Below are 46,262 nucleotides of genomic sequence, written 5' to 3'. Positions count from 1 at the left end.
ATCCTCGGAAGGCCTCGGCCACTATCCGGGCACCGACGCGCCGCGCCCTCCCACCACGGCTGCTGCGTCGCCTACACCCTCATCTGGGAAGAGCCGTATTCGAGCTCCTTCGCAGGGAACTCGAGTTGGGTGTACGTCACGGCAGCTCTGAGTGCTAACTGGATGTCCTCGCTCTCCCCTAGAGCGAGGGATAGGTTAACGCCATGAGACGGAGCGGTTCGATAGCGAATGAGTCCGGGATACAAGCGTTCGATATGCATGGCGCGCGCATCGAGTTGCACTCCGGCTACGTACGGGTGCTCACATCTGGCCGGCCGAGAAGGAGGGCCCATGGTGCGCGCGAGGTTCACGTCCCTCTGGATGCACTCACTGATATCAGCCTCGTAAAGGCGGGTCTGTTGTCGAAGGGCCGGATTGTTTTATCCACCGCAGACCGTCAGACCCTCGTTCGTTTCCGCCGCGTGTCCACAAGCCATGCACAAGCGATGGTCAATGCGATCGAACGAGCGATCGCGGCACAACGGAATCCCGGCCTGACGCCGATCTCACGGATCGATGCGCCGGTTGCCGTGAGCGAACCGGGCCCACACCCAGCGCAGAGTGCGTCACGGTCGGGAACGATCGATCTCACCGATGAGTTCCGGCGGGCATTGAGCATCCTGAACCATGGCGGGAGCATGTTCCTCACCGGTAAGGCCGGCACCGGTAAGTCAACGCTGATCCGGTACTTCATGGCCCACACTCGCCGCAAAGTCGTAGTGGTGGCTCCCACTGGCATCGCCGCCCTCAACGTCGGCGGCCTGACGATCCACCGGCTCTTCAGCTTCGGCCCGTCGACCACCCTCGATGATGTCCAGACAGGTCACTACCGCCCGGGTCGCTTTGCCGAAGTCATCAAGGGCATGCAGACGCTCATCATCGATGAGGCTTCGATGGTCCGCGCTGACCTGTTCGACCGAGTCGAGGCCGCGCTGCGGCGGTTTGGGCGTCGCCCGGGCAAGCCGTTCGGTGGGGTGCAGGTAGTGCTTGTTGGTGACCTGCTCCAGCTCCCCCCGGTCGTGACAGACCCCGAGCGGGCCTGGCTCGAGGGGCTATACGAGACGCCGTACTTCTTCTCAGCCAAAGCCTTTACGCGCAAGGCGTTTCCCACGGTCCAACTCACCACGGTGTTCCGGCAGCTCGGAGACCAGCGCCTGACGGACCTCCTCAATGCGGTACGTGAAGGCGTGCTCGTGGATGAGATGCGTGACGAACTCAACACACGCACTGACGCCGATTTCATCCCACCCGACGACGAGTTCTGGCTGCGGGTCGCTCCGACCAACCGCGTCGTGACGGCCCGCAACCGAAAAGCACTGGAACGGCTCGATGGCAGGCTCTATGTTCACGACGCCACCGTGACCGGCGACATTTCAACCTTCGACGCGCCGGTCGAGGATCGGGTGGAGTTCAAGATCGGTGCCCAGGTGATGCTCCTCAACAACGACGATCGTGGCCGGTGGGTCAACGGCTCACTGGGCAAGATCACCGGCGTCGCCGACGACGGCGCGACGGTGCTGGTTGCGCTCAACGGAGGGGAGACGGTCGACGTCAGGCCATACTCATGGGACGTGACCATCCCGCAGGTCGCGGGCGGCGCGATGCGCCGCGTCCCCGTTGGCACCTTCACTCAACTCCCCATCAAGCTTGCCTGGGCGATCACGATCCACAAGGTTCAGGGCCAGACGCTCGACCGGCTCATCGTCGACCTCACCGGAGGCACATTCGACTACGGGCAGGTCTACGTGGCCCTCAGCCGCGCGACGTCTATGAACGGCATCGTGCTCACTCGAAACGTCCTCGCCAAGGACTTGCGCACCGACCGGCGCGTTCTTCGGTTTCTCGCAGAAGCCACCCAGCACGTGGCCGAACGGCACGTTGGCGTTGGGGTGCTGACCGTCGGTGCCGAGGACCGGTGGTCGCGACCCCGGCCGATCGAGATCGCTTTGGCCTTCGACGACGGCACCAGCCTCTCCACGCTCATCAACCCCGAACGAGACCAGTCCGGGGCGAGAGAGGCGTACGGCATCACGGTCGACGACACCGCGCTTGCCCCCAAACTCGTTGAGGCCTGGTCGGTACTGGCTCGACTGGTTAAGGGGATGACGCCGATCGGAGTCGGCATCGACGAGTCGCTAGGGACAATCGACTTTGAACTCAAACGGCAAGGCTTGGTGCACGCGCTGCCGCTGGGAATCAATCTTGACCCCGAGACACTTACTCCCGGGGAGCGTGCTGAATGCGAGGCACCTACGGCGCTGCGCCGCGCACGCGCCGCACTCGCGGCGCACCAACGCCTCGGCGGTAGCGGCGGAACCACATTCGCCCCTCCCGAGTTCGACGAGCAGATGTCCTATCTGCTCTCCCGAGATGATTTCGCCGTACCCCGCAGCGATCCTGCGCTTGGGGAACTGCTCACCATCAGCCAAATTCTGAGCGGCGCCATCCTCAAGGCAAAGACACCGCAGACCGCCTTCGACGTCGATAAGGGCATCGTGCGAGCAGCCATCGCCGCCCGACTGGCGTCGGTGATCGGCAACTCTGCCGGACTCGCACCTTCGCTGATCGAACGACTGAGGCTGCTCGAACCGCTGCTGGGCGAAGCCGTCGTGCCCGCTGAGACCGCTTCGACCACCACTGATCTTTCCCAGGTGGTGTTCCTGGGTGCGCGGGTCTGCTTCACCGGGGACGCCTTCGATATGCATGGACGGCCCTTGGCGAGGGCCGAACTGAAGCGGTACACCACGTCGATCGGTCTAATCCCTGTGGAGTCTGTGACCAAGAGCGGGTGCGATCTGCTGGTGGCTGCTGAACTGGGCACACAATCCAACAAGGCCCGGGCAGCCGCAAAATGGGGGAAGCCGGTCATCAGCGTCTCCCAGTTTCTCCAGGCACAAATCAGGCCGGAACATCCCGCCGAGGTGCCCTCGCCACAGCGGCCCCAGAACCCCACAAATAACCTCAGGAACGAGCCACAGGGCCTGCTGCATGGATAGGTGGCATCTGTTTTGACTTTCCTAAATCGCGGGCTGCGTGACCACAACCTCTCAACTACCTGCGCGGGAATCCCCGGTTGCGCTGTCAGCTCGCCACCTCGCAGTGGAGCGGTTCCTCTCACCTGAAGACACCACATCTCGCCTCCGTACCTGCTCTTGCTATCGTTCTGTTATCAGAACGAATGGGTGCGCGATGAACGATTCTCTGGCCGTTCGGCTTCGACTGGCGCGCGAAGAGCGCGGCCTGTCGCTGTCGGAGCTGGCGCGCCGCAGCGGGATCGGGAAGGGGACTGTCTCCGAGCTGGAGAACGGCCTGCGGGGCGCCCGATTGGACACCTTGTTCGCTCTGTCCACCGCGCTGGAGATTCCGCTCGGGGCGCTGATCCCCGACCGCCCCGGCAAGGCGCCAGTCTCAGTCTCCGGCGTCTCAGTCTTCGCGACCCTACTCGGGACATGGGCCAGTGATGGGGGGACCGTCGAGGCGTATCGGGCAACCGTCTCAGCGCAAAAACAGCACTCCACTGCTCACCATGCCGGTGTGGAGGAAACCGTCACCGTGATCCGCGGCCGGGTCCGCGTCGGCACCGAAGGAGACGAACGCGACCTCCGACCCGGCGAGAGCCTCCGCTATCCCGGCGATCTGCCCCACATCTTCGTTGCCCTCGACGGTGACGCCGAGGTGATCCTCCTCATGCACTACCCCTACCCCCTTGAGACAGCGAGGCACACCCCATGACCATCGAGAAGCCCTTGCCACAGCGCAGTCAGGTCGTCCAGCAGCGCCTCGACAAGGCTGGAATTCCCGGGCGAGTACGCGAGTTGCCGGATTCCACCCGCACCGCCGCGGATGCCGCGTCCGCGCTCGATTGCGAGGTGGGAGCGATCGCGAGCAGCCTGCTCTTCCTCGCCGACGGCCAGCCGGTTCTGGTGATGACCAGTGGCCGGCATCGCGTTGACACCGACCATCTTGCACGACAGCTCGGCGCGACATCGGTGACGATGGCACCCGCGAAGCTCGTGCGCGAGATCACCGGACAAGCGATCGGCGGTGTCTCGCCCGTCGGTCACCCTGCACCGGTGCGGACCGTCGTCGATGAAGCCCTTGAGGACTACGAGGTCATCTGGGCGGCGGGCGGCACGCCACACACCGTGTTCCCGCTCACCTTCGCCGACCTCGTCGCAATCACCGGCGGCACTCCGATCCGCGTCGCCGAAGACTGAGGACGCCTGGGCGCTGCGGGGGCGCCGTGGACGAGGCCTGGTCAACGAGCTCCTCACCGGCAGGGGCTGCGTCGCACTCGCGCCTGACATGCGCGCATGGCCCCTCGCTGGTCCACAGCGATGGTCCACAGCGGGCTACTTCTGCTCTGCCTCGTCCATATGGAACGAGGGCAGATAGGAGATGCCCACGAGCAAGCCTTCCGGGCTCAGCAGACGCGCAGTCGTCTGGCCCCACGGCTCCTCGTGAGCGTCCACCAAGATCTCCTGCCCCTTGGCTCGCAGCTCGTCGACTGCGTCCGCAACGGCCCGGGGCGACGACACTTCCAGCTCGATCCACGCCTGCGGGACAGGCCTTTGTGCGGGCCACTCGTCGGTTCCGAAAGTCGCCTGCGCCGCCTGGCTCAGCGGCCACAACGCGAAAGCCCTGGCCCCGCCCAGATCAGAGGCGTGGTAATAGTCCGGCGCGAGCTCATCGAACGTGATCCCCAATCTCCGCGACCAGAAGTCGACCATGGAACTCGGCTCGGCTCCAATCGGCCCGAAGCCGGCAATGAATGCGATCTCCATCACCGAAGGCTACCCAACCTGGCCGCATACCTGCCCCAGCAGGCGCACGACCCAAATGCCTTTCACCTCCGCGCTCGACAAGTCGGCGTGGGACTGGACGATGATGCTCATGATCCCGGACTGGCTGGACGCGGCGCATGTCGAGGCCGCGCGAGAGCAGGCGCGCGCAGCCTCTCGCCCGGCGCGCCTGGACGAGGTGCGCTTCGAAACCCTCGACGAAGGGCGCTGCATCCAGACTTTGCACATCGGCTCGTTCGACGACGAAGGTCCCGCTCTCGAGCGGATGCACGACGAGGTGATCCCCTCCCAGGGTCTGCGCCGAGCGGGAAAGCACCACGAGATCTATCTGAGCGACGTCCGCCGGACCGCCGCGGCCAGGCAGCGCACGATCCTGCGTCAGCCCATCGCACCCGCAAACTAGCCGCCGCTCACTGGCCGGCTTCCTACCGGGCTCGCCTCTCGACGACAGTGCCCGAGGCGAACCCCGGACGCTATCGCCGCCGAGGCACGAACTTCGGCCCGCCCTTGCCGCGAGCCATGACGATATCGACGTCGATGCCGAGCCGGTTCAGGAAGTCCCGGTCGTGGCTCACCACGAGGAGGGCTCCCCGGTAGGTGGACAGGGCCTCGACGAGCCGGTCGACGGAGGCGATGTCGAGATTGTTCGTCGGCTCGTCGAGGACGAGGAGCTGGGCGGGCGGGTCGGCCAGGAGGAGCCGGGCGAGGGTGACCCGGAAGCGTTCCCCACCCGACAGCGTCGCCACCGGCCGGTACACCTGGTCACCGCGGACGAGGAATCTGGCGAGGCGATTGCGCAGGTCGGGGATCGAGGTTTCCGGCGCCCCCGCAGCCACGGCATCGAGGACCCTCGCGCCGTCGTCGAGCAGGTCGAGTCCCTGGGGCAGGTAGGCGACGCGCCCGGTGAACAACCCTCGGCCCGCGAGGAGCGCGCGAAGCGCCGTCGTCTTTCCGATTCCGTTGGGGCCGGTGAGCGCGACACGTTCGGGGCCGGCGATCACGTATCCACCGATCTCTGCGATGCGCCGGCCTGCGGGAACATCGGGGTCGGGAAGGTCGATAACGATGCGCTCGTCGTCGCGGACAGCTCGCTCGGCCGCCTCGACCGCGACCCGAGCGGCGTCCTCCTTGCCGGCGAGCAGGCCGCGGCGCGCGCCCTGGGTCTTCTCGGCGGAGTTGCGCCGCCTGTCGATGGCGGCGGGCACGAAGGCGCGGTTCGCGGCGTCCTTGCGGCCCCGACGCTGAGAGTGGGCGATCTTCTCCTCGGCCTCGATCCGCTGCCGCTTCTCCTTGCGCAGTGTCGCCTCGGCGTCGCGAAGCGTGCGGAGCGCGGCCCGTTGCCGAGTGTCGAGGAAGGACTCGTAGGCGGAGTATGTGCCGCCGAAGGTCGCCAGCGACCCGCCACGCAGTTCGGCCGTGTCGTCGACCAATTCGAGCAGGGCCCGGTCGTGGGAGACGACGATGAGCGCACCTGTCCAGGAGGAGATGAGTTCATAGAGGCGTTCACGGGCCTCGGTATCGAGATTGTTGGTGGGCTCGTCGAGCAGCGCGACATCGGCGCCGCGCAGCCGCACGCCGGTCACTGCGGCCAGCATCGCCTCCCCACCCGACAGCGTCGCGGTCGTCCGGCCGAGATCTGTCGGCACACCGATCGCGGCAAGTGCCGCCGCGGCGCGTTCTTCGATGTCCCACCCGTTGTCCCCGACGATGTCGAACAGATGAGGGGACGCGTCTCCGCTGGTGATCGCATGCACCGCATCGAGGATGGCCCGAACACCCAGCAGATCGGCGAGCGTCTCGCCGGCGTCGAAGCGCTGGGGCAGATAGTCGGCGATCCCATCGATCGAGATCGACCCGGCCGAGGGTGCAAGGTGGCCGGCGATGAGGCGCAAGAGGGTGGACTTGCCGCTGCCATTGGGCCCGACCAGGCCCGTACGGCCGGTGCCGAAGGAAGCGGACACGCCGCTGAGAACAGCCTGGCCGTCGGGCCAGGAAAAGGACACGCCCGTGAGAACGACGGACGCTGGTGTCATTGACATGGGGATACTCCAGAGTCGGCGGCGGTGCGCCGACCCGCCTCATCCCGTCGCGGGGGGGCGGTGGCGCGCGGTCAGGCGGCTGGAGTGTCCGTCATATCTCTTCGCTCTCTGCCAGCCCCTGTCACGCGCGGCTCGACCCGCAAGGCTCTGGGCAAGATTACTCCCAAGGGGACGGCCGGGAAACCCGCGCCGCGCACCGCCCAACGGTGACGCTGACGCTCAGTCCACCTCGCCGCCAGAGACCTTAAGCTCCACGCTCAGCTGATCGGCGTCGAGTTCGGCGAGCGACTGGCGCAACGCCGCCGAGCTGTATCTGCCCGAAGCGGCGACGTCCACGAGGCGGCTTCGCATCGCCTTGATCATCGCCAGCCGCAGCTCGAGTGCCTCGTGCGTGACAGCGGTGGTGTTGTCGTCGGGCGGCATGGTGAGTCCCGTCTCGACTCGGCTCAGGAACTCCGGATCGAACGGGCTGCCGTCGCGTCTGCGAAGTCCGGGCTCCTGCAGCAGCGCGATGGCGGCGACCCGCAGCTCGTCCTGCAGCGCCTCGTCTTCTTGGTCTTGTGCCTTGGTCTCCTCACCTCCGCCACGGATCCGCAGCGCACGCACCAGCGGGGTAAGGGTGAAGCCCTGCAGCATGAGACTGGCCAGGGCCACCATGAATGCGACGAACACGAGCAATTCCCGCTGTGGCGTGTCGGTCGGCAGGGTCTGGGCGGCGGCCAAGGTCACCACGCCGCGCATTCCCGCCCAGACGATCACCGCGCCGTGTTTCCATCCCAGCCGGGAGGCACGGTAGTAATCGAGATCCGCTGCGATACGGGTGAAGCGCCGGCGGATGGACTCGCCCCACCTGCGCAACGCTGCGGCGTCTGTGGAATGACGCGCTGCCGTCCTGCCCCTGGCGACCGATTCAAGATGAGCGCCGAGGCGGGCGATGTCGTCCGAGGAGAACCGGTCGGCGCGGCGTCCTTGGCCCCAGATGATCACCACCACATACACTCCCCGGACCAGGAGCAGGATGCCGAGCGCGGCGAGCGCGAGCCAGGTGCCGCGCCACAGGCCCTCGTGCTCGGTGAGGTTCTTGTCGACGACCTCGTTGAGCTCGAGGCCCATGATCAAGAAGACGCCGCCCTCCAGGATCAACTCGACGGTCCGCCAGTTCAGACGGTCGGAGAGCCTCTGCTCCGGCGTCAGCCAGCGCGCGGCCCCCTGCCCGGTCACGATGCCGACGACGACCGCGGCCACCAGTCCCGAGCCGCCCATCGCATCGGTGGGCACGTAGGCGATGAATGGCGCGGCGAAGCTCAACGCCGTGTTGGCGGCGGAGTTGTTCACCCAGGCGCGCACCCGCAGATTCGCCCAGCCCACCACGGCCCCGACCACCAACGCCACGAGCACTCCCCCAAGGAACGCGCCCACGGCTGAGCCGAAGGAGAAGCCGGCGGCGATGGCGGTGATGGCAGTGCGCAGCAGCACGAGCGCCGTCGCGTCGTTGAGCAGGCTTTCGCCCTCCAGCATGGTGACGACCCGGGGTGAGATGCCGAGCCTCTTGACGATCGAGGTGGCCACCGCATCTGTCGGGCTCAGGATCGCCCCGAGTGCGATGCCGAGCGGCAGGCTCAGGCCCGGAATCGTCCAGGTGAAGAAGAGCCCGAGGATGACGGCGCTGATCACCACGAGCACCACCGAGAGCCCCGCGATGGGGGTGAAGTCGCGCCGGAATTCGATGGCGGGAAGATTGATCGCCGAGGAGTACAACAGGGGCGGGAGCACCCCGACGAGAATCCACTCCGGGTCGATGGCCGGCAGATCGGGGGTGAACGGCATGGCCGCCAGCAGCAGGCCGATCGCTACCAGCACCAGGGGCGACGCGAGATGCATCCGCTGACCCACGGCAGCCACGATCGCGATCAACACGACAGCGATGACGACGACGAACAGACCTTCCATTCCCCATCTCCCTGCCTAGCGAGCAGCCTGCGATGAACATATCCTGCCCTGACCTGGCACGGCGGCGACAAGACTGCCGCTCCCGGCGGGGCTCATGGTGGAGGCGCAGACTGCCCAGATCATCACTCGACAGGTACCGAACCGCCCACAGCCCATCCCCGCCCAGACCCTCACGTGAACCAGCCCCGGTCTCCGGGGAATACCGGCCCCAGAAGGGCTGCTGAGGTGGGCGTGAGCGAACCCGTGAAGGTGGACATCTGGTCAGACGTGCAATGCGCCTGGTGCTATATCGGCAAGCGGAAGTTCGAGGCGGCACTGGACGCGTTCGACGGCGCGGTGGAGGTCGAGTACCACTCCTTCGAGCTGTCGCCGGACACCCCGGTCGACTACGAGGGAACGCCGGCCCAGTACCTGGCGGAGCGCAAGGGCATGCCGCTGGCGCAGGTCGAGCAGATGCTGCAGCAGGTGACGTCCATCGCCGCTGAAGTCGGACTCGACTACGACTACGGCGCGATGCACCAGACCAATACCGTCAAGGCCCACGAGCTGCTGCACTATGCCAAGGCTCGGGGCCGTCAGGCCGAGGTCAAGGAGGCACTGCTGCGCGCCTACTTCATCGAAGGAGGTCACGTCGGACGCATCGACGACCTCGCCGATCTCGCGGCGGGTCTCGGCTTCGACCGGGCGGATGTCGTCCGCTCCCTCACCGAAGACGAGTACCTGCCGGCAGTGCAGGCCGATGGCGCGCAGGCCCGCGCCTATGGCATCACGGGCGTCCCCTTCTATGTCTTCGACGGCACGTACGGTGTCTCGGGAGCCCAGGAGACCTCGACCTTCGCCCAGGTGCTCACCCAGGTCTCCGGCGAGAAGGAGACACACGCATGAGCCGCCCGCCATCCGCCCCGATCCGGCTGCTCGGCGCCCCCGGCGCCGCCTGCGAGGGCAGCGCTTGCCGCCCACCGGCAAAGACCATCGCCGCGACGCCAGCCGCCGAGCCCGCGGAACCCGCCGGTGGCCAGCAGGCAGACAACCAGGAGACAGGCAACCAGGAGACAGGCAATCGGTGAGGGTCCGGCCAGCCGGGCGACCGGGCCAGCACCTTCTGCCGCGTCAGCACCCTTCGCGCTGAGGGCTCGGCTGTCCATGCCGCCGGCTCACAGCGCCTGCCGTACCGCCATGACGATGGCGTCCGCATCGAATCCGAGGCCCCGCATGTGCGCCACGAAGGCGGAGGTGAGGGCACCGGCCCGGCGCCGGCTCTCCTCGTCCGGCGCCGCGACCGGCGCAACGGTGGTGCCGTTGCGTCCCCTGGTGATGAGGTAACCCTCGGCTTCGAGTTCCCGGTAGGTGCGGGCAACCGTGTTCGGAGCCAAGGCGAGGTCGGCGGCCAGCCGGCGCACCGGGGGCAGTTTGGTGCCGGGCGGCAACTGCCGCGTGAGGATCTGCTCGATGAGCTGGCGGCGCAGTTGCTCGAAGGGCGGCTGCGAGGCATGCGGATCGATGGTCAGGGTGCTCATCGGACTGCGACTCCGTGCGGCCACAGTCGCCGCTGCTCATAGCCCTTGCGCTCACCGGTGAGCCACGAGCGCATCGGCCCTGCAGCAGCCACCGCGATGAGCGCCGAGAAGATCGCCAGGCTCGCGAGTGAGAGTGCATAGGTGAGGGGGGTTGCGCCGGGTTCTCGGTAGAAACCGGTCGTAGTGAGCCTATGGGCCACAAGGATCAGCCAGAAGGCGATGGCGAAGCAGCCGACCCCCACCACCAGATTGGCCACCTGTCGCAGTCCGATCGCCCGTTCAGCATCGTCCCAGGCCAGTTCGAGATCCGAACCGCTGCGTGCCGGGGCGGCCAGGACGCGACGCAAGGCGAGCAGGGCGAGTATCCAGGACACCAGCGCCAGGCCCGTGCCCAGCAGGCCCAGCGTGATCGCGGCTCCTCGGACCTGCGAGGGGAGGCGGAGCAGGAGCAGTGCCCCAGCGATTGCGCCGATCATCAGCACGGCGGGCATGGCCGCCAGAGCGAATCGCTCGCCGGACGTCAGATAGTCGGACAACTGCGCCGACCTCGGTCTGGCCACCACAGGCGTGTCAGAGAGTGGCGAGGGACGATGTGTGGCCATCGTCCACGCACCGCCGAAGGCTGTCCCCGCGCCGGCCAGGGCAAAGACGAGCGCTCCTGCTTCGGTTCCGGTGCCGTCGATGAGGACCGCGGCCAAACCCCCCAGCGTGATGGCGAGGACCCCGCCGATCACCATGCCCCGCTCACGGCGCCGGATCCTGTCGATCACCGGCCCGGCCACCTCATCGGTCAGCGGCAGCCCGGCGGCCGCTGCATACCCTTCGAGCGCCTCGCGCGCCGGAATCCTCTTGCCTCCCCTGGTGAGCGAGACGGCTGGCAGCACGACACACACCAGCGCGACTGCGATCCACAGTGCAGTGTTCATCAGCCTCCCCCTTCGTACCAATACAACTAATGTACTGGTACAAATCTCATGCGGCAAGGGCCTCGGTTCTTCGTCCTGCAATGAGCTGGCTGCCCGTAACCACATCACGCCGTGCCCACATCACGGCCATCGTGCCCGGCCACCACGAGACCGAGCAAGGCCCCGAGGCGCGCAGCCCGATCCCAGCCAGGCACGGCCCTCACCGCGGTCTCCGCGGTGCCTTGCCGGTCTCCATGAGGAGATGACGCGCGGTGGCCGCGGGAACCCCGAAGGCCTCGCGAAAGGCACGATTCATGCTGGCCCGGGAGCCGAATCCGCTCGCATGGACCACCTCGTCGAGTTGCACCGCGGGTTCGGCGGACAGCAGTGACATCGCATGCTCCACCCGAGCGCGCCTGATCTCCCGGCTGACCTGGAGATCGTGTCGGCCAAAAGTGCGATCGAGCGTGCTGCGTGATACCCCACACACCGCGGCCAGCTCAGCCGGACCGAAGGAGGGATGGCGGAATCTCTTGTGCAATTCGCTCTGTGCTGTGGCGAACAGACGTTCGGGTGGCCTCGTGACAGTGGCTGCGGCGGCGAGAGCCCGGGCGACCTCCCGAGTGAGCGATCGCAAGGTGGCCAGATCTCCTTCGAGATTCGAAGCAGTCGATGGCTCATGGGCCGCGGCCAGCAGATAGGAATATGCCGCTCGGAAAACAATCGAGGCCGGCGTGATATCTCCTACCGTGTCACGCGTCAGCCTATGGGGCGAGATCTCCTCCTCGTCAAAGGAGAAGAACACCATCTCGCTGGGCTCGCGTGTGCGAATGGTGGCCGACTCCGAGCCCGGGAAGATGATGCAGAGCCCGCCACCATCGGACGTCCAGTACTGCGCGTGCCCTCCGATCTCAAGGCAACCCCGGCTCACGAAGATGAACAGGAACCTGCGCCGAGCGGTAATCCGCTGTCTCGTCCATTCCACAGCAAAGTCTGGCGTCGCCATCCGGACGATGATGAAGGTGCTGAACCGTAAGGCCTGCATCCGCAGCCTCAGGGGATCGCCAGCAAGGACCCGGATCCCCGCGCCTTCGAAGAAGGCATGGATCCCTTCCGATCCGGCCCCAGTTTCCGGGTTGTGCGAGAACCGCATGGGACCGACGAGATCGAGCCATCCTCGGGAGGTATCGCGCGGCAGGAGGACCTGGTGTCTGAGCATGGCAGTGGCGTCCAATGGAGGGAGTGTCCATGCACACGATCGGTGGGCAGTGGACGCAGGGGTATCGCAGAAAAAGAGCGTCGGGCAGTTCATCAGGCGCTCGACGAAGCGCGTTCAGAGGCAGTATCGATATACCACTGTGTGCTTCACGCCTTTGCGCGGCGGGCGCCTCATGGCGGGGCCCGTGCGAAGTGCTCTCGTGGGCGTGGTTTCGCCGGCCGGTGTCGCCACAGACGCGATTCACCGAGGCCTGCCACCGGATATCGACTCGATCCGCTGGCAGGCTCACCCTGGTGCGCGTCCTGCCAGCGGCGTGGCCACGAGGAGTTATGGCGTGTATGGGGTGGGAGCCTCCGAGAGCAGGATGGAGCTGGGGATCGTCAGGACCGGACCCACCATGGTGACGGTCTGGCCGTTCACGGTCACAAATCGACGAGTGACGGTGACGACGTTTTCATAGAAGGGTCCGGGGGATCGGAAGTAGGCTTCCGTGGGGATCTCGACGACCGTGCCAGTAGCGACGATTGGATCCGTATAATCGGTCCGGAGAACATTGTAGGTGACACCGCCGACGGTCTCGGTCTCCCCTGTTGCAGCGAGCGTCGTCCACAACGGATTGCTTCCGTCCATCGCTGTGAACGTCGGGAGTGGCCAATTCGTCGCGAGGAGCACTTCGAAGTAGATATTCGTCACGACATCGCCTGGCTCGGTGCCCGTGACACGGAAGTAATGACTCTGCTTCTTCGACGTGTCGTACTGCAAGGCTCCGGCCGATGGGTCACCATACCTCTCCGGGTACCAGCCCGTGCCGAATTGGGATTCGATCTTGAATTCCCTTTGCGGTGCCGCCGAAGCGGCCGCCAGCGGGGAGACGGCTGTCATGGCGATAACAGGAATCGACCAGGATGCCGCCGAAACGATCGTGCGACGTGAAACAGCATGCCGGGTTTCATCCTGAGGGGTTTCCGCTGGATGTTCCATAAGAGCTCCTTTCGGGAGATGTGTCGCACGACAGCCTGCATGAAAGTGCAGATCCTCCAGCGGCGCCATTAATCGTTTGCGGTGAACTGGCGAGAATCCTGACGCGAAATGCATAGCGGGTGCGCGCCAGAAGATCCCGGGCGCTTCGTGCCGCCCGCCGCTGCGGCGAGCGGGCCTGACCAGGCACCATTGCCTGCGGGGCCGCGGAGTGCGCGCTGCGCGGCCCTCGACACGGTCGCCGGGTAGGTCACTATCTCCTGGAAATCAAGATCGGTGACGTGGAATGTAGTTCCGCGTCACCGAGTTGAGTCAGATGTCGCGCGCATCGGGTGCGCACCCACTGACGAAAGGTCGATTCATGACGAACATCAGCATCATTGGCACCGGCACCATGGGCAAGGCACTGGCGCAGCTGTTCACGAGGTCCGGTTCTGATGTCCAGCTCATCAGCCACGAAGAGGCACCCGGTACGATCCAGGGCGAGATCGTCGTCCTGGCCGTGCCCTACCCGGCCCTCGCCGACCTCGCCTCCACAGCGGCATCGCAGCTGGACGGGCGCATCGTCGTCGACATCACCAATCCGGTCGACTTCTCCACCTTCTCGCCGATCAAGCCCGAAGCAGGCAGCGCGACCGCCGAGCTGGCCGCTGCACTGCCGACAGCGCACGTCCTCAAGGCCTTCAACACAAACCTGGCCGCCACGCTGGCTGCTGGCACGACCGGGCCGGCCCCGGTGTCCGTGCTCATCGCAGGCGATGACGAGAGCGCGAAGAAGACCCTCAGCGAGGCGGTGACTGCCTCGGGAGCGTCCGCATACGAAGTCGGCGGACTCGCCCGCGCCGCCGAGCTCGAAGCCGCCGGCTATCTCCAGATCGCTCTGGCGGCCTCCGGGCAGATCGGCTGGACGAACGGCTTCGCCCTCTACAAGTGAACCGGCGCGGTGGGTGGGGCCGCGCAGATCAGGCGGCCCCACTCGAGCGCAGGAGAGAGGAAGCTCGGTGACGGCGTTGACGGCGGTATTCCAGGACCTGGTGCGCGTGGAGATTCGCCTCTGGAACGCCCTTGACGCGCGGCTGCGCACGGAACTGGGCCTCACCCTCACCTTCTACGAGTTGCTCGACATCCTCGAGGAAACCGGGAGCTGCCGAGTAGCCGACCTTGCCGAGAGCCTCGCCGTCACCTCCAGCGGCACCAGCCGGATCATCGATCGGATGGAAGGCGAGGGCCTGGTGCGCCGGGCGGCCAATGCCGCTGACCGGCGGTCTTCTCTCATTGACGTCACCACTCGGGGGCGCCGCAAGCACGATGAGGCGGCAGCTGTCGTCGAGGCCGTCCTCGCCGAATTCATCCTTCCCCACCTCGACGCCCCCAGCATCCGCGGCCTCGGCACAGCGCTCGAGGCGCTCCGCGAGGCCACTGCGGGATGAGCTGCAGGCCCCGGCGAGGACCGAACCGTCTCCTCAGCGTCCTGGCAGGGCCATTGCCGCCGAATCGCGCACCAAGCCCTCCAGCTGCGCGGACAGGGTCTCGATGGAGTCCACCTCGACGGGGAACGGCGCGAACACCGTCTCGGTGGACTCGGCACCCACCTTCACCAGGACCATCCCGGTGCGGTCGACATCGGCGCAATAGACCCTGTCCCCGATGTGGACGCAACCCTCACGGAGCGGGCGGCGGGTGAGCTCTCGTCCGGGCAGCAATCCGCACGAGACGGCATCGGTGATCCGGCACAAGGTCTCCTCGCCACACGCCAGCACCTCGTGATACGCGTCGAGTTCCTCGTCAGTGCAGGGAAAGGGCGCCGTGGCGGTAGAGCCGGCCAGGCACTGGCGCAGATCCGACAAGGCCACCGGCGTGATGCCGGTGGCGTCGTGCACGAGGATCCGGCGCGCCCGCACAATCCCCAGACGCCCGTTCTCACCGGCTGCAATGGCCGCCACCTGAACCGGCAGCTCGTCCGTCACCAGCATCTGGGTCGATTCGCACTCGGGCACCCACTCCAAGGTGCCCAACGCGTGGACAGCGGCCGAGTTGATGCGCACGGAAGGATCGGCCGCGTCCTTGAGGATGCTCAGCCGCACCTCGACTGGCTGCGCGTCGAGGAGAGGATCGTCGGGCTGGTGCGCCGGCGAGCAGGTCGCCACGACCAGTTCGCCGTGGGTGGTGACCCCGTGAACCAGCGAATCGATCGTGGTGCATGGGGCCCACCGGTAGGCGACCAGTCGGGCGCTGCCCGAACCCGCCAGCAGACGGCAGGCAATCGATCTCGTGCGCGACACCGAGCTGCTGGTATCGCACGGACGCGGTGCGGGGGAAGATGGCTCCATGGCTTGCCGTCCTTCATCACAGTAACTTAGGTAAGCCTAAGCTGTGCGGAGACGATTCCCAATCGCCCTGCTCACCACGTGGGACGACCCCGTCCAGGCCTCAGCCATCAACCCAGCGCCGGACTGCCCATCGCCACGGGAACATGCGCTCCGTACCCGAGCTCGCGCAGCGCACGGCGGACCCGCTCGGTGGCCGCATCGAGCTCGGCGGGAGGAACCTCCTTGCGCGCCCTGCTGAAACTCAGTTCGGCCTCGCCCCAGGCCGGCAGGACGTGCAGGTGCAGGTGCGGGACCTCGAAACCGGCGACCAGGAGCGCAGCGCGGGGCGCGTCGAATGCCTTCTCGCAGGCCTGGCCGACCGCCTTCGCCACGCTCATGAGATGGCCGAGCAGTTCGTCGGGCGCCGACGTGTACTTGGGCACCTCCACCCGGGGCACGACGAGCATGTGGCCATCGCTGATGGGTTCGATGGTGGCGAAGGCCACGGCCTGCTCGTCGGCCCAGGCGAAACGCCCGGGAAACTCACCCTCGATGATCTTGGTGAAGACAGTGCTCATGGGCCCATCGTGGCACGTGGTGACACCCGAGGGGCGCCAGCCTCCCTACGATGCGCGCGATGACCTTACGCCGGCATTGCGGTTCTCGCGCCAGCGCTCGCCGGCCTCACGCCATCGCCGTCGTGCTGCGCCTCCACCGCGACGACGGTCACCAGATGCGCGTGCGCCCGCGACATCGTCACCGAGCGCGTGGTGCCGGAGACGACACAGGTGACGTCGCTGGCCATCGGGGAAGAGTCCCGGAGCACGAGCGTGGTACCGATACCCACCCCGTTGGCGGTGAGATAGCGCAGCAGCTCGGGTTTCCGGTCCGAAACGCGCGCCACCCGGACGCGGGCGCCATCCTTCAGCGCGTCGAGGGGCTGGCCGCCAGCCCTGGTGATCTCCCCATCGGCACTGGGGATCGGATCGCCGTGCGGATCATGGGTCGGATGGCCAAGCTGGCCTTCCATCCGGTCGATGAGCTTGTCGGACACCGCATGCTCCAGCGCATCGGCCTCGTCGTGCACCTCGTCCCAGGAATAGCCGAAGATCTCCACCAGGCCCGTCTCCAGAATCCGATGGCGCCGCACCATGCGCAGCGCATCCTGACTTCCCTTGCCCGTGAGCGCGATGGCGCCATAGGGCTGATGGCTCAGCAGTCCCGCATCGACAAGGCGGCGCACCATGTCCGAGACCGTGGAGTTGCCCAGGCCAAGGCTCTTCGCCAGCTCGGTGTTGGTCACCGGATCGACGCCCCGCTCGGCCAGACCCCAGATCACCTTGAGGCATTGCTCCTGTGGAGGAGTGAGCACGGTGGGCTTCGAGGACATGGGCCCAGAATACGTGTAATGTGTCCTGTGAGGTTTCGTGTGAACGAACTTCAAGCTTCCGGGATTCGGAATTCGAGGGTGAGAAGGTGCCATGACCGTCGGCGAGGATCTCAAGCCACCGGCACCCACGGCCACCAGACGCGGTGGGATCATCCGGACCGCCAATGGCCTGTCCCTGCAGGAGATCAACGGCACGGTCCGCACGCCACCCGCCAGCGCAGGCTTCTGGCGCACCCTGGCGGCCTACTCCGGCCCGGGTGCCCTCGTGGCCGTCGGCTATATGGACCCCGGCAACTGGGTCACCTCGATCGGCGGCGGCCAGCAATTCGGCTACTCGCTGCTCAGCGTCATCCTCATCTCGAGCCTCATCGCCATGCTCTTGCAGTACATGGCGGCCAAGCTGGGCATCGCCACCGGCATGGACCTGGCGCAGGCCACCCGCGCGCACACCGGCCCCAGGGCCGGCATCGCCTTGTGGATCGTCACCGAGGCGGCGATCATGGCCACCGACATCGCGGAGGTGATCGGGGCCGCCATCGCCCTGCACCTGCTCTTCGGCCTGAACCTCGTGGCCGGGGTGCTCATCACGGTGGGTGACGTGCTGATCCTGCTGCTCCTCCTCATGGTCGGATTCCGCAAGATCGAGGCCATCGTCGCCACGCTCATCCTCACGATCATGGCGGTCTTCGCCTACGAGGTGTGGATCGCCGACCCCAGCCTTCCCAAGCTCTTCGCCGGTTTCATTCCCACCCCGCAGATCCTCCACGCCTCGCAGCTGACGATGGCCCTGGGCATTGTCGGTGCCACCGTGATGCCCCACAACCTCTACCTGCACTCCTCCATCGTCCAGTCGCGCGACTTCGACAGGCGCAGCGAGGACGGCCGTGCCCGCGCCCTGCGCTTCTCGACCATCGACTCGAACATCCAGCTGTCGATGGCGTTCGTCATCAACTGCCTGCTGCTGTTGCTCGGCGCTGCACTGTTCTACGGTTCCAGCCGGGACCTGAGCACCTTCGGTTCGCTCTACTCGGCGCTGAAGGATCCGAGCATCACCGGGAGCGTCGCGAGCCCCGTCCTCAGCACGCTGTTCGCCGTAGCACTGCTGGCGTCCGGGCAGAATTCCACCATCACCGGCACGCTCACCGGCCAGGTGGTCATGGAGGGCTTCATCCGACTGCGCATCCCGCTGTGGATGCGCAGGATGGTCACCCGCTTGCTCGCTGTGATCCCGGTGCTCATCTGCACCCTGGCATTCGGCGGCTCCGAGACTGCCCTGGACAACCTGCTCGTCGGCACGCAGGTCTTCCTCAGCATCGCGCTGCCCGTCTCGATGGTGCCGCTGGTCTACTTCACCGGCTCCCGGCGCATCATGGGGCGGCGCTTCGCGAATCGCCGCTGGGTGAGCATCCTCGGCTGGACTGCGACGGCCGTCCTCACCGTGCTCAATGTCCAGCTCATCGTCCAGACGGTGGCGGGCCTGCTGTGAGGGCACGGCTCCCCGGGCGCCCGAGTCCCTCGCGCGGCGGCCACGGCATCCGCGCTATCCTGACCGCGCGGGCCTCGCAGCGCCCCCAGCCCCGGCGCCGAAACTCTCGCTGACCTCGGAGGAAGAGATGACCAAGCGACTGCTGAGCCTTCTCGGTATCAGTGGCGTCATGATCGCGGCAGTCATCGTGCACCGCCATCGCGAGCTCGCCCATGAGGCCGAGCTGTGGCGCGCGGCCACCGATCCGATCGACTGAACCTCGCCGGTACGCCTGATCCGGGCTCTCAATCGCCTGGACGCAGGGTCTGCTTCCTGGTGCCTGCCGTCCAGTCGAGCACGAGACGGTTTCGGGCACTCTCCACGCGCAACGCCCTGGGATACCTGGGTGCCTCGACGACATGGCTGGAGTAACGCGGGTAGTCGGTGTCCACCTTCTTCCGGTTCACCAGGAAGTCGCCTCCCCACTCCAGCTCGTAGATGCCATATGCCGTGGCCAGACGCAGAAAACCATTGTCGAGGCTGATCCAGTACTCCTTGAGCCGCTGCACGAAACCCATCAGTGATCCGAACTCCCACTCGTCCGCGCAGATCACGGCATAGCCGATCCGCACCCCGCGTTGGACGATCTCGGTTTCGCTCACGAGATCGAGCGGGGCTGTCGAGAGGATACCGATGTAGCTGCCACCGCGCCGGCCGGCAACCCAGTGGATGCCCATCCGGGTCTCGTCGAAATCCACGAACGGGAAGTAGATGTGGCTGTACAGCCGTCGGGCGCCCTCGAAACGGCCCTGACGGCCCCGCAGGTCGTACTGCACGAGAAGGACGTCATCAGACTGGGCGATGTCGGGATTGAGACCATTGCCGACCCACTCGGAAGCCTCCTGGGGCTGGTCGCTCTGGTTCATCCGGGAGCCCGCCGGCTGGTTGCCGAAGACCGAGATGCCGCCGGGGAGGCAGGCCTGCCACAGGTGGTGCCGGCCACCGAACTCTCCGGGGTGATAGCGCTGGACGCTGCTCAGCAGATAGGACGGTGTGCGGAAGGTCTGGATGTTGCCGCGCTGGACGGCGGCCCCCACGGTGACCGGATTGGCAACCGTCAAGGCCGTCCGCCTCAACGGCCAGGGAATCCTTGCCAGCTCGCCCAGGTGTGCCAGCCGGCCGTTGGTCTCCAGTCCGCATCTCGCGAAGCGCGAGACCGTGGCTTTCAGTACCGCGGGGGCCGTCAGGGCCTCCATCGACCACCAGTAGTCGAGTTGCTCATCTGGGCTGCTGCGTGGGTGCAGCGGATCGTGGGCCAGTGCCGCAGCGACCTCGTCGATGTCGAGGCCCTGCGAGCCGGTGATCCGGAAGACCTCCTCACTGCCGGCGATGTCCACGAGTGCAGCGGGCACGGTGTAGTGGTGGCGACACAGGAAGATGGCGCTCAGCTCGCGGGCATCAACCTGGGGACTCTTCCCCGCGAAGGCGGCGTCGACGACGGCCTGGGAGGGCGCGCTGGACAATCTCAGCAAGCAGTGGGCTGACGAGCGGGCCGCCGCCGAGGCGAAATGGCCGTCGAATCGGTGCAGTGCCATGTCGAGCATGAGCATGTCGAGGAGGATGCTCGCACGGCGGGTGAGGTCGTCGTCGCGGGAGTAATCGGCGAGCAGGGTGAGCGCCGCAATATCGACGACATACTCGGAGTCGGACAGCCACTCGCTGAATCCCCAGCGGAACCGGTCGTCGAGCCATTGGCGGATGCGCAGTTCGCCACGCCGCCGGTGAAGCCCTCCCGGCGCGCCGTCATTGGTGAACAGGTTGTCGGGGAAGAGCTGTCCCGCCAGATACTCGCAGGTGGCGAAGGCCAGGAGATGGCTCTCGGTCCAGCTGCACATCGAATCGGCGCCAGGCTCCTCGATGCTGTACCGAAAACCGGTGATGGAGGCATGCAGCGCGGCCCGCAGAGCGGGCTCCAGCTGCTCCGAGCACTCGAACCAGTTCTTGAGCAGCAGGAGGAGCCTGTGATCCGCGCAGTCGACGCGAGCGTCCACCGCCGCAGCCAGGCCCCGCAGCGCCGCCGTATCGAAGCCGTCCGCCGCCGCATCCGGCCACGCCAGCAGACCCGCGGGCTGCGCCTGGTCGTCGGGATCGATCGGCATCTCTGCTCCATCTGCACGCGATGGTGCTGTAGGTGTCTTCTTATGGAAAGTTTAGTTTGCGGGCAGATCCGCCAGCGGACTGGCCTCCATGGTCTTACCCCCACTAGCCACCTACTACGCCACATGCCAAGGCCCCTGTGCCGCCCCGGGCCCGTTCGCGAGGACCGTAGGCTGGTGTGGACATGTCCACCTCACGCTGGCCGTTGCGACGCGGTGTTGCTCTCCCGTCGAAGGGCGACATCGCGCTCACCGTGGTGCTCACAGCCGCAACAGCTTTCTGGGGTGACCTGCTCGCAACCAGCCCCACCCGCCAGTTCGCCGCTGTGCTCACCTCCCTGGGTCTCACCCTCCCGCTGCTGGTGCGCCAGCGCCGACCCCTCATCATGCTGGCCATCGTCTCGGTCGCCGGGCTCGTCCAGTGCGTGGCGGTGCCGGGTCCGACCGCTTCACTGCTCGCAGTCCCCGTGGTGGCCTATTCGATCGCCCGCTGGATCGACGGCGGGAGCTCGCGGCTCGTGCTCGTCTCCGGCACCATCGGGGCAGTCCTCGGGCCGCTGCGGTGGGTGCACAATCCGGGATTCACCGGCGAGGACACCAGTCGGGTGGGCCTCTTCGTGCTCCTGTTCATCATGTGCTTCACCGCCGTCCTCGTGCCCTATCTCATCGGGCGCCGGCTGCGCGAGAACGACATCGCCGCTCAGGAGCTGGCCCGCGCAGCAGTGCAGCGCTACGAGGCCACGCTCACCAACCGCGCAGAGCGGGCACGCAGCACCGAGGCGCGGGTCCGCAACGACATCGCCCGCGAATTGCACGATGTGGTGGCTCACTCGCTGAGCGTCATCGTCGTTCAGGCCGAAGGCGGAAAGGCGATGGCCGCGAGGAATCCGCAGGGCACTGGTGAGGTGCTCGACATCATTGCCGAGACCGGACGCGAGGCGCTTACCGAGATGCGGCGCATCGTGGGGGTGCTGCGCGCCGGTCCCGGCCAGGCCGACTACGCACCGCAGCCCGGCCTTGAGGACATTCCCGGCATGGTCGAGCGTGCCGGCGACCGGGTCGAGCTGGTCACCGACGGCGAGGTGCCGGTGGTGCCGGCCACTGTGGGTCTGACGGCCTACCGGGTCGTTCAGGAGGCGGTGACCAACTTCCTCAAGCACGCGGGCCCCCAGGCGCGATGTCTCGTCGCGATCGACTACGAACCCTCGCTCATCACGCTGGTCATTCGAGACGACGGCTGGGGTGCCCAGGCCAGCGACGACGGCGCGGGCAATGGACTGCGCGGTATGCGCGAGCGAGTCAGTGCCATGGGGGGCACCATCACCGTGGGGCCGCTGAGCAGCGGAGGCTTCCAGGTGCAGGCCCAGCTGCCCCTCGCCTCCCACCATCCTGCCCATCCGAACCGCCCGGCGGTGCCGACACCATCGACACGCATGGAACACACCGAGCCCACATCCGCCGAACACACCGGGCCTACGGGACTGCCCGGCACCCGGCGCGGGGACGCTGGCCTACCGGGTGAGTCGGCGCAGACCGCGAGCACACCGCCATCACCGATGGCACCAGATCACGACGAGAACGAGGGAGGCATGGATGACTGAGCAGATCACGGTCCTGCTGGCCGATGACCAGGCACTGGTGCGCAGCGGTTTCCGCATGCTCATCGAGGCGGAATCCGACATGAGGGTGGTGGGCGAGGCCTCCGATGGGGCCGAGGCCCTCGCAAAGATCGGTGAAATCGCCCCCGATGTCGTCCTCATGGACATTCGCATGCCTGTCATGGACGGCGTCGAGGCCACCCGCCGGGTGACCGCTCTCGACGGCTCCACCCGCGTCCTGGTTCTGACCACCTTCGATCTCGACGAGTACGTCTTCGCGGCGCTCAAGGCAGGTGCGGCGGGCTTCATGCTCAAGGACGCTCGCCCCCAGGATCTCCTCAATGCCATCCGTACGGTCGCTGCCGGCGACGCGGTGGTGGCCCCGAGCGCCACGAGGCGCCTGCTCGACCATGTCGCTGCGTCGCTGCCGGACCGGCCCGGCGAACCCGACACGCGTCTCGACGTCCTGACCGACCGGGAACGCGAGGTGCTTCTCGAGGTGGCGAAGGGGGCCACGAATGCGGAGATCGCCCAGCGCCTGTTCATGGCCGAGGGCACCGTGAAGACACATATCGGCAGGCTGCTCAACAAGTTGCGGGCCCGCGACCGGGTCGGGCTCGTGCTGTTGGCCTATGAGACCGGCCTGGTGCACACCTGAGGCATGCGGTCGGTCTCGGGATCTACCTGCTCGGTCGGGGTTCCCGGCCGCGTCCTGCTGCGACAGTCATGCCCCTGGACCCGGTCTGCACAGGGCGCGGTACCAGCGGCCCCTGAGAATCCTGTCCTCTTGTGCCAAGAGATTCTCATCCCACTCTCAAATTCGTGTACTGTTCTTCTCAGGGTTCAGCACTGAGATGTCCCTTGCCTAGGGCGCCGGTATCCGCGCCGGGTGACCGGGGCTCGTGCCATGCCCAGCGTCGCAGGGCTTTGCGTCCTGTGGCCCGCATTCGCCCAGGGGGCTGTTGGGGGTGACCAGCAGCCCCCTGGTGCCTGTATCAGGGGTGCCTGTTTCAGGGGGTGCTCCCGTCACGGGGCACCTGTCCAGGCCGCACCTGCCACCGGATGCCCCGTTGGGCTCAGAGGTTCTCGCCGTCGAGAGTGCGCTGCAGGAATTCGGCCAGATCGCCAGTCTCGCCGTCGCGTCCGCCCCTGCTGACCTGCAGCGAGGGCTGCGCTCGGTGGAGTTCCACGCCGCGCCAGCGCGCCAGCAGGCCGCCGGGCACCGTGAGCACGTAGTATCCGCCGTCCTCGCCGACGGCGATCGTATGGCTGCGCTTGATGTACCAGCCCTTCTTGTCGGTCTTCACCGTGCCGCCCGAGAGGAGTTTGGCCATCAGTGGCTGGGGTTCCAGCCCGCGCTCGCGGGCGGCGACGACGAAGTCGTCAATGAGCTTCTGCGCCGACACGGCCTCACGCCGGGCCGCCTCCTCCTGCATGTGAAGCTGGGTGCGTGCCGTCTGTTCCCGCGTACGACGGGAATCTGGCGCCGATCCCTCATTCGAACCACTCATGGCTGTACCCTATCCGAGGCCCGTCGTACCGATCCGGGATAAGCTGCCGGGGCCCATCGCCTGTCCAGCTCGAGGGAGTCCCGTGGAATTCACCCGTCGTCTGAGCAGGCTGTGGGTCCACCACGATTTCCGGAAGCTCACGCTCGTGCGCCTGGCCGGCCAGTCCGGCGATGGCACCGCGCAGATCGGTATGGCCTCCTATCTGTTGTTCAGTCCGCAAAGCCAGACCAGTGCCTGGGCGGTCGCCGGTGTGCTGGCGCTCACGATGCTGCCGTACTCGCTGATCGGCCCCTTCGTCGCAGTCTTCCTCGACCGCTTCTCGCGTCAGCGGATCTCCATCACCGTCGACCTGGTACGGATGGTGTGCAGCGGCGTGCTGGCAGTGCTCATCGCGCGCCATCTCACCACGGGCGCGAGCCAGGTCACGCTCACACTCATGTTGTTGATCATGCTCAGCCTCAATCGCTTCACCCTGGCCGGGCTGCAGGCAGGGCTTGCCCGCACGGTGTCCGGCAACGAGTACCTGGACGCCAGCTCCATCATGCCGATGATCGGACCGGTCGGGCTCATCGTAGGCGGCGGGGCCGGTGGCGCGATCCGGCTGCTCGTGGCCCCCCAGCTGGGTGTGGACGAAGCGAATGCGCTCATCTTCGCGCTGGCAGGGGTGCTCTTCGCCTGCTCCGCGCTGATCTGTACGAGGATTGATCGAACCGCTCTGGGCCCAGGCACCGAGGCCCATCGCGCGACGGTGGCCGAGGTCGCCGGAGGGCTCCTCCAAGCGGTGCGTCACCTTGCCTCACGCCGCCCGGCCTGGCTGGCCCTGTCGATGCAGTGCGTGGTGAGGATCGGCTACGGCATGCTCATGGGGCTGGTCATCGTGGTTTATCGCAATCACCTCACTGCGCCCGGTGAACTCACGGCGGCGTTGGCCGGTATCGGGGTGTGGTTCCTCGTGAGCGGAGTCGGTTTCGCGCTGAGCGGGTTCATCGCGGCACCGCTGGGCCACTGGCTGGGGGTGCGACGCTGCATCATCGCGCTGCTCGTCGTCATGGGGATCAGCCAGGCGACGCTGGGCTCGGTCCCATGGGTCCCGACGCTCGTCGCCAATGGCTTCCTCATCGGCTTGATGGGCCAGTCGGTGAAGGTACAGGTGGACACCGTCGTGGTGGCGCACATCGACGATTCCTTCCGCGGCCGGGTGTTCACCCTGTACGACATGGCCTACAACGTGAGCACTGTGCTGGGCGCGGTGATCGGGGCGCTCGTGCTTCCGGCGAATGGGGTGAGCCTCGCGGTAAGTGCCGGACTCGGCGCGCTCTATCTGGTGGCGAGCGGCGGCTTCGCCGCCGCCTCGCGTCCGCTGGGCAATGCGCTCTTCGACCGTGGGACGCGGATAGCGCTCAAGGAGAAATAGTCGCTGGATACGGCGTACGCACCAATCATTCCCGCCTGAACCGGGCAGGATGGCCATTACTTGCGGATTCATTGGTCCGGTGCGGTAAACATGGGCTGGCACCGGCAGGCCGGGCAGGGCGCTCGTGGCCGGCAGAAGGTGCTGACCGGCGAAAGATCCGGCCACCGTGGGCGCCGAGCGGACAAGAGGGAGTGACTGTATGAGAGAGATGCTGTCCGCGTCATTCACGCTGTTCCTCGTGATGGATCCGTTGGGCAACATTCCGCTGTTTCTCGCCGCCTTGCACCATGTGGACCCGAAGCGCCGTCAGCGTGTGCTGGCGCGCGAACTGAGCATCGCCCTGGTCATCATGGTGGGTTTTCTGCTCATCGGCGGCAAACTGCTGGCCATCTTGCACGTCACCCAGGAGGCGCTGGCAGCAGCCGGAGGGCTGATTCTGTTGCTCATCGCCGTGCGCATGATGTTCCCCACTCCCGAACACTCGCTGCGTGAGCGCCTGTTCGACGAGCCCTTCATCGTCCCGCTCGCAGTGCCCTACACGGCAGGCCCGTCGGTGCTGGCCACCGAGGTGATCATGATCAATCAGAATCCGGCGCATTGGCCGCTGCTGCTCGCCGCCGTGGTGCTCGCCTGGCTGCCGTGCGCGTTGATTCTCTACTCCTCGGGCTGGCTGCACCACTGGCTGGGGGAGCGCTTCCTCACTGCCATTGAGCGGTTGATGGGCATGATCCTCATCATCGTCGCTGTGCAGATGTTGCTGGGCGGGGTGAAGGACTTCTTCTTGATGTGAGGCGCCCGTTCTTGGTGTGAGGCGCACGCCGGCGCCGGACGCCTCGGTCCCGGTGAGGTCCAGTCCGGCCCAGTCCAGTGCGGTCCGGTCCGAGGTCACGCGAGCCTGGCCCGGGCCCTGCCTTCCATCACCTCTTGCAGGAGCTGGACGGTGGTGTCCAGGAGATCGACGCCCAGCAGCCGGGCGTGGCGAGTGATCCGCAGGACGAGACCCTCCACCTCCAAGCGATTGCCGGCCAGGTGCTCGGTGCGCAGCCGCATGCACAGGAGCAGTTCGTCATCGGGCGCTGCGGCGAGGGCGACGGAGGTGGCCCAGCGGGCCCGGTCGATCTCGCGGCGCACCAGACAGTGCTCGGCGAGAGCCACGCCGGTGTCACGGATGGCGCAGACCATGTCGGTGCGCAGTTCCTCCGCCCACCGCCACTCGCCGGGGGCAGCATCGGCCAGCGGCGCCCCGCGCACCAAGGACAGCGCTGCGTGGAGAGCCCGGTCCGTGGCCCGATTGACCCCTCCGGCGATGAGCACCTGGAACTGTTCCCAGTCCGAGCTGACTCCCGGATGCAGGCAGATGCGGCCTGTATAGGCGTCCGGGAGATAGGGCTGGCCGTCGTCATCGTGGCCGAGCCAGGAGCGCAGCCTCGACATATTGGAGCGCCTCGTGGCGTCGGCGACCAAGAGATCGCGCGTCATCCGGCCGGCGCCGGACCCGGGGTGGGCGAGGATCCAGGCGCAATACTCCTCGCACTGCTTCACTGCGCGGCTGGGGCGGGGCCCGTGGGCGTTCAGCAGCTCGATGGGTCCGAGCATCCGGAGGAAGGGGGCCGGTGAGGGTGGCGAATCGGGCACGGGGAACTCCTCACTGGGCAGTGGGCTGACAGGGGTGGGCAGGGCGACGAGTTCGCCGAGCGGATCGCAAGCAGCCGTCCGCCATGGGGTTGATGAGGTCTTCGCCGCAGGGATGCCGGGCGGATCGGAGGGGACCGCCCACCACCACGCGGTCTGGTAGTCGGTGCTGGTGGCGGCCTCGAAGAGCTCCTCCATGGCGCGACGGGCAGGCGCTGTGAGCAGGGCGGGTTCGAAGCGGGTGCCGGCCAGGCTGCCACGCTGCTCGTCAAGGGTGACGAGGGCCTCCTCGGAGTCGTCCGCGACGCAGAGTACGGCGATCCCCAGCTCCTCGAGCACCATCTGCTCGGCGTCCCACTGCTGGTCCAGCAGGAAGATCTCACGGGGGAGACGATCCTCGCCGGGTGGGTCCTCGTCCGGTTCGGCGGAGGATCCAAGAGGCAGCTGCGCGCGCCTGGCGGCGATGATCCCGCTCAGCTGTGATACCAGTTCATCGGCGTCGGAGGCGATCTCCAGCTCGGGGGCGTCGAGCGTGGCGAGCCACGAGCACGAGGGGGGAAGGTGCACCCGCACGGCGGCGTCGTCGCGGCCGACGAGCTGAGCTGCCAGTGAGGCGAATAGCGCGGTGAGGATCTCGGTGTCGTCGGCACGGACGCTGAACCGGCCCCCCGGCGACAGATCGAGCGTGCTGGGACCCTCTGGGGAGCTGCCGAGTTGAACCAGTAGTGCCTCGTGCCGCGCGCCGATGCTGGGGCCGCGGGACCGGGGAGCCCCTGCCGCTCCCGACGCGATCGCGGTAGGTGACACCGCCGCTGGCTGATGGGCCTCATCGTCGGCGTCCCCGACAGCCGGTGCCGAGCAGCCGGATCCGGTATGGGCGGGGGGATCTTCGTGCATCTCGTCATGCTCCGGGGATGGCGGCTGGTCCGGTGAACGCTCCTGCGCAGTCGGGTTCGCGAGCTTCGCCATTGCCGCGAGCGCGGCCTCGCCGCGCGGACCGGGGCGAGGCGAGCGCTGACCCGCTGCGCGCTGGGCGCGCTGCCAGCGACGGCGCAGGGCCCAGGCCCCGAGCAGCGCCGCTGCGGCAGCAGCACCCATCGGACCGATGAGGGAATGCAGGTACTCGGCCACATCCTGGTCGTCCGACAAGACCTCCCCTGAACCGCCCACGGCCCCTGCCGGGCTCTGCGCGGCGGCACCCAGGTCCTGCGCGTTGCCGAACGCCGGACCATCGATGGGCACCGGTTCCAGCTGACTCGAGGACTCGTCGCCCGGGGTGGCCGGGGGTGCCGGGGTGGCCGCGCCGGGGCTCGGATCCCCCGGCGCCGGCGCGGTGGACACCGGAGCATCACCTGCGGTGCCGGGAGGGTGCGAGGCCGGTGGAGCCGAATGATCGCCCCGCCCGGAATCCACGGCGGGCAGCCTCAGCTGTTGTCCGGGCAGGATGAGCTCGGGGTCAGCGATGAGCTGGGCATTCTCCCGATGGATCAGTGGCCACAGCGCGCCGTCGTGGAGGTGTTCCTGGGCCAGCGTCCACAGGCTGTCCCCCTCCTCGACGACCACCGTGGCTGGGCTCGGTTGCGAGACATTGAGCAGCCGGACCGAACCGACCGGGCCTTCCGAGCCCGACGTGGCGTGGGTGTGCGGCCATGACTCCGGGATCTCCAACAGCGCCCCGGCCACCAGGGGCTGCAGTGGCGAGAGCACCGTGGTCGGATTCGCGGCCACGATCTCGCGCCACCGGCTGCCCTCCCCGCAGTAGCGCTGTGCGAGGCTCCACAGATCGTCGCCCTCGACGACCGTGTGCCACCGGAGCCTCGCCTGCCTGGAGTCCCCGCAGGCGCTGACTTGCTCGGCAGCCGCGTCCTGCTCGCTCGGCGCGGGCGCTGTCGCGACCGTGGCAGCGTCGGAGGCATGGGACGAGGAGCTCGTGCTGTGGCCGGTTTCGGTCCCTGCGATGAGGCCTGCGATGCAGGTGATGAGCACCGCCGCAGCCGGACCGAAGACCCCGTCACCGGGTGGTTGCCATCGCACTCGACCCGCGCTGGCCGTTCGGACGATTTCGCTGACCACCGAGGCGCTCAGGAGCAGCCAGGCTCCCCATCCGGCCAGGGTGAACAGCACCAGGAGCAGGTCACCGGACATTCCGGGGTCCAGCAGCGCCTGCGGGGTGAGGTGCACGATGAGATCGAGGCGCCCCCAATGCCACAGTGCCCAGGCCCCGCCGGGGAGCAATCCGATGAGTACGATCAGTGAGCCGAGTGCGCTGAGTAGTCGCTTCATGGCCGTCGCTGTCTGAAAGTGTCGATGCGGGTGGTGGCGTGACCCTCGGCGCGGATGGTTCCCGGTACCGCGATGAGCAGGTCAGCCAGGGCGATGGTGCAGCCGATGTCCACGCGGACGTCGGCCTGGACACCGGGAGCCAGCAGGAATCCGGAGGTGTCTACCGCTATCTGTGGCTGGGTGCACATGCTGGCCGAGGTTGCCAGATCTGCGCCGATCACCTCCTGGGCGACCGAGCGGGCTCGGGCACCGCTGTCTGCCAGGCTCGCGGCGCGCGCTCCTGCCGCGGCGGCGTCCTGCACTTGAGTGCGAACCGACCAGATACGCCAACCGGCGGTCATCAGGGCTATGAGCAGGACAAGGCCCGGCACGATGACGACGAGTTCGGTGCTTGCCGCGCCCCGCTCGTTCCCGCGGCACGCCCGCGTGCCTGCTGCCCCTCCACCTGCTGTTCCTCCACCGGCTGCCCCTCCACGGTGGCTCCGGTCTGCGGGGGTCCTCCTCATGGCAAGCATGGTCGCCCTCCTGTGTCGCGGTTCATCGTTCGCGTGGTCTCACGGCGCGGGCCGAAACCTCACCAAGCCCTAGATCCAGGGCCAGCGGCACGCGTGCCTCGACAGTGACGCTCACCAGCTCGTCGGTGGTGGAGGTGCTCGTCGTGACGTCGAGCAACTCACCGGTCATCTGCTCGACGATCCTCTCGGCGGAGCCATCCGGCACGCCCGCCAGGGCCTGGTCTTCCGCGGCCGTCAGGGCGGCTTGCTGGACGATGCTGCGTGCATGCAACCAGACTCCCGCGTCCACCACCCCCAGCACTGTCACGAGGAGTAGTGGAGCGAGCACGGCCCACGAGAGGGCCTCGCTCATGCCCCGCTCACAGTGGGACGATGCCCGCCCGAATCTGCCCCTGCCATCCCTCTGCGGGGCGCTGCCCGGGGGGCTCGCGTCCATCGTGCCCGGTGTCGAGGAACCCGTCAGAAGCCGACGGCCGGGTCTGCGGCGCCGCCCGGTGTCGCGATCCGGCGCGGCAGCGTAGCTGAGCATGGCCGTCAGGAAGGCATGTGCGAGGTGACGTAGGCGCGCACGGCGGCGATGACCAGGCCCGCGATCACCACTGCGCCGGCGAGGAGCACGGCGTTCTCGGTGGATTGGGACAGCCCCCGTTCGTCGCGCTGGGGCGGGGCAGTGAGCGTGCCGACCACCAGGGCGGCGAGCTGGGCGAGCCGGCAAAGTGTCCTTGAGTACATGATGCTCATCTCCTCGTGTCTATTGGCTGTCGTGTCTATTGGCTGTCGTGTCTATTGGCCATCGGTGGCGGCGGCCTGGGTGTTGTTCGTCGGGGCGAGCGCCGGGGGCGCCGTCGTGTGTTCAGCTCATTCCGGCCATCCTCATGAGCGGCGGGCAGATGAAGGCGAGGCCGAAGATCATCACCGGAACCGCCATCCACAGGGTCATCCGCTCGTTCGCCTCGTTGGCCGCGATCCGTTCGGCGCTCAGGTGGGCATCTCTCAGTTCCTCGACCCGCGCTCCCAGCGCCTCGGTCAGTGAGGCACCCTGGTCGTCCAGCTGCATGATGTCGGCCAGGTCGGCGAGTGCCGGGAGCCTCAGTTCAGCCGCCAGCGATCTCAGTCCGGACCAGGGTTGTTGCTGTTCGAGGCCAGCCTGGGCGAGTACTCCCCTCACGCGTCGGAAGACGGCCACATCGGACACCTCCGCGGCCGCTTCCAGCGATTGAGTGGCCGAACGGTTGGCCATTCGCTCGAGCATCACCAGGTCGAACAGCGTCAGCAGGGCTTCGTCGGCGTCATGGCGCACGCGCCCAGCGCTTCGTCGCAGTCCCAGGTCGGGCCAGAACCAGCCCAGCACGGCCAGCACCAGACCGGCCAATTGCACTGGCGCACCGAGAGGGGCACCCATGGTCGCGCTCGCGAGGGCGAGGAGAACCGGTGTGAGCAGGCCACCCGTACCGAGGACGAGCTTCTCGGCGACAAAATCACCGATGGATCGGCCGTGCAGCCGCAGCAGTGTCCGGGTGGTCTCGCTGAGGGGCACATGGCCGCGCACATACACCTGGGCGCCGACGCGCTCGAGCCAGGAGTCCGCCGGGCCGGCGAGTTCTGCGGTCTCCATCGCGGTCTCACGCGGAGGGCCCTCCAGGTTTGCGAAGGCATCCGCGATCCGTACGGGACGGCGCCGCGCGCCAGTCGTCGCGAGAAACAAGCCTCCGGCACCCAGTGAACCTGCCAGGGCGGCGAGCAGTGGGGGATCAATCATCTCCGCCACCTCCGATCGGGCGCACAAGGTCACCGCCGCGCAGAATCCGCTCCCGGGGGCGCGGCCTGGCGACCGAGCGAAGCATGAGCAGTGCACCCAGATAGCCGGCGAACAGTGCCAGGCCGAGGAGCTGACCTGTTGGGCTTCGGTACGGCGCCAGGTACTCGGGATTGAGCACGGCGACGCCCCCGAGGACCGCGAGGGTGATCACCGTGATCTGACGCACCACCACCCGGGGCTTGGCCCTTTCGGTGTCGATCTCGCGCAGGGCCTGCAGACGCCGTTTGGTGTGCTCGCCAAGGCCTCGCAGTGCCGTTGTCGAGCCATTTCCGCCCCGATTGGTGGCAACGATCATGGCCGCAATGACGGCATCGGCATCCGGACTCGCGAACTCGTCGGCGAGCCCGCGCAAGGCTGCCTCCGGCGGCCAGCGAGAGTCGAGTCGGTCAATGAGCCCTGCAACGGGACGAGCCAGGATCGGGGCCACCTGACCACGGGTGGCTCGGACGGCATCGGGCAGCGACTTGCCGGTGGAGACCGAACCGATGAGCAGCCGCACCCACCGATCCAGCGCCTGGAGGACTTCCATGTCGCGGTTCACAGGTGTGGACAACAGCGAGGGGAGGATGAGCACAAGCCCAGCGACGACCACAGCCACCAGCGCAGATCCGGTCACGACGCCCAAGACAAGCCCGAATACAGCGCCAACAGCCAGTCTCAGGCGCTGGGTGCGGGAGCCTCGCGTCCACCGGGTCTGCACGCTTTTCCACAGAACTGTGGATGAACCTGGGGAAACTCCCCGCTCGATGGGCCTCATCCCCTCGGCGGCAACGAACAAGCCCACGATGAGGGCTGCCACGGACACGGCAGCCAGCGTGCTGCTCAGCATCGGTCCACCTCCTGGGAGCCGTAGGGCTCGAGTTCACGCAGGAGCGTCTCGCCGGGTTGGAACACCTCGCGAGATCCGTCTCGGGCTGCCCGGTAGACCAGCTGGCTGGTGGGCCGGTCGCTCTCGATCGCGCCGGTCAGCGCCCTGATCTCACTGATGTAGCGGTGGCGGCGTCCCCCTCGCCAGGTGTCGTCAACGAGCGCCACGTGCACCAGAAGATGAACGTTGTAGGCGATTTGCCGATACGCCTCGTCGAGGCGCAGCACGCCACCCTCGGCAACGCGAGCCGCAAGGCGATCCATGGTGGCGGATGCCGAATGGGAGTGAATCGTGGTGAGAGCCCCAGCACCCGACTGCATGGCCTGCAGCATCGCGCCGGCCTCATTGCCGCGTACCTCGCCCACGATCAGCCGCGAGAGGTTCTGCCGCAGGGCTTCAGGGATGAGATCGGCAACCGTGTATTCGCCGATCCGGCGGCCATCGACGACTTCGCCGAGCCCGATCTTCGCCTGGAGCGCGACCATATTGCGGCGGCGGGGCTGAAGATGGGTGAGCAGCTCGTAGTCGGTCTCGAGCGTGCCGAAACGTTCGGTGAGGGGGATGGCGTCAACGAGGGCGCGCAGCAGCGTGGTCTTTCCTGCTCCCTGGTCCCCGGAGATGACAATGGAGCGGCGGGCCAGCACGCACAGCCGTAGCAGGTCGGCCACCTCTCGCGGCATCATCTGACCCTGCGAGAGGGTCTCCAGGTCGATATCGGTGAGCAGATGCTGCCGGATGATCACAGATGGCCGGTCGGCCAGGCCGAAGCCAATGGCATGCAGGCGAAAGCGGTCGCCGATCGCCACCGTGATGCTCGGATGGGCATCGTCGAATGGTCGCGGCGGCTCGGCGGCCTCGCCGAGGAAGCGCACTGCCGCGACCAGTTCCTCGTCCGTGTCGGCCACCGGATCCAGTTCCTCACGGCGACCGTCGCCGAACTGTGCGAGCACGCAGTCGCATCCGTGGATCTCGATGTTCTCGGCCTGCGGAATCTCGAAGACCGGCTGCATCCGGCCGTACCCGAATATGGCGTCCTGGACCGCTTTCGCGTAGCGCCGCTCCACCTCGAGAGTCCACAGCGCCTGCCCGGATCGGCTGAGCTGGTCAGCCTGCTCATGGACCGCCCGGCTGATCACCGACCGCCCCATGAGCTCGCGATCCGGTGTGCTCATCGCCTGTCCGTGCTCGTGCTCCCACAAATCCTGCTCGCGCGTAATCATCTCCGAGATCGACGTTCGCAACTGGCTCACCACGGCCCAGTCGGTGCTGGCCTTGTGGCTGACCGTCCGACGCAGCGGTGCCTCGCCAGGCTGTGGGGAGCGACCGGTGGCGCCGAAGCTGCCCTCGACCACGCCTGGCCCCGGGCGAGCAGCTCCTAGCCGCAGCGGGGAGGGCTCTTGCGTGGTCGAGACGGCGGGTCCCCCAGCGCAGGCAGGCACTGCGATCCCGCCCGCGACGAGGGGGAGGTCGGCCGGCCTGGGCCGCGCGCGACCGCCGGCCGGGCCCAGACGCGCGGGCCCGCCGGCGAGCCCGAGTGCCTGTGATCTCGGATGTGAACCACCCGGAAGAGCGCAGGTGAGGGCATCGGCGCCGTCGGGATCGCCGAGTCGTCCCAATGCCTGGCCCAGCCCGCCCGGATCGGCTGCCGTGTGATCCGTTGTCATCTCGTAGCGCCTTCCACCCGCTCGGGAGAGTCCTGTGCCCGGTACTCCGGGCGCGCCGGATGGGGTGCCATCGCGGCCAGTGAGGTTGCGGCGGCGCGGGCGGATCTCATCAGGGGACGCTCGCAGAAGCGTCGCGGCACCGGTGCGCCCTCGATGAGCACATCGGCGTCCTCGGGGCTCCAGGCGATGTCGGCAAGCACCGGGATCGCGAATTCCCGCTCGATCTCCGCATCGCCGTAGGGCCTGGCCGGGCCCACCACCACGAAACCCAGCCTTGGGCTCGTCGAGCCTGCGAGCCGCTCGTGCAACATCGGGAGGTGGAGCCTGGTGGCCGCCAGGGACCGAAGGCTGCTGCGCACCACGACCGCCATGACCTCACCGACCGCCAGCAGCGGGGAGACCGGACCCCGCGGACCCAGCCTTCCCAGATCGACCAGCACGTCCACCTCGCCACCCGCGAGCCCAGCGAGGCCCTGTGCGAACTCCGGCCAGACGGGTTCGAAGACTGTCGCCGCCCCCGGACGGGTGAATCCGGGCAGGAAATGGCGCTCCAGCCCTGCTCGGACTGGCCCGGGCTCGCGAAGAGCATCTGCGCCATGCTTCTCACCAGCGAGGTCCACGGAGCCGGTGAGGGGAATCGTGCACTGCCACAGCAGCGGGCCGATCGGAACCATCTGGCGATGGGCCTGGGCCAGGTCGACGAGCCCGCGGGAGTTGCTCGGCGCCGCCTTGAGCCAACCGGCCAGGACAGCCTGGGAAGGGTCCGGGTCGCAGTCGACGAGCAGGACACTGCGCGGCCACGTGAGGGCGAGCGCCACAGCGGTGGTCGTCACCCCGGGTGCACCGGTTGCGCTTGCCAGCAGGATGACCGCCATCAGCTCCCTCCCTTGCTCACCACGACGAGCCGTTCGGCCGCCGCCAGCGTTGCCACCTGCAATGCCGCCGATTCCGCGAGCTCGACATCGAAGGCAAGACCGCCATTGGGCTGGGAGACCGGTTGGCTGGCCACCTGGGCGTCGACGCGGACGAGCGTGACCTGCACGCTCGCGTCGTCCTTGGGACCGGGGGCACTGGCCACGACGATCGGGGAGCCCACTGTGAGGGCCCCGGGGACCCGGCCTGCCGGCAAGCTCAGGCCTACACGGCTGCGGCCAGCCGGGATCAGGGGATCACCGACCGCGCCAGGAGGCAGGACCGCTCCGCGATGAAGATCGGCGAGAGCGGTGCGGCCGACCAGCGAATCGAGCTGTGCTGCCGGGACGACCGCCACCCCTGGCGCGGCTCCCACGCTCAGCGTGGTGAGATCGTCGGCTCCGACCAGCTCACCACGCGCCATCTCGTGGGCCACGACGACGACCTGGCGGGCATCGGTGAGCTGTCGGATCGCGAAGGCGCTGCCCAGCCCGCCCAGGCAGGCGCACAGCAGTCCGAGCACGATCAGTCGGGGACTGCGTCGGGCGCGCACCGCAGGTGCTGGGGCACGTCGGAACAGTCCGGATGTTGCTCTTAGGGTCGTGGCCATCGGCGGTCATCCCTTCGTCCGCGGCCGGGGGTGACCGGGGATTCAAGAACGATAGATGAGCATGAGCGCGCAGAACAGGTACAAATCAGGGCTGTGGACAACACGACACGCCGATCGAAATCCTTGACAGAACTGCCCGGCAGCGACCATTTCATGGCTCACCAGCAGATATGTGGCCACGGCCAGGGCCCCTGAGGGGGGTGCCGGCCCCCTCGGATTCGTCGAGGATTTCTCGCGGCGACCCGGATGTGACAGCCACCGCCGGCTGAGCCGGGGTGCAGGGGTACCCCATCGCTCAGGGTTGTCTGCGACCAGGAGCAGATGAATACTCCATGAGCAGACGCGAGCACCTGGCCCGGGCCGGCACTGGGCACAGCGAAGGGACAACCATGACCACGAGGAACACGAGCTACGATCCCGCCGCCTTGCAGCAGGTCTTCGAGAGCCACTTCACCTGGGCCAGCGGTTTCGAGCGCAATGTCCACCGTTACGCCTCGCGAACCGCAATGACCGATCTACCGAGCGGGCGGAGCTGGACCTATGCCGAGCTCGGCGCCGACGCCGGGCGCCTGGTGGCCGGCCTGGCGGCACACGGCATCGGGGTGGGTGATGTCGTGGCCCACCAGCTGCTCAACTGTCCCGAGTTCGCGATGATCTACCTCGCTACGCAGGGTCTTCGGGCGGTGAGTTCTCCGATGAACTACCGCCTGGCGCCCGGGGAAACAGCCTTCATCCTGGCCCAGATGCGTCCGGCTGCGCTGGTCTACGACAGCGCCCTGGCCCCGCAGATCGCCCAGGCCATCGAGCTGGCCGACTATCGCCCTGGCCTGCTCGTCGCCGTCGGCGAGGGGGAGCTGCTCTGCGGCGCGATTCGATTCGACGAGTTGCTGGCCTGCGATGCGCCCTCGTTCACCGCCGCGCACGATTCCTCGGTCTGGGACGAGACCAGCCGGCTGTTCACCTCAGGGACCACCGGAATGCCCAAGCAGGTGCCGTTGACGAGCCTCAACGAGGTACTCACGGCGCATGACGTGATCATGCACTTCCCGCTCGACGAGCGCGACCGCACCCTCAACATGTCACCCTGGTTCCACCGTGGCGGCAACTACTGTGCCGGCCCCAACACGATGTTCTATGTGGGCGGCGAGGTGGTGATCATGCCGAAGTTCGACGAGAACGCGGTGCTCGACACCATCGAGAAGAGACAGCTCAGCTATGTCATCGGGGCGCCCACCAATCTCGAGAGGCTCGCCGATGCCCAGGAGGAGAATCCTCGCGATCTCAGCTCGCTGCGCGGCATCGTGACGATGGGGGCGCCGCTGGAGAGAGCGGCCGCCCTTCGTTATCAGCAGGTCCTCACCCCGCGGATTGCGAACGGCTACGGCACAACGGAGAGCTTCTGGAACACCTTCCTGCGGCCCTATGAACTGCCGGCGGGGGCAGGATCGGCCGGTCATTCCTGCGTCGACGACGATGTGCTCGTGGTCAAGGTGCTGCCCGATCGCATCGCGCGCCCCACCGAGCTCGCGGCCAAGGACGGCCAGGAGATCGGTGAGGTGATCATGCGCACCGTCAAGGCCGGATATGCCTACCTGGACAACCCGAGCGAGGAGGCCGAGAAGTTCCGGGAGGGCTGGGTCTATCCCGGGGACCTGGCCACGTGGGACGAGAACGAGACCGTCACCATCGTGGGACGCAAGGACGACATGGTGATCTCGGGCGGCGAGAACGTGCATCCGGTCCAGGTGGAGGAGGTGCTGGGAGCTCACGAGGGCGTGGCCGAGTCCATCGTCACCGGCCTGCCCGACGACGAATGGGGCCAGCTGGTCGTCGCCTATGTGCGTCCCAAACCCGGCTACTTCACCGATCATGCTGCCGCCGCCACGCAGCTCGACGCCTTCTGCCGGGCCAGCCACACGCTGGCGAACTACAAGCGTCCGCGGCGCTATGCCTTCGTGGACGAGTTGCCGATGACTGCGACGGGCAAGAAGCAGCACTTCGTGCTCAAGCAGCGGGCACCCCAGGACGCGAAGGATGGCCTGTTCGTCCGACCCTGACGCCGCACGACCATCCACGTCACCGTCAAGAGTGCCGGGATCGTTCTCGGGCTGGGAAACCGGATGCAGATCGATTCACCGAGCCCGTGAACTCCTGTCCACCGAGGGCGCGACCGGCCTACCTGCGCACCGAGAAACGCAGCGAGAACTTGTCGGCGCGATAGCTCGTGACGCAGAACTCGGCCCGTCCGCCGCGGGCGTCGAAGGTGGTGCGCTCGACGCGCAGGGCCGCCGAGAACGGCGCCACACCGAGCAGTTCTGCCTCGTCGGGAGCGTAGACGACCGCCTCGACCTGCTGCTCGGCCCAGCTGAGGTCGAGTCCGTACACGTCCGCCAGGAGCCTGTAGAGCGAGCCGGTGAGATCGTGGTTGCGCAGCTGCGGAACTCGGCCGCAGGGCAGGGACGCGGACTCCAGGCACATTGGCTCTCCGTCGGAGCACCGCAGCCGCCTGATCTCGATCACCGGTGCCCCTGGGCTGAGCCCCAACCGGCGGGCGACGTGCTCGCTCGCCGGAACCTCCGCGACCCCCAGCAGATGTGAGCTCGGTTCGTGACCCTCCATCCGGACTTCCTCGGTAAAGGAGTTGAGCCGCAGCGTCTTGGCGATGCCCGGGCCGACGCAGTAGGTCCCTGCACCGCGAACGCTGTACAACCGTCCTTCGTCCACCAGCTGCCCCACCGCCCTGCGCACGGTGGCGCGCGTCACGCCGAACTCCTGCGCAAGAGCACGTTCTGCAGGAATCGCCCGGTCGGCGCGCTGGCCCCGGACATAGGCCTGGTCGATCTGTGCCTTGATGCGCAGGTAGGCAGGCGCCGCGGATTCGGCGCTCACCCCTCACCGACCCGCAGGTTCCTGCCCCACTCGTTGTCGCGATGGATCTGGACGAAGTAGTCGTGCAGCTCCAGCTCGCTCGCCGCCGCTTCGTCGACGACAACGGTCACATGGGGATGATGCTGCAGTTGCGAACCGGGCCACCGGGCCGTCACCGGACCTTCGACGATGCGATGGATGGCGTCGGCCTTCTTCCGCCCGGTGGCCACCAGCACGATCGTGCGGGCGTCCATGATGGTGCCGATCCCCTGGGTGAGGCAGTGGTGTGGCACCCGGTCGATATCGCCATCGAAGAACCGCGAATTGTCGAGTCGGGTCTGGTGCGTCAGGGTCTTGATCCGGGTCCGGCTGCTGAGCGAAGAGGCAGGCTCGTTGAAACCGATGTGGCCGTCGGTGCCGATGCCCAGGATCTGCAGGTCGACGCCGCCGCACGACGCGATGGCCTTCTCGTATGCATCGCATTCCGCCACCAGGTCGGACGCCGAACCGTCCGGGCCGTGCACATTCGCAGGCGGCAGATCGGTGGGCTCGACGAGTTTCTCCTCGATGAATCGGCGATAGCTGGCGGGATGCTCGGCGCCCAGCCCGACGTACTCGTCGAGCATGAACGCGCTGCACCGCTCCAACGAGAGCTCGCCGCTGTTCACCCGACGCGACAGCTCCTGGTACAGGCCCACCGGGCTGCTTCCGGTCGCGACTCCGAGCACTGCCGAGGGCTGAGCGCTGACCAGATCGCTGACCAGGTCCGCCGCAGTGCGGGCGACCATCAGCTCATTGTCGACGATGATGACTTCCACCGGTCCTCGTCCTTTCCGCCCACAGGACGCCTCGTGGATCTCCCGATGAGCGTCCTTCATGATGAACCGGCCCGCTGCAGGCAGCCGACGGCTGACTGATTCGGTGGCCCCATGAGCCCTGCAACCGATAGAACAGGTATATACCAATTTCAGGTCATCCGGCATATCTCTCGTCGCCTGACCAGGACCGAAGGGGAGGCAGCGCCCATCATGTTCATCCAGGCGAGCCAGATGGCGGACACGAACGCGAGCGCACCGGGCTGGTTGCGCACCGAAGGCGGGCTCATTGTCGAGCGTGGCGCCGGCACAGCGCCAGTTCCGCCTGACCAGCGGTTCGACATGCTCCTTCCCCCCTTCGTCGATGTCCACACCCATGGCGCGCGCGGCATTGACTTCGGCATGCTCGGATCCGATCCCGGACCCGCCATCGCCTTCCACCACGAGAACGGCACAACCCAGCTCAATGCCACCATTGCCACGGCAGCTCTGGCAGAGGTGAAGAAACGGATCACAGAGCTTGCTCCATTGGTCTGGTCCGGTGAACTCGCTGGAATCCATCTCGAGGGACCGTGGATCTCGCCCGAGAAACGCGGCGCGCACGAGAGCTCGCTGCTTCGCGTCCCCGCCGCCGCTGAGCTGCTCGATGTGGTCGAAGCAGGTGGGGGCACGGTGCGGCTCATCACCCTTGCCCCCGAGCTGCCAGGTGCGATGTCCGCTATCTCGGCGCTGGTGGCCCATGGCGTCGTCGTGGCGATCGGCCACAGCAATGCCAGCGCCGAGATCGCCCGCGAGGCAGTGGATGCCGGCGCCAGCGACGTGACCCACCTGTTCAATGCGATGTCGGGCCTGCACCACCGCACCCCAGGGGTGGCCAGCGTGGCCCTGCTCGACGGACGGCTCAGCGTGGAACTCATCGCCGACGGGCAGCATGTCTGCGACGACGCGGTCGATCTCGCCATAAGGCTTGCCGGTGACCGCTTGCTTCTGGTTTCCGATTCGATGGCCGCCTCGGGTCTCGGCGATGGGCACTTCCAGATCGCTGGATCGCCGGTGGAGGTGCGCCGCGGCATTGCCCGGATTGTCGGGACGGGTGCCCTGGCCGGCAGTACATCGGTGCTCCGCGATGGCGTCGATCACCTGCTCACGCGAGGAATCGACCCGCGCAGCATTGCGCTGTGGACCAACGGAAACCCGGCGCGACTGCTGAATCTGCAGGTTCCCGCGCTACGGCGCAATGATCCGGCCGATTTTGTCGGGGTCACCGCTGGGCGGATCAGCTGTGTGTCTCACCGGGGCGAACTGAGCTTCTTCTGAGATCCGGCACCGATGAGGGCGGCACCCACCGCTGGTGCCGCGCTGCCGTGGGAGGCAAGCCGAAGGCGATCGGCGATACCCAGCCCGGCAAGGAAGGCCGAGCACCCTGCGCGCTCCGTGAGCTCGCGCGCAAGCGGGTGCATCAGCCGGCCGCCGAGATTGCTCAGTCCTCCGCCGATCACCACCGAATCGACGTCGAGGGTGAGAACAAGGATGCTCACAGCGTCGGCGACGGCCCGCACGAAGGTGTCCCGCACGACAATGGCCCGAGGATCGCCGGCATCGGCGGCATCGAAGAGATTGTCGGTGGGGTGCAGATCATGCGTCGGCCAGGCGCGTGCCAGCCCCGACCCGGAGGCATAGACCTCGAGGCAGCCATGCTGACCGCAGGCGCACACAGGTCCGTTCGGGTCGAGGCTGATGTGCCCGATCTCACCGGCAGAGCCTCGGGAGCCGTGCCAGAGCTGGCCATCCAGAACCAGTCCCGCTGCCAGCCCGGTGCCCAGATTGAGATAGGCCATCGACCCGCTCAGTTTGAGCAGATGGTAGGCACCCAGGCATGCCGCGTTCACGTCATTGTCGACCCGGACCTCCACGCCCAATCGCGCGGCGAGGATCGGCCCCAGCGCCAGATCCTCCACCCCGAGGTTCACCGCGTGCGTGACGCGCCCGCTGACGAGATCGACGACACCGGGGATGCCCACCCCCACCGATTCGATCGCCGAATGATGCAATCCCGGCTCGGCCAGCAGGCCAGCAACCGCCGTCAGCACCGACTCGACCACGCCGGTATTGCCGTGACCCGTCACAACGCGGCTCGAGGCCACCCGATGGCCCTCCTCGAGAGCCACCACCTCGACCTTCGTTCCTCCGACATCCACTCCGAGTCTCACGAGTGCCCCCTCAGGAGCTCCACCAATACCTTCCCCACCAGCGCAGACGCACCAAAGGTGGCGATATCGGCGTACCCGAGATCAGGCCCGGGCATTCCCATCTCGACGCAGATCACTCGCTGTCCGAGCGCCTCACGGGCCCGGTCGGCGAACGCCCGGGCATCCTCGTGACGGTGGATATCTCGACCCACCACGGCGACATATCCTCCGTCGACCGGCAGCGGGGCGTGTGCCGAGGACACCTGGATGCTCGGGATGGCGCTCGCGGCAGGACCCCAGGGCACGGCGTTGATGGCAGGCGTGACGGGCGCCTCGAGTGTGATGAACTCAAAGCGTCCGTCAGCCTCATCGATCCAACGCCGCGCACGATCGCTGATCTCGAAGGCGGCAGCTAGCCGGTCGCTGGGCATCGGCGCCGCGGCAGCCTGTCCCCAGGTCAGGTCCCGGCTCGGACGAGCGCCCTGCAGCGCGCGGACCTTGCGTGCCGCATCTCCGATCCGCTGGATGGTGAGGGCCCCGGCCCGGACAGCCGCGGATGCCGTGGCACAGATCTCGTCGATGAGCGCCGGATCGTTGTCACCGCCCAGGCACAGCAGGTCGACGCCCGCAGCGAGGGAGCGGACCGCGGCCCCCGCGATGCCCCGCCCCGCCCGCGCACCCTCCATGTCCAGGGCGTCGCTCAGCACGACCCCTGCGAATCCAAGATCCTGGCGAAGGAGCTGGCCGACGATCCGTGGACTCATCGTCGCCGGGGCCTTCGGGTCGAGTGCCGGAAGAAGGATGTGGGCGGTCATCATCGCGTCGGTTCCGGCCGCGATCGCTGCCCGGAAGCTGATCAGCTCGCCTGTGCTCAGCGCGTCGAGATCACGGGTCACCCGGGGCAGGCCCAGATGCGAGTCCACGGTTGTGTCGCCATGGCCGGGGAAGTGCTTGGTGCATACGGCGATGCCGGCCGAGTGGGCACCACGGATCCATGCGCCGACATGGGCAGACACCCGGTGCGGATCGGCGCCGAAGCTTCGCACGCCGATGACCGGATTGAGGGGATTGGTGCTCACATCGGCGACCGGGGCCAGAAGAAGGGTGCAGCCCGCCGCAATCGCCTCCGCACCGACATCCCTGCCGATCTGCTCGGTCACCGCGAGGTCGTCGAGTCGCCCGAGCAGGGCATTTCCCGGATAGGGGGAGCCGGTGCAGAAGTGAAGCCGGGTGACATCGCCCCCCTCCTCGTCGACGGCGACGATCGCGTCGCGCTTGTGGGCGCGCACCTGAGCCACGAGACGCCGGCATTCGTCGGGCGTGCCGATGGTGTCGCCGTACAGGCAGATCCCGGCCAGTCCGTCCTCGAGGAGGGCCGCCACCCAGTCGGGAAGCTGCGCTCCCGCAAAGCCCAGCAGGAGGGTCCCGAGCACCTCTCGGTACATGCCTGCGGGAGCAGTGTCCACACTCATGTTTGTAAGTAAACCTTACGAAAAACACGCCCGCAAGCAGTCTTCCTCCTCGATCGAAGCTCGCCGCCACAGCGGACCCGATGACTGGCCTCTCCTCTCCTGCATGCCTCTCACTAGGGTTTTTGATGCGTCATGCGATCTTGACAGAACTGAAACGAGGCTGTCATCCATTTGGTCCGCACTCCTGCTTGACTTCTATTTGTCAGGACGGTGTACTAACAATCATCAGGGCACCTTCCACAATGGAGCGAGGAGGTGACGATGTCAACCACTGCCAGGCGTCGTCGCGCACAGGTCACGAGCAGCCGCAGCCGACTTGACGTGAAATCGCTGCCTGAGGACGCGCGTCGTCACAACCGCCGCCTCGTGCTACGCCATCTCTTCCACGAGGGGCCGCAGAGCCGCGCCGACATCGCCCGCGCCTCGGGGCTGACCCGGGTCACCGTCTCGGACCTGGTCGCCGGGCTGGAGGAGGACGGCCTGGTCGTGGAGCTCGGGCCGCGCACCATAGGCAGCGCCCGCCCCGGCAAACCCGCGATGCTCGTCGGGCTGGCCGACGAGCAGCTGCGTGTCCTCGCCATCGATCTTTCCCCGGATGACTGTTTCGTGGGTGCCGTCATGACCCTCCACGGCCAGGTCCAGCATCGCGTCGAGCTCCCGCTCGCCGGAATGGGCGGGGACGAAGCGCTCGAGCAGGTGCTCGCGCTCATAGGCTCCCTCGCGGACGCGGTCACAGTCCGCGTCCTGGGGATCGGCGTCGGCACTCCCGGCATCGTGACCCCCGAGGGCAAGGTCCGCGAGGCCCCCAACCTGAGGTGGTACGAGCTCGATCTCGCGGCTCGAATCCGGTCCCGCTTCGACTACCCCGTCCATGTCGCCAATGACGCAAATGCCGCCGTCCTGGGCGTGCGCACCTTCGAGAGCACACACGAACGAAGCCTCATGGTGGTGCGTATTGAGCACGGCGTGGGCGCGGGACTCATCGTGGGTGGCGCACTCGTCGAGGGCGAGCAGTTCGCCGCCGGCGAGATCGGGCACGTCGTGGTGAGCGACGAGGGCCTGTGTGCCTGCGGCCGCGTGGGCTGCCTCGAGGTGGCGCTCGCCGCCTCGCAGCTCAAGCGACGGATCGGCGCAGGCGAAGACCGCGACCAGGTGCTCAGTGGTGCCGGGACCGCGCTCGGCGTGGCTCTTGCCCCGATCATCAGCGCCCTGAATCTCAACGAGGTGATCGTCTCCGGCCCAGCCGAGCTGGTCGGCGGCGTCCTCACCGACACCGCGCGGGCGACCGTGCGGGCGAACACCATGTCCGCCGTGAGCAATGGCCTGGTGATCCGTCCGTCCACCGATGACATCAATCTCGTCCTGCTCGGAGCCACCGAGCTGGTCCTCTCCGGCGAGTTGGGAGTGGAGTGATGCACCGCCATCACCAGCTGGCCACCCAGATCCCGGGAATCTCCGGGTTCATCCGGCGGAGAGAGTTCCGCCACGACATACAAGGAGTCTCGATGCACAAGTCACTGTTCCGGACAGTGGGGGTCCTTGCTGCAGCCCTAACGCTGGCCGCCTGTTCCAGCGGGACGAGCAGTTCGTCCACCGGCAATCAGATTTCCCCGAGCACCGACGGTCAGGGAAAGACACTGACGGTGTGGAACATGACCGGCGATCTCACCGACGCCACCATGAAGGCGATCAACGACGAGTTCACCAAGCAGACCGGTGCCACGGTGAAGGTGGAGACCCAGCAGTGGTCCGGGATCTCGACCAAGATCACCACGGCACTCGCCACAGATACGCCACCCGATGTGGTGGAACTGGGAAACACCGACGTCGGCAGCTTCGCTGCAAGCGGCGGACTCATGGACATCACCTCGAACAAGTCCGTCCTGCAGCAGGGCGGCAGCTGGCTGCCCGGACTGGAGGGCCCGGCCACCGTGGACGGGAAGCTGTACGCCGCTCCGGCCTTCGCCGCCACCCGCTCGGTCATCTACAACAAGAAGATGTGGGCACAGGCGGGCATTACGGAGGCCCCGACGAGCTACACCCAGCTCACCCAGGACCTCGACAAGGTCAAGTCGACCTTCAGCTCAACAGCGGACTTCTCCCCCTTCTATCTGCCCGGCAAGTACTGGTACGCCGGCCTGCAATGGGTGTGGGACGCCGGCGGCGACATCGCAACGAAGGGCAGCGACGGCAAGTGGTCTGGTCAGCTGTCCAGCAACGCTTCGCAGAAGGGTCTTGAGCAGTTCAAGACCTTCCAGAACACCTACTCCTCGAAGGCCTCCGCAACTCTCGACACCACCGGATCGGCAATGCCCGACCAGGACAAGGACATCTTCGCGCAGGGCAAGACGTCGGCAGTTCTCGGAAACAGCTGGGAAATCGCGGCCATCGAGAAGGACAATCCGCAGATCAGCGCCGACGACCTCGGAACCTTCCCCTTCCCGGGGGTGTCGGGCAACAACCAGCCGGTGATGCTGGCCGGGTCGGTGTGGGGCATTGCCCAGAAGTCGAAGGAACAGGGGCTGGCACTGACCTGGCTCAAGATCGCTACCAGCGAGAACGTCCAGATGACGAATATCTTCGGCGACCAGGGCTGGGTCCCGGTGACCAAGGAAATGACCGCCCAAGCGGAGAGCAAGGCTTCGGAAGTCCAGAAGGCGTTCTTCATCGCCGCACAGAACTCGAAGTCGACTCCGGCCGCCGCGCACTGGGCAACGATCGAGGCCGACGGAGCAGTCCAGCAGTTCTTCGCCGACATCGCGTCAGGAGCCAAGACCCCGAAGGACGCTGCGAGCGACTTCGACTCGCACCTCGACACAGTGCTCAACGGGTGATCTGCTGATCCGAGGAAGAAGCCCATGAACAAGCCCAGCGCAACTGTGGCTGCGGTCGACTCCCGGATGACCGCTGTGGAAACCCCACAGCGGTCATCCGGGCGGCACCGGTCGCGACGCTCCAGGGGCCACGATCTCGCCCCGCTGTTCCTGCTCACCCCGGCAGGCCTGGTCATCTGCGTCCTGACCCTCGCACCGATCATCTTCCTGGTGATCACCTCCTTCACCGACTACAGCCAAAAGACCCTGTTCACCGGGATCTACCGCAGTGTCGGGCTGGCCCAGTACCAGAAGGTCTTTGTCGACCCGCAGTTCTGGTCCGCCTTCGCCCGGACACTCGTCTTCACATCGGCCATGGTGGCAGGGAGCATATTCATCGGGATGGGCGTCTCGCGGCTCTTCCCAGATGAGGGTGTAGGCGACGCAGCAGCCGTGGTGGGAGGGCGCGGCGCGTCGGTGCCCGGATAGTGGCCGAGGCCTTCCGAGGAT

Annotated in this window: 44 protein-coding genes; 19 read left to right on the top strand and 25 right to left on the bottom strand. The window is 67.2% G+C overall.

All coding sequences use genetic code 11. The annotated features are described in order from the left end of the window. Positions 1–485: 485 nt before the first annotated feature. The 3 genes from BMX93_RS10385 to BMX93_RS10375 all read left to right on the top strand — a co-directional run bounded on the left by BMX93_RS10385 (position 486) and on the right by BMX93_RS10375 (position 4,256). Positions 486–3,035: an AAA family ATPase gene (locus BMX93_RS10385; RefSeq protein ID WP_177170190.1), complete on the top strand. Its 2,550-nt coding sequence runs from the start codon at positions 486–488 to the stop codon at positions 3,033–3,035. A 193-nt stretch (positions 3,036–3,228) separates the two neighbouring features. Next, complete coding sequence (locus tag BMX93_RS10380) at positions 3,229–3,771, top strand: helix-turn-helix domain-containing protein (protein ID WP_091970792.1); 543 nt, start codon at positions 3,229–3,231, stop codon at positions 3,769–3,771. Next, complete coding sequence (locus BMX93_RS10375) at positions 3,768–4,256, top strand: YbaK/EbsC family protein (protein WP_091970790.1); 489 nt, start codon at positions 3,768–3,770, stop codon at positions 4,254–4,256. The genes BMX93_RS10380 and BMX93_RS10375 overlap by 4 nt, the downstream gene beginning before the upstream one ends. Positions 4,257–4,391: 135 nt before the next feature. On the opposite strand, the gene BMX93_RS10370 is transcribed toward BMX93_RS10375, so the two are convergent. Continuing rightward, complete coding sequence (locus BMX93_RS10370) at positions 4,392–4,823, bottom strand: VOC family protein (RefSeq protein ID WP_091970808.1); 432 nt, start codon at positions 4,821–4,823, stop codon at positions 4,392–4,394. A 55-nt stretch (positions 4,824–4,878) separates the two neighbouring features. On the opposite strand from BMX93_RS10370, the gene BMX93_RS10365 reads away from it, so the two are divergent. Beyond that, a complete protein-coding gene (locus BMX93_RS10365; protein ID WP_245725828.1) occupies positions 4,879–5,244 on the top strand; it encodes a GyrI-like domain-containing protein in 366 nt (121 codons plus the stop codon). A gap of 70 nt (positions 5,245–5,314) precedes the next feature. Here BMX93_RS10365 and BMX93_RS10360 read toward each other — a convergent pair whose 3' ends face one another. Further along, a complete protein-coding gene (locus tag BMX93_RS10360; RefSeq protein WP_245725827.1) occupies positions 5,315–6,880 on the bottom strand; it encodes an ABC-F family ATP-binding cassette domain-containing protein in 1,566 nt (521 codons plus the stop codon). A gap of 219 nt (positions 6,881–7,099) precedes the next feature. Further along, entirely contained in the window at positions 7,100–8,830 is a 1,731-nt protein-coding gene (locus tag BMX93_RS13345) for a cation:proton antiporter (RefSeq protein WP_091970786.1), read from the bottom strand. Positions 8,831–9,061: 231 nt separating this feature from the next. Here BMX93_RS13345 and BMX93_RS10350 point away from each other — a divergent pair, with 231 nt between their 5' ends. Together BMX93_RS10350 and BMX93_RS10345 are read left to right on the top strand one after the other, a co-directional pair. Then, on the top strand, positions 9,062–9,715 hold the full coding sequence (locus tag BMX93_RS10350) for a DsbA family oxidoreductase (protein WP_091970804.1): 654 nt from the start codon (positions 9,062–9,064) through the stop codon (positions 9,713–9,715). After that, positions 9,712–9,897, top strand: coding sequence for a hypothetical protein (locus BMX93_RS10345; RefSeq protein ID WP_091970784.1), 186 nt, complete (start codon positions 9,712–9,714; stop codon positions 9,895–9,897). Before BMX93_RS10350 ends, BMX93_RS10345 begins: the two co-directional genes overlap by 4 nt. Positions 9,898–9,984: 87 nt before the next feature. Here BMX93_RS10345 and BMX93_RS10340 read toward each other — a convergent pair whose 3' ends face one another. The 4 genes from BMX93_RS10340 to BMX93_RS10325 form a co-directional block, all read right to left on the bottom strand. Beyond that, positions 9,985–10,347, bottom strand: a complete 363-nt coding sequence (locus BMX93_RS10340) for a GntR family transcriptional regulator (RefSeq protein WP_091970781.1) — start codon at positions 10,345–10,347, stop codon at positions 9,985–9,987. Further along, positions 10,344–11,273, bottom strand: a complete 930-nt coding sequence (locus tag BMX93_RS10335) for a hypothetical protein (protein ID WP_091970779.1) — start codon at positions 11,271–11,273, stop codon at positions 10,344–10,346. The genes BMX93_RS10340 and BMX93_RS10335 overlap by 4 nt, the downstream gene beginning before the upstream one ends. A 199-nt stretch (positions 11,274–11,472) precedes the next feature. Continuing rightward, complete coding sequence (locus tag BMX93_RS10330; RefSeq protein ID WP_177170187.1) at positions 11,473–12,471, bottom strand: AraC family transcriptional regulator; 999 nt, start codon at positions 12,469–12,471, stop codon at positions 11,473–11,475. Between the two features lie 327 nt (positions 12,472–12,798). Next, the gene (locus tag BMX93_RS10325; protein WP_143052890.1) at positions 12,799–13,452 is read right to left on the bottom strand and encodes a hypothetical protein; all 654 of its coding nucleotides are present in this window, start codon (positions 13,450–13,452) and stop codon (positions 12,799–12,801) included. A gap of 358 nt (positions 13,453–13,810) precedes the next feature. On the opposite strand from BMX93_RS10325, the gene BMX93_RS10320 reads away from it, so the two are divergent. Further along, complete coding sequence (locus tag BMX93_RS10320) at positions 13,811–14,383, top strand: NADPH-dependent F420 reductase (protein WP_091970774.1); 573 nt, start codon at positions 13,811–13,813, stop codon at positions 14,381–14,383. Between the two features lie 67 nt (positions 14,384–14,450). Continuing rightward, entirely contained in the window at positions 14,451–14,879 is a 429-nt protein-coding gene (locus BMX93_RS10315; protein ID WP_177170186.1) for a MarR family winged helix-turn-helix transcriptional regulator, read from the top strand. Positions 14,880–14,912: 33 nt separating this feature from the next. Here the strand turns inward: BMX93_RS10315 and BMX93_RS10310 are convergent, their stop codons facing one another. From BMX93_RS10310 to BMX93_RS12780, 3 genes are all read right to left on the bottom strand, one after another. After that, the gene (locus BMX93_RS10310; protein ID WP_143052889.1) at positions 14,913–15,731 is read right to left on the bottom strand and encodes a hypothetical protein; all 819 of its coding nucleotides are present in this window, start codon (positions 15,729–15,731) and stop codon (positions 14,913–14,915) included. Positions 15,732–15,886: 155 nt separating this feature from the next. Beyond that, a complete protein-coding gene (locus tag BMX93_RS10305) occupies positions 15,887–16,336 on the bottom strand; it encodes an HIT family protein (RefSeq protein WP_091970769.1) in 450 nt (149 codons plus the stop codon). Positions 16,337–16,401: 65 nt separating this feature from the next. Next, positions 16,402–17,148 carry a metal-dependent transcriptional regulator gene (locus tag BMX93_RS12780; protein ID WP_177170185.1) on the bottom strand — a complete coding sequence of 249 codons (747 nt, stop codon included), beginning with the start codon at positions 17,146–17,148 and terminating at the stop codon, positions 16,402–16,404. A 91-nt stretch (positions 17,149–17,239) separates the two neighbouring features. Between BMX93_RS12780 and BMX93_RS10290 the strand changes: the two genes are divergently transcribed. Together BMX93_RS10290 and BMX93_RS13115 are read left to right on the top strand one after the other, a co-directional pair. Further along, positions 17,240–18,634, top strand: coding sequence for an Nramp family divalent metal transporter (locus BMX93_RS10290; protein WP_091970767.1), 1,395 nt, complete (start codon positions 17,240–17,242; stop codon positions 18,632–18,634). A gap of 127 nt (positions 18,635–18,761) precedes the next feature. Further along, positions 18,762–18,890, top strand: a complete 129-nt coding sequence (locus tag BMX93_RS13115; protein WP_218139302.1) for a DLW-39 family protein — start codon at positions 18,762–18,764, stop codon at positions 18,888–18,890. Positions 18,891–18,918: 28 nt separating this feature from the next. On the opposite strand, the gene BMX93_RS10285 is transcribed toward BMX93_RS13115, so the two are convergent. Next, positions 18,919–20,772: a hypothetical protein gene (locus BMX93_RS10285; RefSeq protein ID WP_091970765.1), complete on the bottom strand. Its 1,854-nt coding sequence runs from the start codon at positions 20,770–20,772 to the stop codon at positions 18,919–18,921. A gap of 182 nt (positions 20,773–20,954) precedes the next feature. Between BMX93_RS10285 and BMX93_RS10280 the strand changes: the two genes are divergently transcribed. Together BMX93_RS10280 and BMX93_RS10275 are read left to right on the top strand one after the other, a co-directional pair. Continuing rightward, positions 20,955–22,370 carry a sensor histidine kinase gene (locus tag BMX93_RS10280; protein WP_143052887.1) on the top strand — a complete coding sequence of 472 codons (1,416 nt, stop codon included), beginning with the start codon at positions 20,955–20,957 and terminating at the stop codon, positions 22,368–22,370. Then, positions 22,363–23,025 (top strand): response regulator, encoded by a 663-nt coding sequence (locus tag BMX93_RS10275; protein ID WP_091970761.1) that lies wholly within the window; start codon positions 22,363–22,365, stop codon positions 23,023–23,025. Before BMX93_RS10280 ends, BMX93_RS10275 begins: the two co-directional genes overlap by 8 nt. Before the next feature lie 418 nt (positions 23,026–23,443). Here BMX93_RS10275 and BMX93_RS10270 read toward each other — a convergent pair whose 3' ends face one another. Further along, positions 23,444–23,878 (bottom strand): hypothetical protein, encoded by a 435-nt coding sequence (locus BMX93_RS10270; RefSeq protein WP_091970759.1) that lies wholly within the window; start codon positions 23,876–23,878, stop codon positions 23,444–23,446. Positions 23,879–23,960: 82 nt separating this feature from the next. Between BMX93_RS10270 and BMX93_RS10265 the strand changes: the two genes are divergently transcribed. Next, positions 23,961–25,292 (top strand): MFS transporter, encoded by a 1,332-nt coding sequence (locus BMX93_RS10265; protein WP_091970757.1) that lies wholly within the window; start codon positions 23,961–23,963, stop codon positions 25,290–25,292. A 199-nt stretch (positions 25,293–25,491) separates the two neighbouring features. Next, the gene (locus BMX93_RS10260) at positions 25,492–26,082 is read left to right on the top strand and encodes a MarC family protein (protein ID WP_091970755.1); all 591 of its coding nucleotides are present in this window, start codon (positions 25,492–25,494) and stop codon (positions 26,080–26,082) included. A gap of 95 nt (positions 26,083–26,177) precedes the next feature. Here the strand turns inward: BMX93_RS10260 and BMX93_RS10255 are convergent, their stop codons facing one another. The 9 genes from BMX93_RS10255 to BMX93_RS10215 all read right to left on the bottom strand — a co-directional run bounded on the left by BMX93_RS10255 (position 26,178) and on the right by BMX93_RS10215 (position 35,595). Continuing rightward, positions 26,178–29,207: an AfsR/SARP family transcriptional regulator gene (locus tag BMX93_RS10255; RefSeq protein ID WP_091970753.1), complete on the bottom strand. Its 3,030-nt coding sequence runs from the start codon at positions 29,205–29,207 to the stop codon at positions 26,178–26,180. Next, on the bottom strand, positions 29,204–29,713 hold the full coding sequence (locus BMX93_RS10250; protein WP_177170184.1) for a TadE/TadG family type IV pilus assembly protein: 510 nt from the start codon (positions 29,711–29,713) through the stop codon (positions 29,204–29,206). Before BMX93_RS10250 ends, BMX93_RS10255 begins: the two co-directional genes overlap by 4 nt. 31 nt (positions 29,714–29,744) lie before the next feature. Further along, positions 29,745–30,074 carry a TadE/TadG family type IV pilus assembly protein gene (locus BMX93_RS10245; RefSeq protein ID WP_177170183.1) on the bottom strand — a complete coding sequence of 110 codons (330 nt, stop codon included), beginning with the start codon at positions 30,072–30,074 and terminating at the stop codon, positions 29,745–29,747. 182 nt (positions 30,075–30,256) lie between these two features. Continuing rightward, positions 30,257–30,463 (bottom strand): hypothetical protein, encoded by a 207-nt coding sequence (locus BMX93_RS10240; RefSeq protein ID WP_245725826.1) that lies wholly within the window; start codon positions 30,461–30,463, stop codon positions 30,257–30,259. A 112-nt stretch (positions 30,464–30,575) separates the two neighbouring features. Continuing rightward, positions 30,576–31,481, bottom strand: coding sequence for a hypothetical protein (locus BMX93_RS10235; protein ID WP_143052886.1), 906 nt, complete (start codon positions 31,479–31,481; stop codon positions 30,576–30,578). After that, a complete protein-coding gene (locus tag BMX93_RS10230) occupies positions 31,474–32,370 on the bottom strand; it encodes a type II secretion system F family protein (protein WP_091970744.1) in 897 nt (298 codons plus the stop codon). Before BMX93_RS10230 ends, BMX93_RS10235 begins: the two co-directional genes overlap by 8 nt. Beyond that, entirely contained in the window at positions 32,364–34,073 is a 1,710-nt protein-coding gene (locus BMX93_RS10225) for a TadA family conjugal transfer-associated ATPase (protein ID WP_091970742.1), read from the bottom strand. Before BMX93_RS10225 ends, BMX93_RS10230 begins: the two co-directional genes overlap by 7 nt. Continuing rightward, a complete protein-coding gene (locus BMX93_RS10220; RefSeq protein WP_091970741.1) occupies positions 34,070–34,948 on the bottom strand; it encodes a P-loop NTPase family protein in 879 nt (292 codons plus the stop codon). Before BMX93_RS10220 ends, BMX93_RS10225 begins: the two co-directional genes overlap by 4 nt. After that, a complete protein-coding gene (locus BMX93_RS10215; RefSeq protein ID WP_091970739.1) occupies positions 34,948–35,595 on the bottom strand; it encodes an SAF domain-containing protein in 648 nt (215 codons plus the stop codon). Before BMX93_RS10215 ends, BMX93_RS10220 begins: the two co-directional genes overlap by 1 nt. A gap of 332 nt (positions 35,596–35,927) precedes the next feature. Here BMX93_RS10215 and BMX93_RS10210 point away from each other — a divergent pair, with 332 nt between their 5' ends. Then, positions 35,928–37,652 (top strand): class I adenylate-forming enzyme family protein, encoded by a 1,725-nt coding sequence (locus BMX93_RS10210; RefSeq protein WP_245725825.1) that lies wholly within the window; start codon positions 35,928–35,930, stop codon positions 37,650–37,652. Between the two features lie 118 nt (positions 37,653–37,770). Here the strand turns inward: BMX93_RS10210 and BMX93_RS10205 are convergent, their stop codons facing one another. Together BMX93_RS10205 and nagB are read right to left on the bottom strand one after the other, a co-directional pair. Continuing rightward, positions 37,771–38,484, bottom strand: coding sequence for a GntR family transcriptional regulator (locus BMX93_RS10205; protein WP_091970738.1), 714 nt, complete (start codon positions 38,482–38,484; stop codon positions 37,771–37,773). Then, positions 38,481–39,281, bottom strand: a complete 801-nt coding sequence (gene nagB / locus BMX93_RS10200; RefSeq protein ID WP_218139301.1) for a glucosamine-6-phosphate deaminase — start codon at positions 39,279–39,281, stop codon at positions 38,481–38,483. Before nagB ends, BMX93_RS10205 begins: the two co-directional genes overlap by 4 nt. A gap of 231 nt (positions 39,282–39,512) precedes the next feature. Between nagB and BMX93_RS10195 the strand changes: the two genes are divergently transcribed. Beyond that, on the top strand, positions 39,513–40,595 hold the full coding sequence (locus tag BMX93_RS10195) for an N-acetylglucosamine-6-phosphate deacetylase (RefSeq protein WP_177170182.1): 1,083 nt from the start codon (positions 39,513–39,515) through the stop codon (positions 40,593–40,595). Here BMX93_RS10195 and BMX93_RS10190 read toward each other — a convergent pair. Continuing rightward, positions 40,568–41,488, bottom strand: coding sequence for an ROK family protein (locus tag BMX93_RS10190; RefSeq protein WP_091970732.1), 921 nt, complete (start codon positions 41,486–41,488; stop codon positions 40,568–40,570). The two genes, BMX93_RS10195 and BMX93_RS10190, sit on opposite strands and share 28 nt — an antisense overlap. Beyond that, complete coding sequence (locus BMX93_RS10185; protein ID WP_091970730.1) at positions 41,485–42,939, bottom strand: glycoside hydrolase family 3 N-terminal domain-containing protein; 1,455 nt, start codon at positions 42,937–42,939, stop codon at positions 41,485–41,487. Before BMX93_RS10185 ends, BMX93_RS10190 begins: the two co-directional genes overlap by 4 nt. A gap of 261 nt (positions 42,940–43,200) precedes the next feature. Between BMX93_RS10185 and BMX93_RS10180 the strand changes: the two genes are divergently transcribed. The 3 genes from BMX93_RS10180 (at position 43,201) to BMX93_RS10170 (ending at position 46,241) form a co-directional block, all read left to right on the top strand. After that, positions 43,201–44,352 carry an ROK family transcriptional regulator gene (locus BMX93_RS10180; protein ID WP_091970728.1) on the top strand — a complete coding sequence of 384 codons (1,152 nt, stop codon included), beginning with the start codon at positions 43,201–43,203 and terminating at the stop codon, positions 44,350–44,352. A 92-nt stretch (positions 44,353–44,444) separates the two neighbouring features. Beyond that, positions 44,445–45,773: an extracellular solute-binding protein gene (locus BMX93_RS10175; RefSeq protein ID WP_091970796.1), complete on the top strand. Its 1,329-nt coding sequence runs from the start codon at positions 44,445–44,447 to the stop codon at positions 45,771–45,773. Positions 45,774–45,797: 24 nt separating this feature from the next. Next, on the top strand, positions 45,798–46,241 hold the full coding sequence (locus tag BMX93_RS10170; RefSeq protein ID WP_091970726.1) for a sugar ABC transporter permease: 444 nt from the start codon (positions 45,798–45,800) through the stop codon (positions 46,239–46,241). Positions 46,242–46,262 lie beyond the last annotated feature (21 nt).

This window comes from Propionibacterium cyclohexanicum (genome assembly GCF_900111365.1).
In the GTDB taxonomy this organism is placed as follows: Bacteria; Actinomycetota; Actinomycetes; order Propionibacteriales; family Propionibacteriaceae; genus Propionibacterium; species Propionibacterium cyclohexanicum.
Note: the sequence above shows the minus strand (reverse complement) of the source record. Positions and strands in the feature narration are given on the sequence as shown.

Bases quoted from the DNA above. Each gene is read 5' to 3' on its own strand.
- BMX93_RS13345 (WP_091970786.1), bottom strand. From the start codon at position 8,830: ATGGAAGGTCTGTTCGTCGTCGTCATCGCTGTCGTGTTGATCGCGATC.
- BMX93_RS10365 (WP_245725828.1), top strand. From the start codon at position 4,879: ATGCCTTTCACCTCCGCGCTCGACAAGTCGGCGTGGGACTGGACGATG.
- BMX93_RS10250 (WP_177170184.1), bottom strand. From the start codon at position 29,713: ATGAGGAGGACCCCCGCAGACCGGAGCCACCGTGGAGGGGCAGCCGGT.
- BMX93_RS10370 (WP_091970808.1), bottom strand. From the start codon at position 4,823: ATGGAGATCGCATTCATTGCCGGCTTCGGGCCGATTGGAGCCGAGCCG.
- BMX93_RS10235 (WP_143052886.1), bottom strand. From the start codon at position 31,481: ATGATTGATCCCCCACTGCTCGCCGCCCTGGCAGGTTCACTGGGTGCC.
- BMX93_RS13115 (WP_218139302.1), top strand. From the start codon at position 18,762: ATGACCAAGCGACTGCTGAGCCTTCTCGGTATCAGTGGCGTCATGATC.
- BMX93_RS10285 (WP_091970765.1), bottom strand. From the start codon at position 20,772: ATGCCGATCGATCCCGACGACCAGGCGCAGCCCGCGGGTCTGCTGGCG.
- BMX93_RS10290 (WP_091970767.1), top strand. From the start codon at position 17,240: ATGACCGTCGGCGAGGATCTCAAGCCACCGGCACCCACGGCCACCAGA.
- BMX93_RS10185 (WP_091970730.1), bottom strand. From the start codon at position 42,939: ATGAGTGTGGACACTGCTCCCGCAGGCATGTACCGAGAGGTGCTCGGG.
- BMX93_RS10255 (WP_091970753.1), bottom strand. From the start codon at position 29,207: ATGAAGCGACTACTCAGCGCACTCGGCTCACTGATCGTACTCATCGGA.
- BMX93_RS10215 (WP_091970739.1), bottom strand. From the start codon at position 35,595: ATGGCCACGACCCTAAGAGCAACATCCGGACTGTTCCGACGTGCCCCA.
- BMX93_RS12780 (WP_177170185.1), bottom strand. From the start codon at position 17,148: ATGTCCTCGAAGCCCACCGTGCTCACTCCTCCACAGGAGCAATGCCTC.
- BMX93_RS10280 (WP_143052887.1), top strand. From the start codon at position 20,955: ATGTCCACCTCACGCTGGCCGTTGCGACGCGGTGTTGCTCTCCCGTCG.
- BMX93_RS10270 (WP_091970759.1), bottom strand. From the start codon at position 23,878: ATGAGTGGTTCGAATGAGGGATCGGCGCCAGATTCCCGTCGTACGCGG.
- BMX93_RS10275 (WP_091970761.1), top strand. From the start codon at position 22,363: ATGACTGAGCAGATCACGGTCCTGCTGGCCGATGACCAGGCACTGGTG.
- BMX93_RS10360 (WP_245725827.1), bottom strand. From the start codon at position 6,880: ATGTCAATGACACCAGCGTCCGTCGTTCTCACGGGCGTGTCCTTTTCC.
- BMX93_RS10325 (WP_143052890.1), bottom strand. From the start codon at position 13,452: ATGGAACATCCAGCGGAAACCCCTCAGGATGAAACCCGGCATGCTGTT.
- BMX93_RS10385 (WP_177170190.1), top strand. From the start codon at position 486: ATGGTCAATGCGATCGAACGAGCGATCGCGGCACAACGGAATCCCGGC.
- BMX93_RS10345 (WP_091970784.1), top strand. From the start codon at position 9,712: ATGAGCCGCCCGCCATCCGCCCCGATCCGGCTGCTCGGCGCCCCCGGC.
- BMX93_RS10375 (WP_091970790.1), top strand. From the start codon at position 3,768: ATGACCATCGAGAAGCCCTTGCCACAGCGCAGTCAGGTCGTCCAGCAG.
- BMX93_RS10170 (WP_091970726.1), top strand. From the start codon at position 45,798: ATGAACAAGCCCAGCGCAACTGTGGCTGCGGTCGACTCCCGGATGACC.
- BMX93_RS10260 (WP_091970755.1), top strand. From the start codon at position 25,492: ATGAGAGAGATGCTGTCCGCGTCATTCACGCTGTTCCTCGTGATGGAT.
- BMX93_RS10230 (WP_091970744.1), bottom strand. From the start codon at position 32,370: ATGCTGAGCAGCACGCTGGCTGCCGTGTCCGTGGCAGCCCTCATCGTG.
- BMX93_RS10340 (WP_091970781.1), bottom strand. From the start codon at position 10,347: ATGAGCACCCTGACCATCGATCCGCATGCCTCGCAGCCGCCCTTCGAG.
- BMX93_RS10220 (WP_091970741.1), bottom strand. From the start codon at position 34,948: ATGGCGGTCATCCTGCTGGCAAGCGCAACCGGTGCACCCGGGGTGACG.
- BMX93_RS10320 (WP_091970774.1), top strand. From the start codon at position 13,811: ATGACGAACATCAGCATCATTGGCACCGGCACCATGGGCAAGGCACTG.
- BMX93_RS10195 (WP_177170182.1), top strand. From the start codon at position 39,513: ATGGCGGACACGAACGCGAGCGCACCGGGCTGGTTGCGCACCGAAGGC.
- BMX93_RS10380 (WP_091970792.1), top strand. From the start codon at position 3,229: ATGAACGATTCTCTGGCCGTTCGGCTTCGACTGGCGCGCGAAGAGCGC.
- BMX93_RS10225 (WP_091970742.1), bottom strand. From the start codon at position 34,073: ATGACAACGGATCACACGGCAGCCGATCCGGGCGGGCTGGGCCAGGCA.
- BMX93_RS10180 (WP_091970728.1), top strand. From the start codon at position 43,201: ATGTCAACCACTGCCAGGCGTCGTCGCGCACAGGTCACGAGCAGCCGC.
- BMX93_RS10335 (WP_091970779.1), bottom strand. From the start codon at position 11,273: ATGAACACTGCACTGTGGATCGCAGTCGCGCTGGTGTGTGTCGTGCTG.
- BMX93_RS10245 (WP_177170183.1), bottom strand. From the start codon at position 30,074: ATGAGCGAGGCCCTCTCGTGGGCCGTGCTCGCTCCACTACTCCTCGTG.
- BMX93_RS10305 (WP_091970769.1), bottom strand. From the start codon at position 16,336: ATGAGCACTGTCTTCACCAAGATCATCGAGGGTGAGTTTCCCGGGCGT.
- BMX93_RS10210 (WP_245725825.1), top strand. From the start codon at position 35,928: ATGAGCAGACGCGAGCACCTGGCCCGGGCCGGCACTGGGCACAGCGAA.
- BMX93_RS10175 (WP_091970796.1), top strand. From the start codon at position 44,445: ATGCACAAGTCACTGTTCCGGACAGTGGGGGTCCTTGCTGCAGCCCTA.
- BMX93_RS10330 (WP_177170187.1), bottom strand. From the start codon at position 12,471: ATGCTCAGACACCAGGTCCTCCTGCCGCGCGATACCTCCCGAGGATGG.
- BMX93_RS10240 (WP_245725826.1), bottom strand. From the start codon at position 30,463: ATGAGCATCATGTACTCAAGGACACTTTGCCGGCTCGCCCAGCTCGCC.